This is a genomic window from Pseudomonas sp. 21LCFQ010 (genome assembly GCF_024129905.1).
Taxonomy (GTDB): Bacteria; Pseudomonadota; Gammaproteobacteria; order Pseudomonadales; family Pseudomonadaceae; genus Aquipseudomonas.
Map to the genome: position 1 here is coordinate 1 of NZ_JAMYDZ010000028.1, position 57,418 is coordinate 57,418.

The following is a 57,418-nucleotide window of genomic DNA, read 5'->3' on the forward strand; positions in this document are numbered from 1 at the left end:
TTACCGGCGTACTCGAAATCGGAAAAGCTCATCTGACTCATGGGATGGCGGGCTTGTAGAGGGCAGTTGGACGGAGGGCTATTTCAGCACAGGTCAGATGGCCTGTGGTGACTTGATCGGAGAATCCCTATCAGCTCAGAACGCTGGAAGCTCAACAAGGATGTTGATTTGCCTATCGGGACAATCGCACCTTACCTTGATCCAGCTAGATATGTGCATCTGAAGAATGTACTTGGGTTTTATGCTAAGACCTCTTCTGCTAAGCATGTTTCAAATCTGTTTTATCGGTGCAAAGACTACTTGGATATGACTCAAGGGCAGCATCCATTTAGTTTGGCATCGCTCATCTCCTATCGATCCTCGCTGGATTCCAAAACAGAGTGGTATCTCGGTACGTTGAGGGGGATGATCCGTCAATGGGCAAGGCTCGGCTACCCTGGGATTCCAGATAACTCATTGGCTCTGCTCGATAAGCTTACGCTCAAGGGAAACGAGAAGGGATACGCCGTCCAATCAATGTGCCCAGATACCGGCCCGCTGACTGATATCGAGATGGGGGCTATTACTGAGGGCGCATTAGCTGCTTTCGGTAACGGCCACGTAACGCTAACAGACACCTGCTTACTCCTAACCTTGGCGTTGACGGGCCGACGCCCTGGGCAGATTGCAGCACTTAAAGTTAAGGATCTGATCTCCGGTGACGGGCGATATCAAGTTAATTTTCCGCGAGCTAAGCAGAGAAGTCAGGGCTGGCGTAAATCATTTAAAAAATTCCCAGTTGTCGAAGACCTTTGGTTGTTATTGCAGGAGCAGGTCGAATTCACTACTGAGGAATTTTCTGTGCGGCTGGCGCAGGCTGGGCAAACGCTAGATCCGAGAACGATCAAAGAGCTGCCGTTGTTTCCCGAGCTGAATAACCTGCGATCAGACTTACCTCTGGTAGATCAGTTGGAGAATGACGCTCTGCATGTGCCTACCAATCGAATCAGTGATGCTGTCTCCAGGGTCGCGTCGGTGATCCAAGTTGTCAGTGAGCGTACCGGCAGCTTGATCCACCTTAATCCGCGACGTTTCCGTTATACGCTTGGTACAAATTTGGGGCGAGAGGGGCGAGGTGAGTATGTGATCGCCGAAGCGCTGGATCACTCTGATATGCAAAACGCAGGCGTTTATGTCAAAAACCTTCCAGAGGTGGTTGAGCGTATCGATAAGGCCGTAGCACTGCAGCTCGGCCCAATTGCCCAGCAATTTCAAGGTGTGCTGATCCCTAGTGAACGCCACGCTCGTCGAGCGGGTGATCCTCGGAGCCGAATCTGCAGTCGTTCAGGTAACGTGGGAAGCTGCGGCTCGTACGGGTTCTGCGGGGCCCTTTCACCTATCGCCTGTTACACCTGTGTGCATTTCCAGCCCTGGCTGGACGGCCCCCACGAGGCGGTTCTTGTCCAGCTAATCAGCGAGCGCGACAGCGTGTATGAGACCACCAACGATTTGAAAATTGCCTCCGTGAATGACCGTCTCATTTTGGCAGTAAGCGACGTGGTCAGCCGGTGCAAAGCCATGAAAGCTGGAGAAGCTAATGTCTAATATCATTCTTTTTGTTCCGAAAGATCAACTTGATGCTAGAAGAAATCTGGCCAGCTTTGTGGATATATGTAAGAACCAATTGACAGTTTTTGGTGCGGATCTGGACTGGGATCGAAATGGTTGGCCAGGGGTCGGAAACTTCACCAAAAAAGGCGCTCCGTCTCGTGGTTACAAAGCTGAGCAATTGCTTCATCCGTCTATTATGGATTTCGCTAAGTCCTATGTGCGCTACCAACAGGGGCTGAAGCCGTCAAAATTGAAAAATGAATTCAAGGCCATTCGGTGCATTGAAGAAGCGCTTTTGTCGAAAAAAGGCATCGCCGATATTACGTTAGTAGATCCTGACGTCATGGATGTAGCAGCTGCGGTTGCAGCTACTTATAAAGCTACTGCTTATCAAGCTGGTCTGAATTTGCAGGGGCTCGTTACTTTTTTGAATGAAAGCCGGATCATTTCTTCGCCTGTCAACTGGGTCAATCCATTTTCCAAGGAAATGGAGATTGGTAGTACATCGGTTGAAGGCAAGCAAAAGCGCGATGAGAAAATGCCCCCTGATGGCGCCATTGATGCCATGGCAGAGATGTTCTACAACGATCTGCAGAGTCCTAGAGACAGGTTTACGACTTCTATTTTTGCGCTATGCCTGTGCGCGCCTTCTAGGATTTCAGAAGTGCAAGATCTACCAGCAAATTGCTTGCATTACGAAACGGACAGTAAGGGGGTGAATAGGGTCGGCCTGAGGTTCTACGCTGGCAAGGGCTACATGTCAGATATTAAATGGCTGCCGACGGTTATGAATGGCGTGGCGGAAGAAGCTGTACGGCGCCTGTTGGAGCTTTCAGAGGCTGGGAGAGCGGTTGCTCGCTGGTATGAAGAAAACCCTGAAAAGTTCTACAGGCATGCAGAATGCCCCAATGTATCAGAGGATTACCCTCTGAGCTCACTTCAGGTTTGCGAGGCGATGGGCATCAAGCCTGGGGTAAATGCAGCAACGGCGGTAAAGAGCTTTTTCGCTACTTACTCTCCCTACAAGGCTCTCACGGATCAGGGCGGGAAGCTTACGCTTAGGTTCTTGAATGAGTATTGCCGAAGCAAGCTACCCGCAGGATTTCCGTGGAAAAACAAAGAGCGCCATATTCGCTACTCTGAAGCTCTGTGCGGCTTTCGCAAGCATGAGTTGAGACCTGATTTAACTACGAGCCCTGTAGCCGTTTGGACACCTGGCGTCAATGATTTTACTCTGGATATCAATTATCGCGCCGGCCAGGAGCGTAGCATTTGGCAGCGCCAGGGTTACAAAAATGCTGACGGCTCCCCCGTGCATATGGTCTCTCACCAGATCCGCCACTACCTCAACACGCTGGCTAATCGTGGTGGCCTAGGTCAGCTCGACATTGCGAAGTGGTCTGGCCGCAAGAACATCCACCAGAATTCCACATACAACCACATGCATGACGACGAGTACGTTGAAATGGCACGTGACGTTGGCGTCGGTGGAGTCTTGGCCAAAGTCAAAGTGAACGACCCAGTCACGTATGCAGATTTGGGTGAGATCGGAGAAGGTATTGCTCATTTGACCCCGTACGGGTTTTGCGTACACAACTTTGCGATGTTGCCTTGCCAAAAGCATCGGGACTGTATCAATTGCACCGAGCAGGTCTGCATCAAGGGCGACAAGGTAAAATTGGAGCGCCTCATTTTGGTTCGTGACGGCACCCGGTCGCAATTGGCCAAGGCTCGTGAAGCCGATGAGCAGGGTGTCTATGGCGCCGACCGGTGGGCACAACATCAGATCAAGACGCTGGAGCGCGCTGAGCAGCTGATTAGCATTTTGGAATCCCCAGACACGCCTGATGGGACGATTGTTCGCCTGTCGAACGACCAGGAATTCAGTCCTTTGAAGCGCGCCATCGCTGCTCGCTCCGCAACACCCAAGCTCAAAGCTCCAACCCCTCCGGCTCAGAACGATGATGAGGATCTGGAGATGGAAGAGCTACGCGATTTGATGGGCATTTGACATGGCTAAGCATTTAACAAAGGACAACATCGAAGTAATCGTGTCGCTGATCGATGGCTGGGATGGAAAACTTGGTTGGGAATCGTTGTGCGCTGAGGTGGCGGTTGTCGTTGGCAGCAAGCCCACGCGCCAAACGCTAAGCTCGCACGAAGCAATCAAGTCTGCATTTGATCATCAAAAGGATCGTCTACGGTCTGGTGCTTCCGTTCGAAAACGTCCGCCAAGCCTTGATATTGCCGCTCAACGCATACGTGATTTGGAGGCTCAAAACAGTAGGCTGAGGCTGGAAAATGATCGCCTATTGGAGCGCTTTGCGCGCTGGGAGTACAACGCTTACAAGCACGGCAAAATGCCATTGGAACAGCTAGACGCTCCACTGCCCAGGGTTGATCGTCATTCTGCGGAGAAGTCATGATGGCTAACGGTCAGCAAGTCGCCGAGGAAAATCATGCTGCGTTCCTGGCCTGGGCCGCAGGTAAGTCGGACAGCGATTTCCGGGAGTATGTACACCGGGGCAAGCTCAAGCGCTCCGAGATCGCCACAGAATGCGGGTTCGGGAAAAGTGCTCTCACACAGAACCCTGCTATTCGCTCAGCCCTGGACAACCTTGAATCTGAGCTTCGTGCTGTAGGGGTGCTCCCGCCGTTGGCCGTGTCGTTGCCTGGCGCTCAAAGAGCTGAGCCGGCCCAACGCGATCCGACAGCAAAACAGAGACAGCGGGACGGGCAACGGCTGAATTCGCTTGAGCAAGAGAATGCCTCTTTGCGTGCCGAGCTCCAGGCCGCCAAGCAAATGCTTGAGCGCAACACCCTGCTGAACGAGTTCCTTGAAGAAACAGGGCGGATGCCACGATGAATGCCGCCGCTCCTGCGCTGATCAACATTAGTGTCCGGGTCACGAGCATCCGTTCTGCGAACCGAAAAGGCTGCATTGCCTTTGGCCATCGGATGGACGTCACTCGCGGTATCAATGACCGGTCAAGTCCCGTGGTAATTCGGGTGCCCGAGGCCATCGCTAGGCTCTCTGATATTGCTGTAGGTGCGATCTTTGAAGTCTACGGCGAAGTCAGTACCGTTCTGCGCACTCATGGCGCATTCGCGATCAACGAGATGACACTCGACGCCCAGGACATTCGTCTTGTCCGGCCAAGTGGTTCGCAGGTTATCCAGTGGCTGGGTGACAACGTTAAAGGGGTCGGGGAGGTCAAGGCCACTCGGCTCTGGGATGCATTGGGTGAACGACTCTACGATGCCCTTGATAACGCAGATCACGCTGCTATCGAGCCTATCATTCCTACCGAGGATGTCCGGAAGCGGTTGTTCAACCGGTGGCTCGAAGACGGCGACGCCAAGACCCTTCGTTTTGTACAGGACAAGCGAATCCCCTTGGATATCGCCCGAAAGGCCATTCGATTTCACAAGAAGAACACCATCGCTGCTCTGACTAACGACCCGTACCGGCTGCTCAGCTTTGCCGGTGCCTGGTCAGACGTAGACAAGGTTGCCAGGGAAAACTTCAGTATTGGCTTAGATGATCCTCGTCGCCTTACAGCGGCACTGGAAGAATCCCTGTATCGAGCTTCTGAAAAAGGCCATACGTGTAGCTCGCTGACCGATCTTCAAAGCACTGTGGCGTCTCTGATCAAGCCCCACGCAGCCCCGATCTCTGCGATGTCCAAGGCTCTGCTGGCAGGCGCTGCGGTGGGCCAGTTCGTCTGTAAAGATCTCGGTGACCTTGGCCTCATGCTGTTTGCGCCGGGGGCGTGGCTCATGGAGCGCAGGTGTGCCCAGTTCGTTCGAGATTTGATTGTCACTCCGTCACTGCAGCCACAGCTGTTCCCTGTGGATGTAAATGAGGTGATCGCACGCTTCGAGGATGTCGAGAGGAAACATCTGGGGCTGCCTGCGTTCGGTCTCAATGTGGCCCAGAGGAGCGCGGTGGCAACGTCATTCTCGAATCGCTTCAGCGTCATTACGGGTGGTGCGGGCGTTGGTAAAACTACGGTGCTCAAGGCGCTGTACAAAGCGCTCGATACAACCGGTCGCCCTAGGTTTCAAATGGCTCTCTCTGGCCGGGCCACGGCTCGAATGATTGAGGCTACAGGTGAAGAGGCGCGAACAATCGCGGGCTTCATGCGTAAAGTAACTGACAAAGATATGGGCCCGGCGCCAGTCATCGTGATTGATGAGGCTTCGATGCTCGACTTGGTCACCTTCTATCGTCTCGTTCAAAAACTGCCTGCCGAGTGTCAGGTCATTTTGGTGGGTGACCCCTATCAGCTTCCGCCAATTGGTGCTGGCTTGGTTCTGCACGTGCTCTGCGGGATGGCCGGCGTGCCGACTACAGAGCTGACTGAAGTCAAACGCCAGGCGAAAGATTCTGCGATCCCGTTGGCTTCGCGGCACATCCGGGATGGCCTCTGCCCAGCGTTTGGTTCCGACGAGCTGGAAGACGTCGTGTTCCTGTCTTGCCCAGATGATGACATCATCCCCACAGTGCTCAGGTTCTACGAACAGGATCGAGAGAACACACAGATCCTCTCGGCTACTAGGTCGTGCAGATTTGCCGGGGTGGATGCGCTGAATCGTACCTGCCATCTGCGATACGCTGATCACGATCAGCAACTGATGGCTGAAAACCCCGAATCCGGTGAGATTGAAGCCACAGGGCTGTGTGTAGGCGACCTGGTGATGTACACGGCGAACGACTGGTCTCGTAACCTGCAAAACGGATCGCTGGGCCAGATCGATGAGATCTTTGAAACACCGCGCTCCGTAGACCTTGGCGACGATGAAAAGGCTCTTATCTGTATCGCGCTGGGGAGGGCAACGTTCGACGGTGTCAGCCAGTACATCTTGGACAGTGATGTCGATTCGCTGGAGCTTGCGTACTCGATTACGGTTCACAAGGCCCAGGGCTCGCAATTCAGGCGCGTGATCATACCGGTGCGCAAGTCCCGCATCCTAGACAGAACCTTCGTCTACACAGCGGCTACGAGGGCACAGGTGCAGGTGATCTTTGTCGGTGATAGGGCTGCGGTAGAGGAAGCCATCATTCTCCAGCCAAAGGCGTTCTCGCGCCAGGTTGGACTCAGAGCACTATTGGAAGGCGAGCTTTCCCAAGGCTCAGGCTTGCGATAGGAAGGCAATTGGGTGGGAGGCCGACGAGGGGTTCAGCTACCGTTCGTCGGCTTTTTTTCTGGTGCCATAGCATGAACCTGTCGTTCGTGCTCGAAAGCGATTTGTAAAGTTTTGAGGACGGTTTTCGACCCCTTTTGGCTAAAACGCTACGAAAAAGCGGACGTTGAATCTCATGGTTTGCAGCTAGGTTGAGGTGTTTTGCCGTTACTACAGGCCCTTTCACTCACTCAGTCGATGGTTGAGCTTTTTGGTGTTTATAACCGTTCTAACCCGCAGCTTTATTAGAACTGTAAACATGAGAAGCGAAGCTATGGATTTGGCTTCGTTTTACCGGACAGATTGATCAAATTTGATCAACCAGTAGGACGGTGTTAGCATTGATCCCAAGAATAGCCCCCACGCCTCGGGCGGGACTTGTCCCGTACTGCGCACCAGGGGGTTAGTTATTTCTGGCCCCCCATGCCCCCGCAGGATGCTTTGGCATGCCGCAAGCACCCCTCTATTTCCTCAAGCCTGCGAAGCCACCTAATGCACTGCTGCGCCACCTTAGACTCAAAGGTTTAGGTACCCGAGGGCAGCGAGACAAGGCCCTGCACGCCCTGGAATTCATCGGCTATCACCGCCTGCTGATCTACATGCGGCCGCTGCAGGAGCCGCAAAAGCGCTTTTTTGCTACCGTCCAGTTCGACGACATCTTGCAGCTTTATGACTTCGATCGGCGGCTACGCCTCGTGTTTCTGGATGCGATTGATCGTATCGAGGTCGCGTTCCGCGCAGCGATCATCAACACCTTGGCCCTGGACAAGACTTGCGGTAGTCATTTCTACCTGGATGCCATCCACTTCAAGGATTGCAAAGCCCATCGAGACGTCATGAAGCAGGTGCTGGGCCTTCCGGAAAAAAATGCGGCCATCAAGCATTACTACGATAACTACAACACGCCGGCCATGCCGCCTGTGTGGACTGTTCTCGAGGCGATGACCATCGGCCAGCTCTCGCGCCTGTTCAGCGATCTGCATCTGGACCATCGCAAAACTGTGGCGGCCAAATTCGGCTACGACGAGTCTGTGTTGGTGACCTGGCTGAAAAGCTTGACCATCCTGCGAAATGTCTGCGCCCACCATGGCAGGCTGTGGAACGCGTCGATTACCGCAGATGCGCCGAAATATGCCAAGGCTATTGCCGCTGAGTTTCCCAGCCACAATGATCGAGGCCGCATTTTTGCACGAGCAGTCGTCGTCCAAGCTTTGCTCGCAAAAATCGACCCCACCTGCGACTGGAAGGTACGGTTCAAGCAGTTGATGTCGACCCTGCCTGCGGCCGTGCTAGCGAAAGCAGGCCGGACCACGGCTGAGCTTGGCCTGGTTGCAGGTTGGGAGATACGCCCGTTCTGGTCCTGACTCAGGTATGCGATCGGCTGCTGCATGGAAGAAAAAGTGTAAACAACAGTGCTTCAAATCCGGGTTGAAGGAAAATCTGATTTGTTGACGATTTTTTGCAAGTACAACCGTTCTGACGAGCAACTGACTGCAAGCTGACATACAGTGAAAGCCCCCGCCCAGCGGGGGCTTTCGCATTGTGTAGAGGATATAAAGATGAACTGCAAAGGACTGCTACTCGATATCGAAGGCACGCTGACCCATCAGGGGGCGCTGATTGCTGGCGCGGCCGAGTCACTGGCCTGGCTGCATGAGCAAGGGCTCGACTATCGCCTGCTGACCAATATCACGGCACGCTCGCCTGCAACCATCAGTGCCGAACTCGCCGCACTGGGTCTTGCCGTACCGGCGCAGCACATTCAAACCGCAACCACTGCCTGCGTTGCCTGGCTGCACACTCAGCAGGGGCGCAGCAGCTATCTGCTGGTGCCCGATTCGGTTCGGCCGCTGTTCGATGGACTGCTCATCAATGAGCGCAACCCCGACTATGTGGTGATCGGCGATATCGGTCAGGCCTTTTGCTACGACAACCTGAATCGGGTGTTTCGCCTGCTGCGCGGCGGCGCACGGTTGATTGCCTTGCAAAAGAATCCGTTCTGGCTTGCGGCAGATGGCCCGAGCCTTGATTGCGGCGCCTTCGTGGCGGCGCTGGAGTACGCCAGTGGGCAACCTGCGCAGGTTACGGGCAAGCCCTCGTCATTGTTCTTTGAGATGGCCCTGCAGTCGATCGGTTGCCAGGCCCGCGAGGTGTTGGTGATTGGCGATGATCCAGCCACCGATATGGCGGGCGCGTCAGGCATCGGGGCGCGCAGTGTGCGGGTACTGACCGGCAAGTCCGCTGGGCTGCAGCGCGACGACAGTGGTTTGGCGAGTTACTGCCTGGCATCGATTGCCGGCCTGCCGCAACTGCTCGTGCAGCTCTGACTGTAATCTGGCAGACGGCTGATCAGGCTGGCAAAGGTGCATCCACGATCAGCGCCGGGTCCAGATAGCGAATCCTCGGTTCAATGTGATAAGCCCCGCTTTCCGAATAGCGCAGGTAGCAGCGCCCGCACAACAGGCATTCAGACACCTTGCAGCGGTTGTAGGGGTAGTAACGGGGCGCAATGGGGGCCTGCGTTGACCAGTAATGGGTGCCTGACGGGTGATACTCGTTGATGGTCAGATCTTCCTCGTCGGCGTTGCTCAGCGTGCCGATGTCCAGTAGATGATGGGCATTGGACGAGACCAGTGGACTTTCCCAGCCGGTAAGGACCTTGGTATTACATCGGCAACTGACTTCGATATTGCTGGCGCGCTGTGCCCGTTCCAGCAATTCAGGGAAATCAATGTAGCGAAGGGCAGTCATTGCCAGTCTTCCTTTGAATGGTTACGCATCGGGTTATTTGCGTCCCCAGGCCAGCCTGGGAAAGCTCAAGGCATTGCGTGCGGAGATGACCAGTGCCACAAGCGTCATGACGATCAACAGGCTCCAGCCGGGAATGTAGCTGTGCGTCAGGTCTTTGAGTAAGCCCAGCGCAGGTGGCATGAGCACAATAGCGACCTGATTACAGGCCATGGCCAGTCCCAGTGAAAAACCGGTTTTGCTCGCCGGGGCGGACTCCGCGACATAGGCGACCCAGGGACCGTACCAGCCAAACCCGAAAAAGCCGAGCCAGCCTGCCAGCAGCGCCAGCAGGACGAAGGTATGCATAGGCATCCAGATCAGCGTCAACAGGCCAACGATAATGGCCAGCATGCAAGTCATAACGGGAAAGTAGCGCCCTGACTGACACCGGTCACTCCATGCCGCCAGAATGATCCGGCCCATTACCCCGGCGCCTTGGGCGATAAAGAGCAGTGAGGCCGCCGCCGTGATGCTCAAGTCCAGTCGGTCGTACAGATACAGTGCGGTGAAAATCAGGATGCCGTATTGCACCGAGATCAGGCTGATCCCGGAGATCATGATCTGCTTCATCGCCGGCTCCTTCAGCATCGAGAAGCGCGATGCCAGAGTTGCCTTGAGATCCTGCCCAGCAGCTCGCGCCGGGCCATGCTCGCCTGGGTCCGGGTTGGCGCTGCGGTAAAACAGCAGGAAGATCACGGCACCGGCAAGGGCCACCAGCCCGCCGGCCAGAAACGACCATTGCCAGCCCCAGCGGGTGGCAATATACGGCAGCATCGCGGCCGACAAGGCGCCCCCCAGTGGCAGCCCGGCTTGGCGGATGCCCATCGCAAAGCCGCGCTGGTGCCTGGAGAACCAACTGGAAACCGATTTGCTGCCGCCTGGCTGAGCGGTGCTATAGCCGGCACCGACGATGATCAGAAACAGCAACAACATAAGGTAGCTGTTGGCGAACATCGCCGCACAGAGCGCCGCTGCCACAAGCAGGGTGCCGATACCGACAACCCAGCGCTCATCGAAACGATCCAGTAACTCACCCGCCACCAGCAGCCCCACTATCGGAATCAGCTGCGCGGCAGACACTAACAGGCCAATCTGCAAGACCGACAGGTGCCAGTCCTGTTGAATGAAAATCGCAATTGCGCCAATCCCTTGAACGAAGAAGCACGCACTGGCTTGGGCAATGGTGGCGATCAAGAGGATGACCCAGCGATAGTTTGATTGCTGGCGCGGATTGTCTGTAGCGCTCATAGAACAGTTTCCTGATACAAGGAGGTCAGTCCACAGTCGCCCAGTGGCGTCTGGCGTTGGGTGGCCAGGTATTCCGTCCTGACCAGATCCAGCCCCATTCGATGAATGACGCTTTCCGGAGCCGTTTCTATGCTCGCGCCGTTGGCCGTGACCTGTTCAAGGGCGATATGCAGCAGTTGCAGATTATCGCCCATATGCACACGTCCTTCGTTATCCACGCTGTACGGCGTGTCCTCCATGCCCACACGAAGAATATCGACCTTGCTGTCGGGTTGCGCGGCATAGGTGGCCAGACGTCTGAGCGCACACATTGGCGTGCCTTTCTGTGGCCCTACATCGACAGGCTGGTAATGCAGCTCGGCATGTTGTGGCATGACGGCAGCGCCAACAGTGATGGTCACCTTGCGCTTTATTTCGTTCGGGTTGGCCAGGTCGTATTCAAGGCTCTTGGCAATGTCGACGATATTGCAGAACTCTTCGTAGGTCTCAGGAAACGGCAGGCGGCTCGAAAAACCGAACAGCAGGATGATATTCAACTGCCCCGAACTGCCCAGGCGCAGGGCCGGGTGTTCGACGGCAAATCGCGTCATGCCGTAACTGCGCGTCAGTTGCACCCATTCCACTTCATGGAACAGGCCCAGTTGTTGGCGTGCGGCAATGGCGTTGCGGTAGATCTGGAACTGGATCAACGGCGAGGTACTGCCGTAATCAGCGCCTTTACTTGTAGAGTTTGTTTCCATGGTGGCTTTCACCACGCGGTCAGAGGGCGTGTAGCTGTTGATGTCCTGAGCAAACTGAGCGCTGGACAGGTACTCGATGTCAAACTTCCTCAGCTTTCTTTCCATGTCACAGATGACTTGCAGCTCGATGGCAGCCTGAATCGTCACGAAGTGGGCACCACCAAAGTGCAAAGGCAAGGCACACTGGCTGACGCGCTCCCATTCGCCGAATTTCTTGATGTTGTCTTGTACTTCACGACCATTGCGGCTGGCGCCAAAACTGAGCAGGGTGTCTTTGCAGGCGCGCTGAATGGTGCGGCTGACCGACTGATAAATCTCATTGTCGGTGGTCTGTTCCCGGGTCAGCGGGTTACGCGCGTGGTAGTGATAGTAGCGGCAGCCTGATTCATAGAGTTCGATCGCTTCGTCGACGATCGCTTGTTCGCTGGCATGAATGGTTGCCCCGGTGCAAATAGAGTCCAGCAGTTGATCACCCGTGATGTAATGATTGCGCGGCGTGAACTTGGCGCCCGTGGAAGCGCACCCGAGGATCAATGTCTTATGTGGCGTACTCATCTGCACTTCCTTGTCAAAGTCATTCCATCTGACTGCCATCCGGGCAGCGTCCGCTTTTTAGCAGTACCGCTGACAGATGCCATTGCGGTTTTGGCAAAAGGCGTTGCAACAATGGCAGCGTCGGATGAGTGCGCAGCGCTTTGCCGTGCTGAATCGGTCATGCCATGATGCGGCGTCAACGGATATGGCGAGATTCGCAAGATGAGCGATCTTCGGACTTTGAAAGATTTCCTGGTGCTGGCGCGTATTCTCAGTTTTTCTCAGGCCGCAGAACGTTGCAATGTGACGACCTCAGGGTTGAGCCGACGCATAAACAGTCTTGAAGAGTGGTTGGGCGCACCGGTTTTCGATCGGTCCCGACACCGGCTTGAGCTGACCGATGCAGGCGAACAGTTGCAGGCCGCCGCGCTTGAGGCGGTCGCGTTGCTGGACAACGCCAAAGCCGCAGTCGCCCGCGCCAGAGAGCACAAGCGCTTGCACATTTCCCTGGCTGCCCCGCATATCATGTCCAGGGCCTTCTTCCCTGACTGGCTGCCCAGAGTCCGCAATCAGTCGAGCGCTACACGGTTTTCGATTGACTTCGCCAACTTGCCCGGCTGTTTTCGCGCGTTGTCTGATCGAAAGGCAGACTTCGTCGTCGCCTTTAGCGATGAGGGCAACGGTATCCGTGATTGTTTGTCAGGCGCCGTCGACTTTCAGCAGTTCGACATCCTGACGCTGGGCCATGAGCGCCTGGTCCCGGTCAGTGCCCCTGACATGCTGGGGGCGGCACTGAACAGTCTTGAGCCGGCGAGCGGTGAGGTATCTTATTTGCGCTATCAGCCTGAGTGCTCTCTGGGCTGGGCGCTGGAAAGAAAACTCGATATCGCAAAAAACCTGCCGGTGCTCACTGCCATTCATGACAGCTCGCTGGCCGATGGCTTGCATTCCATGGCGCTTATGGGACTTGGCGTGGCTTGGTTGCCATGGGCAATTGTCATCCAGGACATGGAACGAAAAAGGCTGGTTCGAGCGGGCGGGGAAGAGCATGACATCACCTTGAGTATCGAGCTGATTCGCCTTAAGCAGCCTCTGGAGACTCAGGCAGAGAAGTTCTGGCAGCATCTTTGTGAGATGGACCCGTCAATCAAAAAAAGCCGTCAGGTTCTCAGGGAGGCAGTGCACAGATCCGCGGTAAGCGTCTGATGGGCGCATGCCTAACGGCAACCTCCCGCTGTTGTCCTTGAAATGTCCTGCATCGCAATATCAGCCAATTTCTTGCCCACTCAGGCGAACTTTGCGGGTCGCGCAGGGATCAGTTCCTTGGGGATAAGCCCCATCGGATATCTGGATGGAGGAGAGTGCAGCGTGGCGGTTCAGTTAAAGACCCTGATTCTGTTAGTGGTGCTTTCGTTTGCGGGCAACCTGACCGTGCACGCTGCTGAAGTCCCGGCCCTGCCGCTCGGCGCTGCTGCTGCCGACAAGCCCGATGACAAGGCCGCCTCCGGGCCTGCCGAGAAAACTTCGGTCGAGGAGAAAAAGGAGCCTGAAACCGACAAACCCGCCGAGGCGGAACCGCCAGCCGCTGAAATTCTTGTCGAGGGTGGCCTGCTGGGGGCTCTGAGCAGCAGCATCGACGATGTTCAGCGAGCGCTGAATCTCAACGGCGACCTGGTCGATACCTGGCGGCTGCGTGCAGACCGGGCCGCCACAGAGCTCGACAAACTGGTCAACAAGCCTTCGCAACGCAGCGCCTGGCAGATGGTGGGCGACTTTCTGGTGCTGTCGGTGGTCTGGATCGGTACATTTGTGCTGCTCCATGGTCTGGGGCGCTTTATCGCCAAACGCCTGAACCGGCGAGCCTTCATGAGGACCCGAACGCGCAGTCAGGCGCTGCTCAAGTACGTATTGCCGTTCACGGTTCCAGCGCTGATCTGCCTGCCATTGACCCTGTATGTCAGCCAATTTCTACCGTCTTCGATTGGCCGGGCGCTGGCCTTGTGTTTTGCCTACGCCACCAGCAGCGGTGTGTTTTCGACCTCGGTACTGCTGTGCGTGATTGTCATGTTCAATGCCGGGCACAAGCGTACGGCGGTGAAGATCCTGCGCCGCTACACGCCGACGCCGCTGTTCGTCATCGGCTTTCTGGCGGCGCTCAGCGATGCCCTGACCAGCCCGCAGATCGCCCGGCAGATTGGCAGCAACGTCACGACCAGCATCGCGGTGTTCACTGGCCTGTTTGCCTCTGCGGTGTTCTGTGTGTTGGTTATCCGCATGCGCCGCCCGGTGGCACACCTGATTCGCAACCGGGCGCTGAGCAGCCGTATGCGCCAGCCAGCGCTGCAACAGTCGCTGAAGATCTTCTCCAACCTGTGGAATCTGCCGATCCTGTTGATGATCATGGTTTCGGCAATCAATCTGATCGGCGCTGGCGAGGACAGCCAAGAGACCCTGCGCTGCGCGCTGTTCACAACCTTGTTGCTGATTGCCACGGTGTTTCTCAGTACCGTGTTCCAGCACTTCTTCAAACAGCCCTCGGACCCTGCGGTACGCACCGGCCATGCGTATAAAGCACGCTTGCTCAGCCTGGTGTATGCCTGCCTGCGCATCGTGCTGGCGGTGACCTTCATTGAGGTGTTGGGGCGTATATGGGGCTTTTCGCTGTTCGAGTTCGCCCAGCGCAACAGCCTCGGCAGGGCGATCAGCGATTCGCTGAGCAGTATTGGCCTGATTTTCCTGGTGACCTGGCTGCTCTGGGTGGTCCTTGATACGGCGATTCAGGAAGCGCTCAAGCCGCCGGTCAACCATCGCTCCGGCCGCCAGCCCAGCACCCGGGTCAAGACCATTTTGCCGCTGCTGCGTAATGCGATAAAAATCATCCTCGTGGTGATCTGCGCCATTACCACCATGGCCAACCTGGGCATCAACGTTGCGCCATTACTGGCGGGTGCCGGTGTCGTGGGTCTGGCAATCGGTTTCGGCTCGCAGCAACTGGTGCAAGATGTGATCACCGGCCTGTTCATCATCATCGAAGACACCTTTTCGGTCGGCGACTGGGTGGTGCTCAGCACCGGCCATTCAGGTACGGTCGAAAGCCTGACGATCCGCACGGTGCGCCTGCGTGACGGCAAAGGCTTTGTGCACTCGGTGCCGTTCGGCCAGATCAAGGCAGTCACCAACCAGTCGCGGCAGTTTGCCTACGCGTTCTTCTCGGTGCAGTTCACTTACGACACCGATATTGACGAGGCGCTGGCGCTGATCCGCGAGACCGGTCACTCGATCACCGAAGACATCCTGCTCAAGAACAACCTGCAAGGTCCGCTGGAGGTCTTCGGCGTCGACCGCATGGACCTCAACGGCGTGGTGCTGACCGCGCAGTTCCGCACCTCTTCAGGCGGGCAATACAGCGTTGGCCGAGCCTTTAACGAACGGCTCAAAAAGCGCGTTGACCAGCATCCGCAGGTCCACTTCGCCCAGACTTACCCGCAGATGGTCATGAACCCCGGAGCCGCGCACCGCCCGCCGGCGCTCGAAGGGCCACCAGCCCCTGCTGGCGCATGACCGCAAGGGCCGCGCACAACTGTTGGGCACCGGCGGGCAACGTGTTATGTTTGCAGGCGTTTTGAACCTGATGATTTGATAAAACCGAGACCGAGCCTGCTGACTCTATGCGAATGCGCCTTATGCTGTTGGGCGGCGGGAATGCCCTCGGGCAGGCGCTGATACGACTGGGTGCCGAGGAAGATATCGCGTTCCTCGCACCGCGTCCGCCGCAAGACGGCTGGGACGCAGCCAGCCTCACGCAACTGCTCGACGACACCCGCCCCGACGCCCTGATCAACCTGGCCTATTACTACGACTGGTTCCAGGCCGAAACCGTCAACGAAGCGCGCCTGGACGCCCAGGAACGCTCCGTAGAGCGTCTGGCCGAACTGTGCCAGCATCATGGAATTACCTTGCTGCAACCGTCCAGCTACCGGGTCTTCGACGGCTCGCGAGCGACTGCCTACAGCGAAAAGGACGAGCCGGTGCCGCTGGGCCTGCGCGGCCAGGCACTCTGGCGGATCGAGCAGAGCGTTCGCGCCGCGTGTCCGCAGCATGTGCTGGTACGCTTTGGCTGGCTGCTCGACGACAGCCCGGATGGCGTGCTCGGGCGTTTTCTGAGCCGCGCCAAGGACGCTGAAGAGTTGTTGCTGGCCGACGACCGGCGCGGTAATCCGACCCCCGTCGATGACGCCGCGCGGGTCCTGCTCTCGGTGCTCAAGCAGCTCGACTGCGAGGCACCTCTGTGGGGCACCTATCACTACGCCGGCCACGAAGCCACCACGCCGATTGCCCTGGGCCAGGCGATCCTTACCGAGGCGCGGCTGTTGCACCCGCTGGCCATCGAAGCACCGACCGCACAGGCTCACGCGGCGCGGCCCGATGCAGCTGAAGAGCCGCAGCACGCGGTGCTGGCCTGCAAGAAAATCCTTCATACCTTCGGGATCAAGCCACGCGCCTGGCGCGCCGGGTTGCCCGTTCTGCTAGACCGGTATTATCGACATGTCTGACGCTCCTATCCTGATTACTGGCGGTGCCGGTTTCATCGGCTCACATCTGGCCGACGCCCTGTTGGCAAAAGGTTACTCGGTCAGAATTCTCGACGACCTGTCCACCGGCAAGCGCAGCAACCTGCCACTGGATAACCCCAACGTCGAACTGATCGAAGGTGATGTGGCTGACGCGGCACTGGTCGCACGCGCTGCCGTGGGCTGTCAGGCGGTAGCGCATCTGGCCGCTGTCGCTTCGGTACAGGCTTCGGTGGACGACCCGGTAAAGACGCACCAGAGCAACTTCATTGGCACCCTGAACGTCTGCGAAGCCATGCGCGAGGCGGGCATCAAGCGGGTGGTGTTCGCCTCCAGTGCTGCTGTGTACGGTAACAATGGCGAAGGCGAGCCGATCAGTGAAGACACCCCCAAGGCGCCGCTGACTCCCTATGCCAGCGACAAGCTGTCCAGCGAGCATTACCTGGATTTCTATCGCCGCCAGCATGCGCTGGAGCCGGTGGTGTTCCGCTTCTTCAACATCTTCGGGCCACGCCAGGACCCGTCCTCGCCGTACTCGGGGGTGATCAGCATCTTCGCCGAGCGCGCCACCCAGGGTAAGCCGATCAGCGTGTTCGGCGATGGTGAGCAGACCCGTGATTTCTTCTATGTTGGCGATCTGGTCAAGCTACTGGTTCAGGCACTGGAGCAGCCGACAGTTCAAGAGGGCGCGATCAACGTCGGCCTGAACCAGACCACCTCGCTCAATCAGTTGCTGGCGGCTCTGAAGGATGTGGTTGGCAGCCTGCCAGAGGTGAGCTATCAGCAGGCACGCCCTGGTGATATCCGCCATTCCCGGGCCAATAACCAGCGCCTGTTGCAGCGTTTCACCCTCGAAACGCCGATGCCGCTGACTGACGGCCTGGCCAGGCTGTTGGGGCGCTGAAGCATTTTGAATAGGTATGACGCACGCTGATAACGTGTAGCGTCATACCGTTCTTATCTTATATGTAGTCCTGCATCAGTTTTTATGTAGGACTTTTCTTTATTTGGCGATCAGGTATAGACAGCTCTTGCGCGCGAAGTGAATCTTTTTAAAGATCGCTCTTTTTAAGAGGGATGCTTCATGGAGCATAGAGAGGAGGTGTGCTCGCGTAGACTTCAGCTGGCAGCGTTGCCGGGGAAGTATAAAGTTACAGGTTTTATGGATGGTTACAGTGATTACTATAATGAAGTTACCAAGCATGAGACGTTCTTCGGTAATGCAGGCAACTGGATACTTTTGCTGGGTGCTCTGACTCTTGTGGGTGGCATCTGTTCCGTGTTTTTCGGGGAGCCAACCACCTACGCCAATCCTGGTAAGTTGACCTCATTCCAATTAATGTTTTCTTATCCTGGCTTTTTTGCTCCCATAGGAATCCTTGTCATGTGTATTGGTCAGTGGATTAGCGTGCAGTTGACAGGAAGTTGTATGGGGCCTGAGTCTTATCTTTTATACAACTGGCGGCTGATCCTGCCTGATGGTACCGAGCGTGACGAAAAACTTGCTGTGCGCTGGCTGGATGGCGAGTTTTTTGAAATCGGCTTGAAGCCGGAAGCGGGCTGACGGCGTATTAAAGCCTTGCACAAGCTTATGCTCTTGCAAGGCTTTATTTGAATCAATTACTCAGAACTTGTAACCCACACCCACCATATAAACCCACGGGTCGATATCCACATCCACCTTGGTCTTGCCAACACTCAGCGCTGACGGGCCGTCGACGCTGGCCTTGGTGTCGATGTCCACGTACCACACCGAGGCGTTGAGCATGACGTGATCGGTCAGTTGGTAATCCACGCCCACCTGACCGGCCAGGCCCACCGAGTCCTTGAGCTTGAGGTTGCTGAAGCCCTGGTCCTTGCGGTTACCCGCCAGGTCGGTGTCGAAGAATTTGGTGTAGTTGATGCCCACGCCGACATACGGCTGGAAGGCAGACGAGGCGGCCATTGGGTAGTACTGCAGCGACAGGGTTGGTGGCAGTTGCTTGATATCGGCCAGCTTGCCATCCAGACCTGGGCCGAGGCCATGAACCGAGACGGTGTGGCTGAACGGTGTAGCGGCCAGCAACTCGATACCTACATGCTCGGTCAGCATGTAGGCAAAGGTCAGGCCCAGTTGGTTTTCGCCATCGACCGAGGCTTTGGTGCCGGAAACCTTGCTGCCATCCAGACGCACTTCACCGCTGTCTTCATGCGGGTCGACGTGGGCAACGCCGGCGCGCACGATGAAATCACCGGCCTGGTGAGCATGGGCAACCAGCGGGGCTGCGAGGGCGAATGCACAAAGGGATGCGCACAGCAGGGACTTGTTCATCAAAGGCTCCAGAGCGGTTAAAAAGTCTGGAGCCATGTTAAAAAAGCGTCTGCGTCGCGGTTTTGACTCAGCTCAATGAAAGTGTGATGACACTCAGAGGGTGTCTACAAAATGGCTGTACTCGGCAATACTGCGTTGAAATCGACCTCTCAGGAATCCGACAGTTCGTAGACAAAAATCTTGTCTGCCACCATCTGGTAGCCGGCCTCGGCCAGTTCGCTGCTGGTGTGTTTGGCCTGCATCGGCCCTTCGATCCAGTACGGCTGGTACAGCTCTTCGACCTTCACGCCCAGCTCGCTGGTGACATGCACAATCTGATTGGCCGGTGGCGGTGGTACGTGGATGCAGGCGCCAAAGAACGGCACCAGCAGAAACTCGGTTACCCGGCCTTCCTCGCTGACTTCCAGTGGCACGATATAACCCGGCAGGCGTACCAGTTTGCCGTCCAGCGCTTTGACCACCGGCGCGTCGGGGGCTTGCTGGTGGGCGGCGGGGGCCGATTCCATGCTCAGCGCGTCGGCCATTTTCGACAGGTCATGGATCGGCTGGGTGATTGGCGTCACCGGCGGCGCGTCTGCTGGAATCATGTCGTTCCAGGTCAGCACGCGGGGCTCGGCCGCCCAGGACGACAGGGGGACCGAAAGCAACAGGGCAAGCAGCAGGCGCCGCATGATCAACATCCTCATAAACGAATCGAAAGCCCGTCGGCCAGTGACTGACGATAGGCACGCCAGGCGGGCACCACCCCCATCACCAGCGCAGCGCCCAGAATGCCAGCAAGCAGGCTCCATTCATATTGGCTGGGCGAGGAAAGCGGCAAGTACAGACCGTATTCGGACTGGACGTAACCTTGGGCGGCGGCGATACCGGTATACAACAGCGCAAGCCCAGCCAATACGCCAATCAGGGCCAAGGCAAAGGCTTCCAGAATCAGCAGGCTGGCGACATGCCAGGGGCGTGCGCCCACCGAGCGCAGGATCGCCATTTCCCGGCGCCGCTCGTTGAGGCTGGTCAGGATGGCCGTGAGCATGCCGATCAGCCCGGTCAGCACCACGAACAGCGAGATCACGAACAGCGCTTTCTCAGCCGTGCCCATCAGGCTCCACAGCTCCTGCAAGGCCACGCCCGGCAGGATCGCCAGCAGCGGTTCACCCCGGTACTCGTTGACCTCACGCTGCAGGGTAAAGGTCGAAATCTTGCTGTTCAGGCCGAGCATCATGGCGGTGATCGCCGTGGGCGTCAGGTCCATATTGCGCGCCTGGTCGGCGGAGATTTGCTGGTTGCCGCGCGCGGGTACGCCGTTGTGCCAGTCGATGTGAATCGCCTCCATGCCGCCGAGGCTGATGTGCAGGGTGCGGTCCACCGGCGTGCCGGTGCGCTTGAGAATGCCCACCACGGTAAAGGGCTTGTCGTCGTGCTTGACCAGGCTGATGGTGGCCACGCCATGGGCCAGCACCAGTTTGTCGCCCAACTGGTAATGCAGCGCCTCGGCCACCTCGGCGCCCAGCACCACCTCGAAAGGGTCGGTCTGGAAGGCGCGGCCCTGGGCCAGTTCCAGCGGTTGCTGGCGGCCGTAGCGATAGTGCTCGAAGTACGCCTCGCTGGTGCCCATCACCCGATAGCCGCGGTGCGAGTCGCCCAGGGAAATCGGAATTGCCCACTTCACCTGACGATGCTGGGCGAAGTGTTCGAAGCTCTCCCAGCGAATATTGTTGGTCGCGTTGCCAATGCGGAACACCGAGTACAGCAGCAGGTTGACCGAGCCGGAGCGGGCGCCAACGATCAGATCAGTACCGCTGACGGTGCTGGCGAAGCTGCTGCGGGTCTCGGTGCGTACCCGTTCCACGGCCAGCAGCAGGCACACCGACAAGGCGATGGCGAAGGCGGTCAGAAACGCGGTGAAGCGGCGGTTGGCCAGGCTGGCCATGGCCAGGCGAAACAGATACATCTCAATTCTCCACGGCGGCGGCGCGATTGAGTTCGGCCAGCGACAGGCTGCGGTCGAACAGCGGCGCCAGGCTTTGGTCATGGCTGACGAACAGCAGGCTGGAGCCGGCGGCGCGGCACTCGGCGAACAGCAGTTGCAGGAAGGCCTCGCGGGCGTCGGCGTCCAGCGCCGAGGTCGGCTCGTCGGCGATTACCAGCTCCGGCTGGCCGATCAATGCGCGGGCGGCGGCGACCCGCTGTTGCTGGCCGATCGACAGCGAGTCGGCGCGACGTTCCTGCAAGGTCGCATCGTGCAGGCCCAGATGGCTCAGCAGCTCGCTGGCGGCCTTGGCCACTGACCCATGACGCTGGCTGGCGCGACCTGCACGGACTTTGGAAAAGTGGCAGGGCAGTTCGACGTTCTCCCGCACCGACAGAAACGGCAGCAGGTTGAACTGCTGAAAAATATACCCGGTGTGGTCGACCCGGAAGCGGTCGCGAGCGGCGGCTGACAGCCCGGTCAGCTCTTGCCCCAACAGCCGGACACTGCCGCTGACTGGCGTCTGCACACCGCCCAGCAGGCCCAGCAGAGTGGTTTTGCCGCTGCCACTGGGGCCTTTGAGAAACAGTGTTTCGCCAGCCTCCAGACGAAAAGCCGGGATGTCCAGCAACTGTGGTTGACCGGGCCAGTTAAAGCCCAGTTCGCTCAGCTCGATAAGTGCCTGGTTCATGCCCTGACTCTCAAATGGGGAAAACGAAACGACCGGGCAAGCCCGGTCGCTGATACAGCCACAGACTCAGAACTTGACGCTCGGATTGGCTGCGATGACCTCGGCACCGGACTGGCCGCCAGGAGAAATCAGCTGCACCTGGAGCTTCTTGGTGTCAGGGAAGGTCTTGAAGACCTGGCTCAGGTCAAGTTTCTTCAGAATCGCCGGTGCATCGCAAGTGAAGATGTAGTTGGCGTGGATCTCACTGTGCTCATGCTCGCCGCCCTCGGCCGGTTTTGCGTGATCGTGATCCTTGGCGTGGTCATGGTCATCTGGCTTGTCGCCGAACAGCGGGCTTTCCAGCTTCACCGAACGGGCCGAGCAATGGGCGGCTTCAGAGATGCTGAACAGCGCGTTGGGCTTGAGCAGATATTCGCGGGCCTTGGCGACTTTGGCTTTGTCTTCAGCGCTGCTCGGGGCGTGCTCGAAGCCGACGATGTTCATCGCCGGGCTTTCGAATTGCACTTGCAGCGTCTTGCCTTCAAGTACCACATCCAGGCGACCGACGCCGTGTTCGTGGGCGCCCAGGCTGCCGTGGTCGTGCTCATGGTCATGATCGTGCTCCGCTGCGGCCTGGGCGAAAGCCAGCGGCAACAGGGCGAAGGGCAGGGCGAGCAACAGACGGCGCATAACGGACTCCGGCGGGATGACTTGAAATGTAATGTAATCTTATAACAGAGGTCGGCGATGATAGCGGTTTTTTTTGCCGCTGCCGAGGGCAGCTGTGGGAGCATGCGTATCTGATTGTTGGAAGGGGCAGACCATGCTGCGGATTCGCGGAAGCATCGGCCAGTGGCCGGTGGACCTTGAGATTGAAATGGATGAAGGCGATTGGGCGAGGTTGTTTGCCGGGATCGGCACCGCGCAGCCAGGCAATGGCCAGCAGGTTGCGACGCCCGAGGACGCCCGGCCTACGGCGACCAGCCAGCCGCTCAACCAGGACGACCGGCTGTGGCAACAAGCGCAACAGCTGCTGCAACAAGCCGGTGCATTGAGCGGCCCGGACCTGCTCGGGCAACTTGAAAGCCTGGCCGGCAGCGCCGCAGCGGCCAAGCGCTTGCTGGTGCGGCTACGCCACAACGCCCAGGTCAAGGTCGAAAGCGGCGCTGATGCGCCGCTGTACAGCTGGGTTCAATAAAGTGCGGCGAACAGCTTGCGACGGTAGGTCGTGACCAGAGGGTGGTCATTGCCGAGCAGATCGAACACTTGCAGCAAGGTCTTGTGCGGCAGGCCTTCGCTGTAACCACGGTTGCGGACAAACAGCTTGAGCAAGCCTTCGAGTGCCGCCTCGTACTGCTGGCGCGCCAGTTGCTGGACGGCCAGCTGGTAAGCGGCTTCGTCGTCCTGCGGGTTCTGCGCCAGGCGGCTCTTGAGCTCAGCGCTTTGCGGCAGTTGCGCGGCCTGGCCGAGGAAGGTCAATTGCGCTTTGGCACCGGCCAGTTCGGCCTTGTGTGCATCGTCGCTGTTGACCGCATCCAGTACGGTGCGTGCCTCGCCCAGTTCACCGCGTTCAGCCAGGCAGCGTGCATACAGGATCAGACCCTTGGCGTTGCTGTTGTCCTCACTGAGCAGCACCTTGAGCTGCGCTTCGGCTTCGGCAAACCGGCTTTCGGCAAACAGTTGCCCGGCCAGTTGCAACGGGTCGGCAGCCGCCGGTGCCGGCAGTTGCACGTGCGGCTCCAGGAATTTGCGGATTTCCGACTCCGGTTGCGCACCGGCAAACCCGTCGACCGGCTGGCCGTCCTTGAACAGCACGATGGTTGGCAGGCTGCGGATGCCGAAGCGGCCGACGATTTCCTGTTCGATGTCGCAGTTGACCTTGGCCAGTATCAGATTGCCCTGATAGCCCTCGGTGATCTGTGCCAGCAGCGGCATCAGTACCTTGCATGGCGCGCACCACTCGGCCCAGAAATCGACCAGTACCGGTTGCTGGAAGGACTTCTCGATGACCTGTTGATCGAAGGTGGCGACGGTTACGTCGTAGATATAAGGCGTGTCCTGGCTCATTGCGCGTCTCGCATCTCGGGATGCTGCCAACTATAAAGGTCACAAGGCATTGCTGAAAGCTGTGTGCTCCGAGCGGCTGGCGTGATACAGGCTGACATGGCGAAATTCATGGGGCTCGGCCAGGTCCGGCAAGGTCAGCGCCTGCAGGCTGGCCAGGCGCTGGTAGGACCGATGCTGAAAGTCGCGCACCCGTGAGTCAGCCACCAGTGCCTGGCGACCACGGCTGAGAAAATGATCCAGCAGTGGCAGGTTGGCGCGGTCGTAGAGCACGTCAGCGACCAGAATCAGGTCGAAGCGGTCGGCCTCGGCAAAGAAGTCTGTCGAGTAACTGAGCTTCACGTCATTGAGTGCGGCGTTGGTTCGGCAGGCATGAAGGGCCAGCGGGTCAAGGTCGCAAGCGACCACCTCCAGCGCCCCCGCCTTGGCCGCAGCAATGGCCGCCACTCCGGAGCCAGAGCCGAAATCCAGCACCCGCTTGCCGGCCACCCAGTGCGGCTGTTCGGCGAGAAAGCGCGCCAGTGCCAGGCCGCTGGCCCAGCAGAAACCCCAGTAGGGCGGCTCTTCGAGAATGCGCCGGGTTTCTTCTGGGCTGAATGCCCGGTCCATGTTCTGCTCGTCGATCAGCCACAGGCTCAGGTCGGTGCCCGGCAGCGGCGTGACCACCAGCCGGGCATCGCCGAGCAATTGGCTTAATGCGTGTTGCAGGGCCTTCACGGTGCCTTGACGAGTTGCAGCGGGCCGAGTGCCTGGGTATTGGGCTGCTCGATGCGCAGCGCAGGCAGATGCAGGATCAACTGGCCGGACTGGCTGGCACGCCCGCGCAGCTCGACCCGCGCGCCGACCGGGAACGCCTCGGGGTTGAAGCGCACCTGGAACGGCAGCGACTGGCCGTTGCCCTGGAGTTTGGTACTGGCCAGCAGTTTTTGCGGCCGGCCGCGCTCATCGATCACCAGAATCGCCAGTTCGACTTCTGCGCCTGCCGGGATGCCCAGCAACTGGCCGCTCAATTCACGCTGGTGCGGTAGTAGCGGGCCTGGACCTTCCGGCTTCTTGACGACGGCTGGCGCCGGGCGGGCCGGGGTCGGCTCCGGTGCTTCATTGCTGCTGCAGGCGCCCAGCAGTGCAACCAGGCCGAGCACGGCGAAATGTCTTGGTGACATGAATACTCCAGCTAAAACAGTGGAGGAGCACGCAACGGCTCCGGCATCGGGTAAACGTGACGGCAGTTTCATATTGCCGTGGCGCTGTGTCCAGCGCTCTGAGTCTTGTCTTGGCGACGAGATGCGCTACCATGGCGCTCCCCTTTTTCAGTGGCTTGCCACCATGCACTGTCCCTTCTGCGCTGCCAATGACACCAAAGTCATCGACTCGCGCCTGGTTGCCGAAGGCGAGCAGGTCCGTCGCCGTCGCGAGTGTCTGGCCTGCGGCGAGCGTTTTACCACCTTCGAGACCGCCGAACTGGTCATGCCGCGGCTGATCAAGCAGGACGGCAGACGCCAGCCTTTCGATGAAGAAAAACTGCGGGCCGGCATGCAGCGGGCGCTGGAAAAGCGTCCTGTCAGTGTTGAACGCCTGGAAGCGGCGCTGGTGCATATCAAGCACAAGCTGCGAGCGACCGGCGAGCGTGAGCTCAAGTCGTTGGTGGTGGGTGAGCTGGTCATGGGCGAGTTGCAAAAACTCGATGAGATTGCCTACATCCGTTTTGCCTCGGTGTACCGGCGCTTTCAGGACCTCAACGAATTTCGCGAAGAGATCGAGCGCCTGGCTCGTGAGCCGGGCAAGGAATGAGCGCGCAGCAAGCGGTACTCGATGCAGGCTACATGGCTCGCGCGCTGGAGCTGGCACGCAAGGGGCGTTACTCCACCCATCCCAACCCGCGGGTCGGTTGCGTGATCGTGCGCGATGCTCAGGTGGTGGGCGAAGGCTGGCATGTCCGGGCCGGTGAGCCGCATGCCGAAGTGCATGCCCTGCGTCAGGCCGGCGAACAGGCCCGTGGGGCCACCGCCTATGTCACTCTTGAACCGTGCAGTCATCATGGCCGCACCCCACCGTGCGCCGACGCATTGGTCAAGGCTGGCGTGGGCCGGGTGGTGGCGGCGATGCAGGACCCCAATCCGCAAGTGGCCGGGCGTGGCTTGCAGCGTCTGCACGACGCCGGTATAGAGGTCCACAGCGGTGTGCTGCAAGCCGAGGCGCGTGAGCTGAACAAAGGCTTTATCAAACGCATGGAAAGCGGTCTGCCTTATGTGCGGGTCAAGCTGGCCATGAGCCTGGACGGGCGCACGGCGATGGCCAGCGGCGAAAGCCAATGGATCACCGGTCCCGAGGCGCGTGCCGCCGTCCAGCGTTTGCGCGCCCGATCGAGCGTAGTGCTCAGCGGTGCCGACACCGTACTCACCGACAACGCACGGCTGACAGTGCGCCCCGAACAACTGGCTCTCGACCCTGAGCAGACCGCTCTGGCCGCCAGCCGGGCACCATTGCGGGTCCTGGTCGATGGCCGCTTGCGAGTGCCGCTGGACACCGCTTTCTTCCAGGCTGGCCCGGCGCTGGTGGCGGCTTGGGCGGGCGCCGATGCCGTGGCGCGCTATCAGGCGCAGGGCCATGAATTGCTCAGCCTGCCCGCTGCGCAGGGGCATGTCGATTTACGCGCTTTGCTGCTTGAGCTGGGCGCGCGCGGTGCCAATGAAGTGTTGGTCGAGGCCGGCCCGCGACTGGCCGGGGCCTTCGCTCAGCTTGGCCTGGTCGACGAATACCAGATCTTCATCGCCGGCAAGTTCCTCGGCTCCAGCGCCAGGCCGTTGCTGGATCTGCCGTTGTCGCGAATGGATGAAGCCCTGGAGCTCAATATCGTGAAAATGCGTGCAGTCGGCAGCGATTGGCACGTCATTGCTCTGCCTGCGCCCAGACGCGGCGTATAATTTCCGGCTTTGCCCTGGCGCCTGTTGGCGTGCAGCCTGTTCCTGCGGAGGATCCCCATGTTTACCGGCATCATCGAATCGATCGGCAGCATCCGTGCCCTGACTCCCAAAGGCGGCGACGTTCGGGTGTATGTGGAGACCGGCAAACTCGACCTGAGCGACGTCAAGCTCGGCGACAGCATCGCGGTCAACGGCGTGTGCCTGACCGCGGTTGAACTGCCAGGCGACGGTTTCTGGGCTGATGTCAGCCGCGAAACCCTCGATGTCACCGCATTCGTCGACCTCAAGACCGGCAGCCGGGTCAACCTGGAAAAGGCCCTGACCCCTAGCTCACGGCTGGGCGGCCACTTGGTCAGCGGTCACGTCGATGGTGTGGGCGAGATCGTTTCGCGTGAAGAAAACGCCCGGGCGATCCAGTTCCGCGTGCGTGCGCCGCGTGAGCTGGCCAAATACATCGCCCACAAAGGCTCGATCACTGTCGATGGCACCAGCCTGACCGTCAATGCAGTGCATGGCGCCGAGTTCGAGCTGACCATCGTGCCGCACACCCTGGCCGAGACCATCATGGCTGACTACCGCCCGGGGCGTAAGGTCAACCTTGAAGTCGACCTGCTGGCGCGTTATCTGGAGCGCCTGCTGTTGGGCGACAAGGCCGCCGAACCGACCCAGGGCGGTATCACCGAAAGCTTTCTGGCCGCCAACGGCTACCTGAAATCCTGAATTAAGGGGGTGCCGCGTGGCGCTCAACACGATTGAAGACCTGATCGAAGACATTCGTCAGGGCAAGATGGTCATCCTCATGGATGACGAAGACCGCGAGAACGAAGGCGACCTGATCATGGCCGCCGAATGCGTCAAGCCTGAGCACATCAACTTCATGGCCCGCTACGCGCGCGGCCTGATCTGCATGCCCATGAGCCGCGAGCGTTGTGAAACGCTCAAGCTGCCGCTGATGGCGCCGCGCAACGGTTCTGGCTTCGGCACCAAGTTCACGGTGTCCATCGAAGCCGCCGAAGGCGTGACCACCGGCATCTCTGCGGCCGACCGTGCGCGCACTGTGCAGGCGGCAGCGGCCAGGGATGCCAAGGCTGAAGACATCGTCAGCCCCGGCCATATCTTCCCGCTGATGGCCCAGCCTGGCGGCACCCTGGCGCGTGCCGGGCACACTGAGGCCGCCTGCGACCTGGCGCGGATGGCCGGTTTCGAGCCGTCCGGGGTGATCTGCGAAATCATGAACGACGACGGCACCATGTCGCGTCGCGCCGAGCTGGAAGCTTTCGCCCTTGAACATGACATCAAGATCGGCACCATTGCCGACCTGATTCACTATCGCATGACCCACGAACGTACCGTTCAGCGGATTGCCGAGCAGCCGATGGACAGCGAAGTGGGGCACTTCAACCTGGTGACCTACCGTGATTCGGTCGAAGGCGAAGTGCATCTGGCCCTGACCCTGGGCAAGATCTGCGCCGAAGAGCCGACTCTGGTGCGGGTCCATAACATGGACCCGCTGCGCGACCTGCTGCTGGTCAAACAGCCCGGCCGCTGGAGCCTGCGCGCCGCCATGGCAGCCGTGGCAGAGGCCGGCAGCGGTGTCGTGCTGCTGCTCGGTCACCCGCTTGATGGCGATGTGCTGTTGGCGCATATTCGGGAAACCGCCGGGCAACAGCCGATCAAGTTGCCGAGCACTTACAGCACGGTGGGCGCCGGTTCGCAAATCCTGCGCGACCTCGGTGTGCGCAAGATGCGCCTGATGAGTTCGCCAATGAAGTTCAATGCGATATCCGGTTTTGATCTGGAAGTTGTAGAATACGTGCCATCGGAATGACAACTCGCGCGCAGATAGAGCAAAAACCCAGGTTTTTGCCGTCTGCGCGTCGTGCTTTTTGATTGATGACCTAATGGGCACCTCGAAAAATGTAGGCGAGGCAGTCAGCGCAAGGCGAGAACCGGCGAGAAAGCGGAGTTTACGGGGTGTAAATGAGCATTTTGAGCCGGTTTTCAATGCTGCGATGGCAACGCAGGTAGTTTTTAGAGGTGCCCTGACATTTTCAATGTTCGCCACTGAGGCGAACCCGCTCTTTATACGGGACTCAAGCGCATGACCCTGAAGACCATCGAAGGTACCTTCATCGCACCACAAGGCCGCTACGCCCTTGTGGTTGGCCGTTTCAACAGTTTCGTAGTGGAAAGCCTGGTGAGCGGTGCTATCGATGCGCTGGTTCGCCACGGCATCAAAGAAAGCGACATCACCATCATCCGCGCGCCGGGTGCCTTCGAAATCCCGCTGGTCGTACAGAAAGTCGCCCAGCGCGGCGAATTTGCCGCCATCGTTGCTCTGGGCGCGGTGATTCGCGGTGGTACCCCGCACTTTGAATACGTGGCCGGCGAATGCGTCAAGGGCCTGTCCCAGGTCTCCATGGAGTTCGGCGTACCGGTTGCCTTCGGCGTGTTGACTGTCGACACCATCGAGCAAGCCATCGAGCGTTCCGGCACCAAGGCCGGTAACAAAGGCGCTGAAGCGGCCTTGTCGGCTCTGGAAATGGTCAGCCTGCTGGCGCAGTTGGAGGCCAAGTGATTTCCGACGAAAGCGACAAGTTCAACCCGCGCGAACCCAAGTCACCGGACGTCGCCAAGAGCAAGTCCGCCAAGCGCCGCGAAGCACGGCAACTGGCGACCCAGGCGTTGTACCAGTGGCAGATGGCCGGTCATTCGCTGAACGAGATCGAAGCGCAGTTTCGCGTCGATAACGACTTCAGCAATGTTGACGGCGGTTATTTCCGCGAACTGCTGCACGGCGTGGCCAGCCACAAGGGCGAGATCGACACCGCGCTCAAGCCGTGCCTGGACCTGACCATCGAAGAACTCGACCCGGTTGAACTGGCCGTGCTGCGGCTGTCCACCTTCGAACTGCTGCGTCGCATCGACGTGCCGTATCGCGTGGTGATCAACGAAGCGATCGAACTGGCCAAGGTCTACGGCTCCACTGACGGCCACAAGTTCGTCAACGGTGTGCTGGACAAACTGGCGCCAAGCCTGCGTGCTGCTGAAGTCAAAGCTCACAAGCGCTGATCGGCTTGTCGATAAGGCAGGCTGTCATGGGTGAGTTTGAACTGATCCGTCACTACTTCGCCGCCGCGCCCTGTGCGCGGCCCGGCGAGTCGGTCGCGCTGGGCATCGGTGACGATTGCGCCTTGCTCAGCCTGGCGGCGGGCGAGCAACTGGCGGTGTCTACCGACACCCTGGTGGCCGGGGTGCACTTTCCGGTTGTCTGTGATCCGTTCCTGCTTGGCCAGCGCGCCCTGGGTGTTTCCGCCAGCGACCTGGCGGCGATGGGCGCCCGGCCGATTGGCTTCACCCTCGCGCTGACCCTTCCTGACTTCACGGCCGACTGGCTCAAAGCCTTTGCCGAAGGTCTCAATCGGATGGCCGAAGACTGCGGGCTGCGCCTGATCGGTGGCGACACCACCCGTGGCCCGCTGAGCCTGACCCTGACAGTTTTTGGCGCTGTGCCTGGCGGCCAGGCGCTGACCCGTGGCGGCGCGCAGATTGGCGAGCTGCTGTGTGTCGGCGGGGCGTTGGGCGATGCGGCGGGCGCCTTGCCGCTGGTGCTGGGCGAGCGCAGCACTGAGCCTGCTGTCAGCGAGCCACTGCTGGCCCGCTACTGGTCGCCACAACCGCAGTTGGCGCTGGGTATGGCCCTGCGCGGCAAGGCCACGGCCGCGCTGGATATTTCCGACGGCTTGCTGGCCGACTGCGGGCATATCGCCAAGGCGTCAGGCGTGCGCCTGCTGGTTGAACGCGACTGTTTGCCGATGTCCAGTGCACTGCTCGACCTGTTGGGCGACGTTGCTGCGCAACAGGCAGCCCTGAGCGGCGGTGACGATTATGTCCTGGCTTTTACTCTGCCAGCCCCTCAGTTGGCCGGCTTGCAAGCCGCTGGTTGGCCGATCACTGTCATCGGTCAGGTGACTGCCGGCGAAGGCGTTGCGCTGATCGACCGAGACGGCCAGGACATCACCCCGGCAGTGCGCGGTTATCAACATTTTCGAGATTCACAGTGAATAACAATCCCGACAAGATTTCTGCCGAGTACGTGCCGCCTTCGGTATGGACCAACCCTTGGCATTTCATGGCGTTTGGTTTCGGTACCGGAACCCTGCCCAAGGCACCGGGCACCTGGGGTTCGCTGATCGCCCTGCCGTTCATTCCGCTGTGGCAGATGCTGCCGGGCTGGGGCTACGGCCTGATGCTGGCGATCACCCTGATCTTCGGTTGCTGGCTGTGTGGCAGAGTCGCCGATGATCTGGGCGTGCACGATCATGAAGGCATCGTCTGGGATGAGATTGCCGGCATGTGGATCACCCTGTGGCTGGTTCCCGAGGGCTGGCACTGGCTGCTCGCAGGTTTTGTGCTGTTTCGGTTTTTCGACATTCTTAAACCCTGGCCCATTTGCTGGTGCGACCGGAATATCCAGGGCGGCACCGGCATCATGTTCGACGACGTACTGGCCGGTGTGATGGCCTGGTTGTCGCTACAAGGGCTGGTGTGGATCGTCGACTTAATCTAGTTTTCTGATATTGACGTACGAAAATTCGGCATAAGCGAGTGTCAAACCTGCTGTTACAATGCCGGCTTGCCTGATTTCACATTTAGGAGCACAGGGTGCCCGTCGTTTTTGTCGCCGCTTCCAAATTGCCCACGCCTTTTGCGCAATTCACCATGCACGGCTTTCTTGAGTCGGCCACCGGGCGTGAACACGTTGTCCTGAGCCTTGGCGAGATCGCCGATGGCGCGCCTGTGCTCGGCCGGGTGCATTCCGAATGCCTGACAGGTGATGCGTTGTTCAGCCAGCGTTGCGATTGCGGCTCCCAGCTCGAAGCAGCCCTGCGGGCGATTGCTGAAGAAGGCCGTGGTGTGTTGCTGTATTTGCGCCAGGAAGGCCGAGGTATTGGCCTGATGAACAAGATCCGCGCCTATGAGCTGCAGGATGGTGGTGCCGATACCGTCGAGGCCAACGAGCGCCTGGGCTTTGCCGCCGACATGCGTGAGTACGGCATCTGCCTGCCGATGCTTGAGCACCTTGGCGTGGAGTCGCTACGGCTGATGACCAATAACCCGCGCAAGGTCAAGGCGCTGACCGACATGGGCATCAAGGTTGCCGAGCGGGTGCCGCTGCACACCGGGCGCAATCCGCATAACAAGCTGTACCTGGCTACCAAGGCCGGCAAGCTGGGCCATATGATGGGCAATGAGCATCAGAGCGAGGTCGATCCGGCGTGACCCGGGGCGAGGTGTATCAGCGACTGGAGCTGGCCTGGTGGCGGCAACTGGGCCTGACCCTTGCGCCGCTGCTGCTCGCCTGCCTGTTCTTCAAGGCTTCGGAGCCGGGGATCATGGCGTTGCTGTTGTTTGCAATGGGCGCTGGGTCGTTGTTGATCAGCGTCAGGACCCATGGCGTTGCTGTTGTTTGCAATGGGCGCTGGGTCGTTGTTGATCAGCGTCAGGACCCATGGCGTCTACAAGCGTGCGCTGGAAACCACCCGTACTCACCTGGATACACCGCAGGAACCCGCTGCCTGGCTGAACCTGGCGGCGGTGCGGCGTATCGCGTTTCTGGCGGCCAGTACCCCGGCGTGGTTTGCGGCGATTGGCGTGTTGTTCAGCCTGAACGCCGCGCTGGTGTTCCTGCTGGCGTTTGCCAGTATCGGATTGTTGTTCCTGTACCGTATTCCACGTCTGGTGCCGCCGCAGCCTGCGGCCTAAGCGGTAATGATCGATACACCGAACCGGATCGTTCGCGGCTGAAGCCGCTCCTGCAAGGTTTGTGAAACCGTAGGAGAGGCCGGGCGGCGATCCGCTTCAGCCGCGAAGGCGTCAGTTACCCATCAACTCCAGGCGCCGCGCAATCGCCGCCGCGATCCCTTCGGCATCCAGGCCGCATTCAGCCAGCATTTGCGCCGGCTTGGCGTGCTCTACATAGGTGTCCGGCAGCCCCAGATGCAGTACCGACTTGAGAATATTGGCCTGGGCGAGGAATTCGCTGACCGCAGCGCCAGCGCCACCCATCACCGAGTTCTCCTCGACAGTCACCAACAGCTCATGACCAGCAGCGATTTCGCGCAGCAGCGCTTCGTCCAGCGGTTTGACGAAGCGCATGTCGACCACTGTCGCATCAATCGGCTCAGCGGCTTTTAGCGCGTCGGCCAATTGCACGCCAAACACCAGAATCGCTACGCCGTTACCCTGGCGACGGATCACACCCTTGCCAATCTCGATCGGCGCCAGACCCGCCTCGATGGCGGCGTTCGGACCGGTGCCGCGTGGATAGCGCACCGCCGCCGGGCCTTCGTGCAGGTAGCCGGTGGTCAACATCTTGCGCAGCTCGTTCTCATCGCTCGGGGTCATGATCAGCATGCCCGGGATGCAGCGCAGGTAAGACAGGTCGAAACTGCCGGCGTGGGTCGGGCCGTCTTCACCCACCAATCCTGCGCGGTCGATGGCAAACAGCACATCGAGGTTTTGCACCGCCACGTCATGCACCAACTGGTCATAACCGCGTTGCAGGAAGGTCGAATAGATCGCCACGACCGGCTTGCTGCCCTCGCAGGCCATGCCGGCGGCCAGGGTCACTGCGTGTTGTTCGGCAATCGCCACGTCGAAATAACGCTGCGGGAAACGCTCGGCGAAATCCACCAGGTCAGAGCCTTCCTTCATGGCCGGGGTGATGCCCACCAGCCGCTGGTCCTGGCTGGCCATGTCGCATATCCACTGGCCGAACACTCCGGCGTACTTCGGCCCACCGGGCTTCTTGGGCGCGGCGGCCGGAGCGTCCAGCGGGTCGAGTTTGGTAATCGCGTGATAACCGATGGGGTCGACTTCCGCCGGGGCGAAGCCCTTGCCCTTTTTGGTGACCACATGCAGGAACTGCGGCCCCTTGAGGTCGCGCATGTTGCGCAGGGTAGCGACCAGGGTCGGCAGGTCGTGGCCGTCGATCGGGCCGATATAGTTCCAGCCCAGCTCTTCGAACAGCGTGCCAGGCACCAGCATGCCCTTGGCGTATTCTTCGGTACGACGGGCGATTTCCCAGGCACCGGGCAGGCGCGACAGCACTTTTTTGCTGCCTTCGCGCATGCTGGTGTACGTGCGGCTGGAGAGGATCTTGGCCAGGTAGTTGGACAGGCCGCCGACGTTGCGCGAGATCGACATGTCGTTGTCGTTGAGGATCACCAGCATGTCGGCGTTGACTTCCGGTGCATGGTTCAACGCTTCGAAGGCCATCCCGGCGGTCAGCGCGCCGTCGCCGATCACGGCAATCGACTTGCGCTCGATGCCTTGCAGACGAGCGGCAACGGCCATGCCCAGCGCGGCGCTGATCGAGGTGCTGGAGTGGCCGACGCCGAACGTGTCGTACTCGCTTTCGCTGCGCCGCGGGAATGCCGCAATGCCGTCCTTCTGGCGCAGGCTCAGCATGCGCTGGCGACGGCCGGTGAGGATCTTGTGCGGATAGGCCTGATGACCGACGTCCCAGACCAGGCGGTCATCGGGCGTGTCGAATACGTAATGCAGGGCGATGGTCAGTTCGATGACACCCAGACCTGCGCCAAAGTGGCCGCCGGTCTGGCCTACGCTGTAGAGCAGTTCAAGGCGCAGTTCATCGGCCAGGGTTTCCAGCTCGGCTTCGCCGAGGCGGCGCAGGGCGTCCGGTGTGCCAGCACGGTCGAGCAACGGCGTGACGGGGCGCTCGCGGGGAATCTCTTTGAACGTCTTGGGCATCAGGCGAATCGTTATAAGTAGAAGACGCGGCAGTTTACATCAAGCATGGCAGGCTGCCCATGAAGCGCGTCGTGGATGAGTAATGCTGTACGTTTCGACGTGGCAGATCAGTATTGATTCGCTAGCGGGAAACATACGGCGACAGGCGGTGCCAGTCAGTTACGTCGCTCGACAATGTACTGGGCCAGCGCGCGCAACGGTTCGGCGGCCGCGTCGAATGGTCGCAGGGCTTCAAGTGCCTGGTCACGCAGCTCCAGAGCATAGGCCTTGGCGGCGTCCAGCCCCAGCAATGCAGGGTAGGTCGGCTTGTCGCGGGCGATATCGGCGCCTTGGCGTTTGCCCAGCGTTGCCGTGTCGCTCTCTACATCGAGAATGTCGTCCTGAACCTGAAAAGCCAGACCGACGGCGCGCGCGTAGACCTGCAAGGCCGCCAGCCGCTCGCTGTCGGCGTGGCCGCTGGCCAGCGCGCCGAGGCGTACGCTGGCTTCGATCAGGGCGCCGGTCTTGTGCCGGTGCATGTTCTCCAGTGCAGCCTGATCAAGCTTCAGCCCCACCGAACCCAGGTCGATGGCCTGGCCGCCGACCATGCCGGCGGGACCGGCGGCACGGGCCAGGGTCTCGACCATCTGCAGGCGGATTTGCGCATCGCGCACGTTCAGTTGCGGGTCGGTCAGGGCGCTGAACGCCAGGCTTTGCAGGCCGTCGCCGGCGAGAATCGCGCAGGCTTCGTCGAAGGCCTTGTGGGTCGTTGGCTGGCCGCGCCGCAGGTCATCATCGTCCATGGCTGGCAGGTCGTCATGGACCAGCGAGTAGGCGTGAATCAGTTCCACCGCACAGGCTGCGCCATTGGCGTGTTCCGGGATGCCGCCCATGGCCTCGCAGGCCGCGTAGGCCAATAGCGGGCGAACCCGTTTACCGCCGTTCATCACGCTGTAGCGCATTGCCGCATAGATGCGGTCCAGCTCGGCGGCCGGGGCCTTGAACAGCGGTTCCAGAGCACGGTCCACGCGGGCCTGGCTCAGCGCTTGGTAGGTTGCGATCATTGCGCTTGATCCGCTTGGAGTGAGTCACTTTCAAACGGTGCTTCGGCCAGTTCGCCATCACGCTCAAGCAGGATCTGGACCTTCTGTTCGGCCTGGGCCAGCGCACTCTGACAATCGCGGGTCAGGCGCACGCCTTGTTCGAACGCCGTCAGGGAGTCCTCCAGCGACAACTCGCCATTTTCCAGACGCTCTACCAGCGTTTGCAGATCGGCGAGAGACTGTTCGAAATCCAGTGCAGCTTTCTTGCGAGCCATGAGCTATTTCCGGTCAGGGTGAACCGGCGCGACACTAGCAGAGCCGCGCCATCGGGGCAAATTGCACAGCCGGGCGAACCGCTGTCAGCCAGCAGTCGCAAAAGGGCGCCTCTAAAAACGTAGGCGATGGCGCGCGTAGCGCCGCAGGCGCCCAGCCAGCAGGTAGTTTTTAGAGGTGTCCAAAGCCGGCCTGCAAATCAGCGATCAGATCATTGGGATTTTCCAGGCCGATCTGCAAGCGCAGCACCTGCCGGCTACGGCCATCAGTAAACAGGTAGACCTCGCTGACCAGGCTTTCGAAGCCGCCCCACGAATAACCGATGCCAAATAACTGCAGGGCGCTGACAAAACGGTCGGTGGTGCCTGCCGCATCGCTGTTGAATTCAAAGCTGAGCAGGCCATTGCAGCCGTGGAAGTCGCGTTGCCACAGGGCATGACCTGGGTGCTCCGGCAACGCCGGGTACATGACCTGCGCGACCTGGGGCTGGGCCTGGAGCCATTGCGCCACCTGCAAGGCATTGCGCTCATGCATGGCCAGCCGTGCGGCCAGGCTGCGGGCACCGCGCAGCACCAGATAGGCGTCGTCCGGGCTGACGGTACTGCCCATGGCAATCTGCATGGTCTTGAGGGTCTCGAAGTGCGCTTGGGTGGTGCTGACGCTGCCCATCATCACGTCCGAATGGCCGGCCACGTATTTGGTCAGGGCCATCAGCGAGATATCTGCGCCCAGTTCCAGTGGCTTGAACAGCACCCCCGAACCCCAGGAGTTATCCACCGCCAGCAACAGCTCGCGGGTTTTACACAACCGGGCCAGGGCCGGCAGGTCGCACAGCGCGAAGGTCTGCGAACCTGGGACTTCGGCGTAGATCATCCGTGTGTTGGGCTTGATCAGGGCTTCGATGTCGCTGCCATCGGCGGCGTAGTAATCGAATTCGATATCGAAGGCGGTCAGCAGCGTGCGCGCCAGACGCCGCACGGGCGGATACACCGCCTCGGTAATCAGTACGTGCTGGCCGGGGCGCAGAAAAGCCTGAAACATCTGCCCAACCGCGTTCAGCCCGGTGGGGTACAGGCAGGTGCCGTGGGCGCCTTCGAGTTCATTGATCAGGTCCTCCAGCGCAAAGGCGGTGGGGTTGCCATTGGCCGCGTAGGTCAGCGAGCGCTCGCTTTGCGCCCGCAGCTCTTCGGCTTCGCGCAGGCTGGCCAGGCTGTCGAACAGCACGGTGCTCATGCGTACCACCGGCGGATTGACCGACAGCCCGGCGCCACTGGCTGCGCTGCGACCGCCCTGGCTGAGCGCGGTATGGGCACGAGGGTCTTTGGCGATAGGCATGGCAGGCTCCGAAGCTCTGTAAGACGGGCACTCATACTACATGCACTGCACTGTTCCCGGTCAGGGCGTAGTGCATTTGTAGGAAACATCCCCGCATGGCGTAGGCGCCATCTGGTTGTTTGCCCGGCGCTCTACCTGATCGTGCTTCTCGACCAGAATCGCCGCTCATCCCGCGATGCAGAGAGTCCTCCATGACCGATTCCTCGACCTATCGACTGGACGTTGCCGGCTTGCACGAGCCGCTCGCCGTTGCGTCCTTTTTCGGCACCGAGGCCATCAGTCGGCCCTTTGTCTTTGAGCTGACGCTGGGTGAGGGGTATCTCCATATATCCGCCGAGCAGCTGATGTACCGTTCGGCCTTTCTCGCCCTGGGCGCTGCCGGGGCCGGCTTGCACGGGCAGATCCAGAGCGTGCAACGCTGTGTCCAGGGGACGGGCGTTGTCTGCTACCGCCTGACGCTCGGACCACGCCTGGCCTGTCTGGCGCAACGCTATACGCCACGGGTGTTTCAAGACATGAGTGCGACGCAGATCATCACTCAGGTGCTCAGTGAGCATGGCATCGGGACCGATAGCCACCGCTTTCATTTGCAGGAGCCCTGTGCCACGCGGGCGTTCTGTGCGCAGTACCTGGAGAACGACCTGCAATTGCTACAGCGGTTGTGTGTCGAAGAGGGCATTCACTATCACTTTGTTCATGCGCGGCAAAACCATCAGTTGGTCTTCGGCAGTGGCTTGTTCGGTGCCCGGCGCATGGCGCCGGCCCCATGCTGTGAGGATCGGCAGGGCGCTGGCGTGAGCGACTTTGCCCTGACCGGTCCGCAGGCCGGCAGACGGCGCGATGGCAAGGGGCGCAGCACGCTGATGGCGCTGGGCTGTGGGCAACTATTGCCATTGACCGGGCATCCGCGTGCCGAGTGCAATCAGCTCTGGCGAGTGGTCCAGGTCGAGCATCATGGCGAGTCGTTCTACAGCAACCGCTTTGTCGTGCGTTCGTGGGAGGCGCCGGTGCATGTGCCAGCGGTGCCGCCGGTCAGTTTCCCGGCCTTGCTGCGCGCCTTGGTGGTCGGGCTTGACGGGCAGCTGGCCGAGCGCGATGCGCGCGGGCGGGTGCAGGTCCAGTTCGACTGGGTCATGCAGGGAGAGGGGGCGCGTTTCGCCGATTGCTGGTTGCCCGTGCAGGCCGCTGTGCAGGTGCCGCTGTGTGGCGGCATGCCGGTGCTGGTCAGCCCGTCCAGCGAAGCTGGCCGCGAACCGCTGGTGATCGCCTGTTTGGAGCATCAGGCGCCCGAGACGGCCCCAGAGCATGTCGAGGCCCACTTTCCGATCGACTGGCTAACCGGTGCCCAGGATCGCCTGTGGCTCCAGAACGGTCAGCAACTGCAACTGGCTGCTGGTGCCAGATTGACCTTGCAGGTCGGCGCCAGCCGTCTGCATCTGGATGATGATGGTTTGATCCTGAGCGCCCCGCGCCTGAGCTTTAGCCCATCAGTGGGCGAACCAGCCATCGCTGCGGTTCAGGCGCCAGGCAATGATCCCAAGGGTCAGGCCACGCAGCAGCATGAACAGCAGGAAGGTCAGCCATAGCGCATGATTGTCCAGCGTCGAGGCCAGCACTGCGAAGGGCGCCAGTAACACCACGCTGACCAGCATCGCATTACGCATTTCCCGGGCCCGGGTGGCGCCGATGAACAGCCCGTCGAGCAGGTAACTCCAGACCCCGAGCAACGGTGTAAGCGCCAGGTACGGCAGGTAGGTGAGGGCCGTCTCGCGGATCTGGGCAATGTCGGTCTGCATGAATACAAACCAGTGCCCACCGAGGGTAAAGGCCAGGGCGAACAGCAGGCTGGCAATCAGCGACCAGCCGCCGGCCACTACCAGGCTGCGGCGCAGGGTGGTGCGGTCGCGGGCACCGATGGCGTGGCCGCACAGCGCTTCGACGGCGTGGGCCAGACCGTCCAGGGCGTGGGCGGTCAGCAGCAAGCCATTGAGCAGCAGCGCGTTGGCCGCCACCGTCGCATCGCCCAGGCGCGCGCCTTGCGCAGTGATCATGAACATCACCGATTGCAGCGCCAGGGTGCGCAAGAAAATATCGCGATTCACCCCCAGCAGTGGCCGCCAGTTAGGCCAGCGCGCCAAGGCCTGCCAGAGCATCTGCCCCGGCCACAGACGCAGGCGGCGCCAGGCCAGCACCAGCCCCAACAGCACGCCCAGCCATTCGGCGAGTACCGAGGCGCGGGCCGAGCCGACCACGCCCCAGTCCAGGCCAATCACGAACCACAGGTTAAAAGCGATATTGGCCAGGTTGGTGACCAGCAGGATCGCCAGCGGTGCCCTGGCATTCTGGGTGCCGAGCAACCAGCCGACCAGCGCGAAAATGGCCAGGGTTGCCGGCAGGCCGTACAGCCGGGTGTAAAAGAACTCCAGGGTCAACTGATGCAAGTCGGGCGAAGCCTGCATCAGGTTCATCGCCGCCTGGCTGAACGGCAGCGCCAGGGTGATCAGCCCGATGGACAGGATCAGGGCCAGCAACAGGCCTTGCAGCAGAATTTGCCGCAGTGCAGCGCCATCTGCGCGGCCGGTGGCCTGGGCGGCAAAACCGGTAGAACCCATGCGCAGGAACACCATGCCCGAGGCCATGAAGCTGTATAGCGTCGAGCCCACCGCCACGGCGCCCAGTTGATGGGCGTGGGGCAAGTGGCCGATGACGGCGGTATCGACCAGCGCAACCAGCGGGACCGAGATATTCGACAAGATCATTGGCGTCGCCAGACCCCAGACCCGTTTATGGGTAGGGCGGTGACGCCAGTCGTGGATGAGGCTGGACATGAGGGCTCCTGGCAAGCGGCCTAGGGGCTGTTGACGTTTCATCACAACCGCGCCGAGGTCTGTTTTGTCGGCCTGCATAGGCTTTACTCTGTTGAAGTGTGTGTGACAAAACAGCCACGGCCCTGCGGGTTGCGCCCCAAATCGCGCCATGCTTCGTTGAAGGACTTGAAAAGGGAGCGACCATTTCCTGCGTCCTTCGCCTCGCCTGACACGATTTGGCGCTGCAACGCGGCCTGCGCTGAAACATCAACAGCCCCTAGTGTAACGACTGGCCCGTTGGCATGTCGTGCTGAGAACGAAGTCACAAAGCCGCGGTCTATTGCCGCGATCTGCGCTGTATCTGACCGTGACTGCTATATAGTCACCCCTTTCCCATTGCTCCCGACGAGTGCCCCATGCTCAACAAAGGACTGTTCCTGGCTTGCGCGCTTGCGCTGCTTAGTGCCTGTGATTCCTCCTCGCCTGACAAACCTGCCGCGCCGCCCGCGCAGACATCGACGCCTGCCGCCGCTGCGACGACCAAGCCGAAACCGGCGGTTGATCTGCCAGCGCTGGCCAAGCGTTATACAGGGCGTGAAGTGAGCGTGGTGGATGTCTCGGAGATTCAGGTTGAAGGCGCCAGCACCTTGTCGGTGAGCTTCTCCGTGCCGCTGGACCCGGAGCAGAAATTCGCCGAAAAACTACACCTGGTCGACAGCAAGACCGGCAAGGTCGATGGCGCCTGGGAGCTGTCGGATAACCTGATGGAGCTGCGCCTGCGCCACCTTGAGCCGCAGCGCAAGCTGGTGCTGACCGTCGACGCCGGCGTGCGCGGGGTGAATAACAATACTCTGGCCAGCGAGTTCAGTGCCCGTCTGGAAACCCGCGACCTGCAGGCCACGGTCGGCTTTGCCAGCCGCGGCAGCCTGCTGCCGACCCGCCTGGCCGAAGGCCTGCCGGTGATCGCGCTGAACGTCGACAAGGTCGATGTGGAGTTTTTCCGGGTCAAGCCTGATCAGTTGCCCAACTTCCTGACCGAATGGGAAGGCTCGTCGAGCATGTCGGCGTATCGCTCCGAACAGCTGCTGCCGATGGCCGATCTGGTCTACGGCGGGCGCTTCGACCTCAAGCCTGCGCGTAACACCCGCGAAACCCTGCTGCTGCCCATCGGTGGCATCAAGCCCCTGCAAGAGCCGGGCGTGTACCTGGCCGTGATGCGCGCCTCGGGCAGCTACAACTACACCCTGCCGGCAACCCTGTTCACCTTGAGTGACATCGGTCTGTCGGTGCACCGTTACAGCCAGCGCCTGGACGTATTCACCCAGGCCCTGGAAGGCGGCAAGGCGCAGAGTGATGTGAACGTCGATGTTTACGACAACGACGGCAAGGTGGTTGCCCAGGGTAAAACCGACGGCAAAGGCCACGCGCAATTGCCGCTGCCCAACAAGGCTGCCCTGATTCTCGCGCACAAGGGCGAACAGACCAGCCTGCTGCGCCTGAACAGCCCGGCGCTGGATCTGGCCGAGTTCGACATCAGCGGTCCGCAGGCCCACCCGTTGCAGTTTTTTGTCTTCGGCCCCCGCGACCTGTATCGCCCCGGCGAGACCGTGCTGCTCAACGGCCTGCTGCGCGACCAGGACGGCAAATCCGTCAAGACCCAGCCCATCAATGTCGAAGTGCGCCGTCCTGATGAGCAGGTGAGCCGCAAGTTCGTCTGGGAACCGGACGCCAGCGGTTTGTACCAGTATCAATTGCAACTGGCCGACGAAGCCCCCACCGGGCGCTGGCAGTTGGTCTACGACCTGGGCGACGGCAAGCCGCAACTGTATGAATTCAACGTCGAAGACTTCCTCCCGGAACGTCTGGCGCTGGACCTGAAGGGCAGCGAGACGCCAATCTCGCCGGAGCAAAACCCGCAGTTCGAAATCACTGGCCGCTACCTGTACGGTGCGCCGGCCTCCGGCAACAGCCTGACCGGCCAGTTGTATGTTCGCCCGCTGCGTGAGGCGGTGGAGAAACTGCCGGGCTATCAGTTCGGTTCGATTACCGAAGAAGACCTCAAGTTCGACCGCGAGCTGGACGCCACCACCCTGGACGCCAACGGCGAAGCGGTACTGGACGTACAGACCGAATGGGCCAAGGCCCGCTCGCCGCTGAACGTGATTTTGCAGGCCAGCCTGCAAGAGTCCGGTGGCCGCCCGATCACCCGTCGCGTGGTTCAGCCGGTCTGGCCTGCCGAGCGCCTGCCTGGCCTGCGTGCGCTGTTTGGCAGCAGCACCGGCGAAGATGATTATGGCTACGGCGCTGCACGGGGCGAGGCCCAGACGGACGGCGACGGTCCGGCCGAGTTCGAAATTCTGGTGGCTGACGCCGCCGGTAACAAACTGGCTGCCAACGATGTGAAGGTGCGTCTGGTACGCGAGCGCCGCGACTACTACTGGACCTACTCGGACAGCGATGGCTGGAGCTACAACTACAACGAGAAATTCCTCAACCTCAGCGAAGAAACCCTGACCATCAACAAAGACGCCACCGCCAAGGTCACCTTCCCGGTGGAGTGGGGTCCGTACCGCGTCGAGGTTGAAGATCCGGCCACCGGTCTGGTCAGCAGCCTGCGCTTCTGGGCCGGCTACCGCTGGCAGGACAACGCCGAAGGCGGCGCGGTGCGTCCGGACCAGGTCAAGCTGGCGCTGGACAAACCGGCTTATGCCGATGACGCCACCGCCAGGGTCACCGTCACGCCGCCCGCCGCGGGCAAGGGCTACCTGCTGGTTGAGTCCAGCGAAGGTCCGCTGTGGTGGCAAGAGATCGACGTGCCGGCCGAAGGCAAGACCTTCGATATCCAACTGGACAAAAAATGGGCGCGCCATGACCTGTACGTCAGCGCCCTGGTGATTCGTCCCGGCGAGCGCAAGGCCAACGTTACGCCCAAGCGTGCCGTGGGTGTCCTGCACCTGCCGCTGGACCGCTCGCAACGCAAGCTGGGCCTGACCGTTACGGCACCGGAGAAGATGCGTCCGAAGCAGCCATTGAAGCTGAAAGTGGCCGCCAAGAACGCTGATGGCAGCGTGCCCAAGCAGGTGCAGGTACTGGTCTCGGCGGTCGACGTGGGGATTTTGAACATCACCCGCTATGCCACACCTGATCCGTTTGCCAGCCTGTTTGGTCGCAAGGAATATGGCGCCGACCAGCTCGACGTGTACGGCCAGTTGATCGAAGCAGGGCAAGGCCGGCTGGCCAGCCTGGCGTTCGGTGGCGATGCCTTGGCCAAGGGCGGCAAGCGCCCGGACACCAGTGTCACCATCGTCGCTCTGCAAAGCGCCCCCGTTGTCCTGAACGAGCAGGGTGAAGGCGAGGTCAGTGTCGATATTCCTGACTTCAACGGCGAACTGCGGATCATGGCCCAGGCCTGGACCGACGAGCGCTATGGCATGGCCGAAGCCAAGACGGTGGTCGCCGCGCCGCTGATTGCCGAACTGTCGACGCCGCGCTTTCTCGCCGGCGGTGACCAGACCAGCGTGGCGCTGGACTTGGCTAACCTGTCCGGCAAAGCCCAGAAACTTGATGTGCAATTGTTCGCCGAAGGCCAACTGAGCATTCCGGGCGGCGACCAGAGCAAGACCGTGCAACTGCAACAAGGTCAGCGCACCACGCTGAAATTCCCGGTCCAGGCACAAGGTGGTCTGGGTCAGGGCAAGCTGCGGGTCAAGGTCGATGGGCTGGTCATTCCGGGCGAGGACCTGCCGCCGCTGTCGCGTGAATGGACCGTGGGCGTGCGCCCGGCCTACCCGGCGATGTTGCGTCATTTCCGCGCCGTGCTGGAGCCAGGCCAGGAGTGGAGCCTGCCCGAAGGCGCACTGCAAGCCTTTGAACCGGCCGGCCGTGAGGCGCTGATGTCGTTGTCGAGCCGTCCGCCGCTGAACCTGGGTGAGCAGATCCGCGCCCTCAAAGCCTACCCGTATGGCTGTGCCGAGCAGACCGCCAGCGGCCTGTACCCGTCGTTGTATGCCGACGCCGCGACCCTCAAACGGCTGGGCCTGGCCGGCGAGCCGGATGCCGAGCGCAAGCGCAAGGTCGAAATCGGGATCGAGCGGCTGTTGGGCATGCAGCGCTACAACGGCAGCTTCGGCCTGTGGGGCGCCGATGGCGAAGAGGAATACTGGCTGACCGCCTACGTCACCGACTTCCTGCTGCGCGCCCGCGATCAGGGCTTTGCGGTGCCGGCTGAAGCCTTGAAGAAAGCCAACGAACGCTTGATGCGCTACCTGCAGGATCGCGGTCAGGTGCAGGTCAACTACAGCCAGAACGCTGAGCACACCCGTTTCGCCGTGCAGGCCTACGCCGGTCTGGTGCTGGCGCGCAGTCAACAGGCGCCGCTGGGTGCCCTGCGCACCCTGTTCGAACGGCGCAGTGATGCACGCTCCGGCCTGCCGCTGGTGCAACTGGCTGTGGCGCTGGAAAAAATGGGCGACAAACCCCGTGCCGAGCAGGCCCTGCGTGCCGGTCTTGCGGCCGGTCGCAAGCCCAATGAGTGGCTGGCCGACTACGGCAGCCCGCTGCGTGACCAGGCACTGATCCTGGCCTTGCTGGAAGAAAACAACCTGGGTGGCGAGGCGCGTAACCAGCGTCTGTTCGACCTGGCCGATCAACTGGCGGCCAGCCGCTACCTGTCGACCCAGGAAAGCAACTCGCTGTTCCTGGCCGGCCGCAACCTGCTGGGCAAACCGGAGAAAGACTGGACCGCGCTGTTGTCTTCGGCCGGCCAGAACCTTGACCTGAGCAACCGCCAGCCGGGGCAGAAACTTGCCGGTGCAGTGCTGGCCGCACCGCTGGCGCTGCACAACCAGAGTGGCGAAACGCTGTACCAGCAGTTGACCCTGTCCGGTTACCCGACCCAGGCACCGCTGGCTGGTGGCGAGAACCTGACAATCAGCCGCGAGTACCTGAGCCTGTCCGGCCAGCCGCTCAACGTCGAGGCATTGAAGACCGGCCAACTGGTGCTGGTGCACCTGCAAGTGTCGGCGCGTCAGCGGGTACCGGATGCGCTGATCGTCGACCTGCTGCCGGCGGGCCTGGAACTGGAAAACCAGAACCTGGCGCAAAGCGCGGCCAGCCTGGAAGATGCCAGCGAGTCGATCAAGGGGTTCCGTGAGTCGATGGAGAACGCCAGCCTCAAGCACCAGGAGTACCGTGGTGATCGTTATGTTGCGGCGCTGGAAATCGAGGGCAGTACCCGTCCGGTGCACCTGCTGTACCTGGCTCGTGCAGTCACTCCAGGTATCTACAAGGTGCCGCCGCCGCAGGTCGAATCGATGTACCGGCCGAACTGGCAGGCCCTGGGCGAAGCCCCGGCGCAGATGGTGGTCAGGGCTAAATAGACCTGACCCCGCAGGAGCCGCTTTAGCTGCGAAGCTTTCGCGGCTAAAGCCGCTCCTACGAGGGCGGTTACGGGGTTGTGGTTACGAGATGATCCAGCTCAACAACCACAGCCCCAGCGCCAGCCAGATGATGCCGAGGATGATCGAGGCGCGCATGAAGGCGCGGATCGCCGAATAAAGAAACAGCAAGCCGACGATCAGCGCCAGAATGCTGACCAGCGATGTATCCATGCCCAACGCCCGTGACAAGCCATCGACGAAGTTGCCGCCGGCATGCACGAACAGATTGAAAAACCACGCCAGACCATCGACCACAAAGCGGATCACCGCGCCGATCGCCTGGCCCAGCCACTCGAAGAAGCCTTCTACTTGCATGGATAATGTCCTGATTGAAAGGGGAACCTGTTTGCTTTGGCTGTCGGCCACTATCGCTGGTTCCCTGAGGGCGGGAGAGTCTTTGCTGTGAAATGGTTTTTTGTTGAGCGCCTGGGGCCGCGTAGCCGGCGCTGGTTACCGCTCATCTTGCTGGTTGTGCTGTTGCCGCCGCTGCTGTTGTGGCTGGCTGACCGGATCTGGCCGTTGCCATTGCCCAAGGATGATCTGGCCAGGGTGGTGCTGGCCGAAGACGGTACGCCGCTGTGGCGCTTCGCCGATGCTGATGGTGTGTGGCGCTATCCGGTAAGCAGCAGCCAGGTTTCGCCCTATTACCTGGAGGCGTTGCTGACCTACGAAGACCGCTGGTTCTATAGCCACCCTGGTGTTAACCCGCTGTCGCTGGCCCGCGCCAGCTGGCAAAACCTCAGCGGTGCCCGTGTGGTGTCGGGCGGCAGCACCCTGTCGATGCAGGTGGCGCGTCTGCTCGACCCGCATGCGCGGACCGTACCGGGCAAACTGCGTCAATTGTGGCGCACCGTGCAACTGGAATGGCACCTGTCCAAGCCACAAATCCTCGAAATCTATCTTAATCGCGCGCCGTTCGGCGGCACCCTGCAAGGCGTGGCGGCCGCCAGTTGGGCGTATCTGGGCAAGTCACCGCAACACCTGACCCGCTCAGAAGCTGCGATGCTTGCGGTGCTGCCCCAGGCGCCCAGCCGCCTGCGTCCGGATCGCCATCCGGAGCGGGCCCAGCACGCACGGGACAAAGTGTTGCGGCGGCTGGCCGAGTTCGGTGTCTGGCCGCAGTCCGGAGTCGATGAGGCACTGCAAGAGCCTTTGTTGCTGGCGCCCCGTCAGGAGCCGAGCCTGGCCCCCTTGTTGGCCCGCCGCCTGAACCGGCCGGACAGCCCGCCATTGATTCGCACCACCCTCGACGCCAGCCTGCAGCGGCGTATGGAAGACCTGCTGATGGGCTGGCGCGCACGGCTGCCGGAGCGCACCTCGGCAGCCATTCTGGTGGTTGAGGCCGAGAACATGGCGGTGCGTGCCTATGTCGGCTCGGTGGACATCAACGACACCAAACGTTTCGGCCATGTCGACATGATCAGCGCCCTGCGCTCACCGGGCTCGACCCTCAAGCCGTTCCTGTATGGCATGGCCATGGATGCCGGGCTGATTCACTCTGAATCGCTGTTGCAGGATGTGCCACGGCGTTATGGCGATTACCGGCCCGGCAACTTTTCGGCGGGGTTCGGCGGGCCGATTGCCGCCAGCTCGGCGTTGTCGATGTCGCTCAACCTGCCGGCGGTGCAACTGCTGGAGGTCTATGGCCCGAAGCGGTTTGCCGCCGAACTGCGTAACGGCGGGATTCCCCTGACCTTGCCGCCGCTGGCCGAACCGAACCTGGCGCTGATTCTGGGCGGTGCAGGCACGCGTCTGCAAAACCTGGTCGCCGGCTACAGTGCATTCGCGCGCGGTGGGGTCAGTGCCGATATTCGCCTGCAACCACAAGACGCCTTGCGCGAGCGACGCATGATGTCGCCGGGGGCGGCATGGATCATCCGGCGCATTCTCAGCGGCCAGTCACGGCCGGACCTCGACCCGCACGCTGAACTGGTGCAGCGCCCGCAACTGGCCTGGAAAACCGGCACCAGCTACGGCTTTCGCGATGCCTGGTCGATTGGCGTCGGGCCGCGCTTTCTGGTCGGTGTATGGATCGGCCGCCCCGATGGCACGCCAGTACCCGGCCAGTTCGGCCTGGCCTCGGCCGCACCGCTGATGCTGCAGGTCCACGATGTGCTGGCCAACCGCGACAGCCAGCGTGGGATCAATACCCCGGTGGCACCGGTGCCCTTCAACGTCGGCGTAGCGGCTATCTGTTGGCCGCTGGGCCAGCCGATGAGCAAGAGCGACCCGAACTGCCGCCGGCAGCGCTTTGCCTGGACCCTGGAGGGCACCACCCCGCCGACCTTGCAGGCCGCCGACCAGCCATTGGGCCTGGGCCTGCTGGAAAAAGTCTGGGTCAACGCCGAAGGCTTGCGGGTCGATGCCAGCTGCGCTGGCGCCGTGGCCCGCGACATCGCCCTATGGCCGGCGCCACTGGAACCCTGGCTACCGCGCGCCGAACGCCGCGAAGCGCGCCTGCCTGCCATCGACCCTGGCTGCCCGCCGCAAGGCATCAGCATGGTCACGCCGCTGAGCATCGTCGGCGTGCGCGAGGGCGACAACCTGCGCCTGCCCGCCGGCAGCCGCCAGGCCCTGCACCTGAAACTCTCGGCACTTGGCGGCAGCGGCCGGCGCTGGTGGTTCATCGACGGTTCACCGGCGGCCGACACCGACAACCAGCAAGACTTCAACACCACCCTCAACCGCTCCGGGCATTACCAACTCAGCGTGCTGGACGAAAGCGGCCAGACCGCCCAGGTGCAGTTCAACGTCATCGATTGAGTTGGTTGTAAACGCTCAAGTAAGCGGTTTGAAAACAGTCGGGTGAATCAATTGTAGACCCAATACTGTTCAGTTAACTCGGTGGGAGTTGGCTTGCCGGGGTGCCGGACCACAACGAAGGCAGCGGTCCATTCGCAGCAGATGCTGTGACTTTACCGGCCTCTTCGCGACCAAGGTCGCTCCCACAAAGGCATGCGGCGGGTATGTGAACAGTATGGGTTGTAGACCATATACCGAATACCAAAATGCGAGCGGCTGCAAAACAACAGGAACGCCCCATAAATTAGTCATATATAACGTTCGTGCAGCCTGCAGATTATGGGCTTCACAAACTTCCCGGTGGCCCATTTTTATTGACTTGCGTGCATTGAAAACAGCAGGCCAAAGATCAGGATATATATCCGGTTAATACCAATTTGAGAGTTGAGAGCGTTTAGCCAGAAGCGTGAGATGCCCCCAGGGACGACATGTTAAGGGGACCCCGGAGTCGGTGGGGTAAGCAATCACTTGCTGGATGGATTCGCTCATGAACACTCAACATTTCTGGAAGGCAGGCACAGCACTGATATTGGCCCTGAGCCTTGGATTGACCGGTTGCAGCAGCGGCGGTGGCGGCTCGAAAAGCCATGTAGATGGCTCGGGTAGCGCAGGCGGCACTGCGGGCACCGATGGCAGCGGTGCCGGCAGCGGCGGTTCTGGCAGTTCGGGCGGAACCGGCGCTACTGACGGTGGCGGTGGTAGTGGTAGCAGTGGCGGGACCGGCGGTATCGATGGCGGTGATGGCGGCGGCACAGGCGGCACCGGCGGCGGTACTGGCGGCGGTGGCTCTGGCGGCAGCGCCGGCACCGGCGGTAATGGAGGCGGTAACGGCGGTGGTGGTGGCGGTGACGATGACGGTGGCGTACAGATCAGCAGCCTAGCCACTGCGCAAACCGCTTCTGAAGGCGGCAATGCGCTCAGTGGTCTGGGCGATGCGGTAATCGGTATCGGCGAGGCATTCGCCACCCTCTCTCTCGGCGACAGCACCGACCTGACCGGTGGCGCCGGCGGCCTGATCGCCTCGGTCGGCATCGCCACCAACAGCCTCGGCGGTTCCGTGACCCAAGGCCTGGGTACTCTGGGCACTGACAGCAACGCACTGGGTATCACCTTGTCGGGTGCCGGCAAGGCCACTGCTGATCTTGGCGGCGGTGTCTCGGCGCTGGGCAGCGGTGTCGCGGCATTCGGTGCATCGTCGCAAATCGAACAGGTTCCGCTGGTGGGCGGTGTACTGAGCAAGACCGGCCAAGTGGTCGATGGGGTAGGGCAGCGCGTCACCATGCTCGGCAACACCCTGAGCGCCGCGACCACCAGTGGTCCTCTGGGTAACCTCACCCAACAAGTGGGCGATCGTCTGGTTCCAGTGGTCGCCATGGTCGAATCCACCACTGACAAACTGGGCAGCGCCACAGGCCTGGGCGCGCCGGTCAGCGGTGTGCTGCAACAGGTCAAAGGTACCCTGAACAACCTCGGCACCGGTCTGGCCAATTCCACCGGTGGCGACAGCCCGGTCACTGCGGGGCTGGGCAACACCGTTGCAGCCTTGGGCAACACCCTTGGCAATGCTGGCGGGCTGGTCAATGCCGGCTCCATCGGCACCGGTACACCTGCCCCTGGCGGCAGTGGCGGTCTCGGCGGTGCCCTTGGCGGTATTGGCGGCGGCGGCATTGGCGGTGCCGGTGGTATCGGCCTGGTGGAAACCGTCGGAGGCGTGGTGTCCGGGGCCGGCAGCGGGCTGGCCAGCAGCACCGCTGGGGTCCTCAACGCCGTGGGCGTCAACGGCAACGCCATCGGCGGCTCGGTCGCCTCGCTCGGCACCGTGTTGGGCGGTAGCGGTACGCCTAATGCCGCAGTGGCCGCGCCGGTCGCCGGCCTGACCAGCAGCGTGGGCGCTGCGGTGGCACCGGTGGTCAGCAACGTGGTCAGTGTCACCCAGCAGGTCGGCGGTGCCACCGGTATCGGCGCACCGGTCAATGGTCTGCTAACCCAGGTCGGCGGTGCCGTGAACAATCTGGGCAGTCAGGTCGCCGGCACAGGCAACAACGCGGTCAGCAGTGCGCTGGGCAATACCGTCAGCAGCGTCGGCGCCACTGTGGCCCAAATCGGCACTGTGGTGAATGCCCCTGGTGCGACACCAGGCACCGGTACTGCGACCGGTCTGGGCGGTGTGCTGGGCAATGTCACCGGGGCGCTGGGCGGGCTGGGCCGGCAGTAGCTTTTGAGCGGCGCGCCGGTAGCGGCTTTTCACACAGCGCCTAAGCTGATTTCAGGCAGGGGAGTCGGAATGATCCCCTGCCTTTTTCTATATGAGATGCCGCTGTTGTATGGTCATGGAGTGTCCCTATGCGTGCATATGTCCGGGTTCTGGTTCTGGGGGCTGCGGTTTGCCCCTGGCTGGTTCAGGCAGAGACTCTGCCGAGCTTTCTCAATAGCAATGATCGGCAGAACAACCTGCCGGTGCCCAATCTGCCTGCCGACGCTTATCGCCCTGCCGCGCCGGCCTTGCAACTGCCTGCTCCTGCACCGCCTGAAGCGGCGCCGCTGATGATGAGCACCAAAGTCGCGGTGCGGCGGATTCGCATCGAAGGCGGCAGCGTTTACCCACTTGAAGAACTGGCTGCCGGGTTCAAGCCGATGATCGGCCGCGACGCGACGCTGGGTGAACTGATCGAGGTCACTCGTGCGCTCACCCAGCGTTATCAGCAGGACGGTTACCTGCTGTCTTACGCCTTTTTGCCGCCGCAGGACTTCAATGACGGGCTGGTGCGGGTGGTGCTGGTCGAAGGCTATGTGCGCGATTACCAGCTGCAAGGGGAGCTGGGCCGGGTGTCAGCGTATCTGCAACAGCTGGTCGACAAGATTCGTCAGGAGCGGCCACTGACCCGCAAGACCTTCGAGCGTTACACCACCCTGATGAGCCGCGTGCCGGGGGTGACCCTGCAGGCCAGTGTGCCGCCGCCGGGCACCACCGACGGCGCCACCACGCTGATCGCCACAGCGTCACGCAAGCCGTTCACCAGCAGCCTGGGGCTGACCGATGACAACCGCAAGGGCATGCAGGCGCTGCTCGGCCTCAACAGCAATGCACAGACGGCGATGGCCGAACAACTGAGCCTCAGCGGGCTGTTTCCGCCCGGTGATGACAAAGAGCACTACTGGCGGCTGGACTACACCCAGTACCTCAACGCAGAAGGCACTCAGTTGAGCCTGTGGGGCTCGCGCTACAAGGCCGACCCGGACACCCGGCTGGCGCTCGATAACGGTCTGGAGCTGAGCCAACATCGCGAGAACGACCGCCTGTCGCTGGGCATCAGCCACCCGCTGATTGCGGCCGCCAACCAGTGGCTGAGCGTCGGTACGCGCTTGTATGCGGTCAACGACAAGACCCGTTTCCAGGTGGTCGGCCTGCCGTTGAGTATCGAAACCCGCACCGACTTGCGCGCCCTGGCGTTCGAGGGTGACTGGCGCAAATCCACGGATCGGCAGTTGCGCATTCTCAGTGCCGGTGTCTATCAGGGCATCGATGGCATGGGGGCGAAAACCACCGATGAGCTGTTCGACCTGGACTTCTTGCGCCTGCGCGTCTCCGGGGTGCAGAGCGACCGCTTTGGGCAGCACTGGCAGGGGGTGTTGTCGGCAGCACTGTACTGGAGTGACGACAATTTGCCCGACAGCGAACGGGCGCAGTTTGGCGGGCAGAACTTCGGCCGCGGTTACCCCAACGACCAGGCCACCGGTGACAAGGGCTGGGGGGTGGCCTATGAGCTCAACTACAGCTTCAACCGCGATGATGGCCGCTGGCTGAAAGTCATCCAGCCTTATGCGGTGCTTGACGCTGCACGTACTTCGTTCAACGCCTTGCCGATCAAGGACGCAAGAATGTCATCGGCGGCGCTGGGGGTGCGCTTTGGTGATTCGCGTTATTACAACATTGCCCTGGAAGCCGCCAAGCCACTGTCCGACCCCGGCCTGGACAGCTTCAACCGCAACCCACGTTTTACCCTGAGTTTCAGTTACCAGCTGTGATCGGAACCGCCCTCCAGCGGCGCAAACACGTTTGCACCGGTGGAGGGCGGGCATCTGAACATGGGTTGTATTCGGCAATACGGCGTTGTGAGCGCGGATCAGGGGCTGACCTGATAAAGCTTGGGTTCGGGAAACAGGTTATTGAGGGTTTCGATCAGGCGCACGTGATAGATCGGCTTGCGGAACAGATCCAGCACCTGCAAACGCAGCAGGTCGCTGACATCTTCCATATCGGCGTGGCCGGAGGTGACGATCACCGGCAGGTGCTGGCGTGAGGTGTGTTCGCGCAGGCGCTTGATGAGCTGGATACCGCTTTCTTCCGGCATGCGCAGGTCAGTAATGACCAGTGCGATATCCGGGTGGCGGGTCAGCTCTTGCAACGCCTGTTTGACCGAGGACGCAGTGAAGCAGCAGAACCCCTCGCCTTCGAGCAGCTCTGCCAGTTCTTCATTGGCGTCCTCTTCATCGTCAACCAGGAGCAGTTGCTGGCGGGTGTGATGGACGGCCATAGATATTCCTGAAAACGCCAACTGAGACTGCTTCAGTAATCAGGGCTGATGCAGTCGGCGTATTGTTAAAGTTAGAGGCTGCTCGATATGTTGGTGAAAATGGCTTTAACCTTATCACCGATCGGAGTGATGAACGTCACGATCACAGCCGCGACCATCGCCGCGACAATCGCGTATTCAATCGCCGAGGCCGCTTCCCGGTTTTTCATGAAAGCAAGGATGCTCACATAGGCGCGTACATACAGCTGAGTAATGAACATGGTCGTTCTCCTTGCACGTATTCAGTGCAGTGAGCCTTCACTGCACCGCTGAATCTTGCGGGTTGCAACTACAGCATTGTCTGCAATGACGCGGCCCACAATCGTAATAAAGCATTAAACCTAAAGTTATAACTGTCGGCCTTGCGTCCAATAGTCATGAACGCGCTTGTATAAACAGGTTATTTGCAACCGCTCATGGCGTTTTCGAATGGGTGATCTACATTCCTATAACGAAATGGAGCATGGAAATCACGACCCGATGCGTCGAAGTGGTCATGAGATGACAACCGGAGAGTCGTCATGAGCAGTCGCGTTACCCTGGCCCTGGCGGTGTTTTCCCTGTTGGGTGCGATTCTGGCCGGGTATCTCGGGGTGGTGATCAGTCGTGAACCGCCCGCCCCCGCGCCCGCTGTTGTCGACACCGCCCAGGCCCCGGCCGCGCCGGTCGAAGCCTTGCCGCCAGCGCCCACAGCAACGGCAACCTCAGCCGAGGAAGCGCTGCGCAAGAACGTCGTGGTGCTGGCCCGCGACCTGCCTGCCTATGTCCCCATCCAGCCCGAAGACCTGGTCATCGAGCGGCTCAAGGTCGCGCCGCAGGGCAGCTTCAGTACCTTTGAGGAAGTGCTCGGGCGCAACAGCTGGCGGCCACTGGCGGCGGGCAGTTGGCTGAATGCCGCCAGCTTCGAGGCCGGTGGCGGCCTGGCGCGGATGATCCGCCCGGGTGAGCGGGCGCTGGCCGTGGCCGTGGATGAGGTCGCCAGCGCGGCCGGGCATCTGAGCCCCGGCGACTATGTCGATGTATTGCTGTACCTGCCGCAGGACACTGATAACCCGCTGCGCTCCAGCCAGGTGGTGGTGCCGGCATTGCGGGTGTTGGGGGTCGGGGCGTTGCTCGGCCCGGCGCTCGATGGCAGCCCGGTACAGGCCTCCGGTGCCGATATCCGGGTCCAGCAAGAGCAGCAGCGGGGCAATGTGCGCAGCGTCGTGCTCGCCGTGCCGGCGCCGTTGCAGGACCGCTTGATGCTTGCCTCGCAGACCGGGGTGCTGCGGCTGGCGGTACGCAGCGCCGACGAAAAGCACCTGCAGCAATACTGGGCGGCCGACCCTGGCAGCCAGGACGTCGCCCTGCGCCTGGACTCGACCGCGCGCAGCCTGACGCGGTTTAGCCAACTGACCCTGGCGCCCGCACCGCGCCGCGATGACGCTGCTGCGCCGCGGGCGGTCAAGGCGATGGAAGTGATTCGCGGCAACCAGGTTACCCAACCGAACCCCTGATTTGAGCAAGGATGCAGTTGATGAGCAGTCGTTTCCTTTCGGTTACTGCGATGTGTGTGCTGGCAGGGGTATGGGCAGGCTCTGCCCGCGCGGCAGCCAGTGGCTGTGCGGCGCTGTCGGCCCTGCCGCCGGTGCTGGAAGTGGACCAGGGGGCACAACGCGATATCCGCCCCGGTGTGACGATTACTCGCGTTGCGGTGGGTGATCCGAAGATCGCCGATGTGCAGGCCGCTGGCACCCAGGGCGTGATTGTGACCGGGATCAGTGGCGGCGCCACCAGCCTGATGGTCTGGACCGGCTGCGCCAGCGCGCCGCAGCAGAGCATGGTGTTCGTGCGCGGCAAGGCCAGCGCGGCACTGGCTGAAACCGCGCGTAGCCAGGCCGGCCAAGAGCCGCTGCCGATTCAGGTGCAGACCGACATCCGCTTTGTCGAGGTCAGCCGCACCAAACTCAAAGAAGCCAATTTCTCGATTTTCGGCAAGGGCTCGAACAACTCACTGTTCGGCTCACCGGGAACGGTGCCCGGCTCGCTAGGGGTGACGCCGGGCATTGTGCCGTCGATTGTTGATGCCCCGGCCGGCACCGTGGGGCCGATCCTGCCTTCCAATACGGTGGTGCCGCTGAACAACAACATGTTCAACATCGTCTGGGGCGGTGGCAGCAGCAAGGTGCTGGGCATGCTCAACGCCATGGAGAACAGCGGTTTTGCCTATACCCTGGCACGGCCGAGCCTGGTAGCGCTGAGCGGGCAGAGCGCGAGCTTTCTGGCCGGTGGCGAGTTTCCGGTGCCGGTGCCCAACGCCGAGGGCAGCGGGATTTCCATTGAGTACAAGGCGTTCGGTGTGCGCCTGACCCTGACGCCGACCGTGGTCAGCAACGAGCGCATTTTGCTCAAAGTGGCGCCGGAGGTCAGTGAGCTGGATTTCACCGCCGGCATCACGGTTTCCGGCACCAGTGTGCCGGCGCTTAACGTGCGCCGCACTGACACCAGCATCTCCCTGGCCGATGGCGAGAGCTTCGTGATCAGCGGCCTGATCAGCAACAAGAACAGTTCGGAAGTGGGCAAGTTTCCAGGCCTTGGCGATATCCCGGTGCTGGGCGCGTTCTTTCGCAATTCGCAGATCAACCGTGAAGAGCGTGAGTTGCTGATGGTGGTGACTCCCCACTTGGTCCAGCCGCTGGCCCGTGATGCGCAACTGCCTTCGTTGCCCGGCGAAGGACTGCGCAATTACGACCCGAACTTCTACCGCATGATGTTTCTTGAGCGCGGCGACTTCGAGCGCCGCAGCGGGTTGTCGCAATGAGCCAGAGCCTGAGCCAGACCTTTCTGGCGATCACCCGTAACCCGGCCGACCTGGAATGGCTGCAGGGCGCCCTGGGCTCGTTGGGGCAGGTGGTCAGCGCCGGTTCCGGCAGCCTCGACGATCTGCTGGCGCTGGTCGATGTGACCTTCGCCAGCGTGGTGTTCGTGGGGCTGGATCGTGATCACCTGATGAACCAGAGTGCGCTGATCGAAGGCGCGCTGGAAGCCAAGCCGATGCTGGCCATCGTCGCCTTGGGCGACGGCATGGACAATCAGTTGGTGCTCACTGCCATGCGTGCCGGGGCACGGGACTTTGTCGCGTATGGCTCGCGCTCCAGTGAAGTGGCGGGTCTGGTGCGGCGGCTGGGCAAGCGCCTGCCGGCGGCGGCATCCAACCCGAACATGAGCGGCCTGACCGTGCTTTACGGTGCGCAGTGCGACGGCGACGGAGCACTGATTTCCAGCCACCTGGCGCTGGTAGTGCAGAAGACCGAACAGCGCACCTTGCTGCTGGACCTGGGCTTGCCACGCGGTGACAGCCTGGCATTGCTGGGCCTGGAGTCATCATTCAGTTTTGGCGATGCGCTGCGGCACCTGCGGCGGCTGGACTCGACCCTGATCGACAGTGCGTTTACCACCGCTGACAGTGGTCTGCGGATTCTTGCTTACACCGATGCCGATGACGACCTGGAGCGTTCCAGCGCCGCCGAGCTGTACATGCTGCTCAGCGCGCTGCGCCAGCACTTCCAGCACGTGATCATCAATCTGGTCGGCCAGCCTGACAGCGAGGCCTTGCGCACCCTGGTCAGCCATTGCGATCAATTGGTCTGGTACACCGACCAAAGTGTCATTGAGTGTCGGCGCAACCTGGCGATCCTCAACCTGTGGCGCGACAAGGGCATGAAATTGCAGCACGCGGTGTTGCTGGTCGATCGCTACCTGCGCGCGGTGGCACCGAATGCCGAGACGGTGGGCAAGACGTTCGGCCTGCCGGTGGTCTCGGTGCTGGCGCTGAGTCCGGAGTTGCGCCTGAACGCCAAGAATCAGGGGGTGACCCTGTTCGAGCTGGCGCCGCGTGAGTCGTTGTCGGCCGGTTTGCGGCAACTGGGCGAGCACCTGATCAGCCACTCCGGGCGAGCCGAAAAACGTACTGAACGCTGGTTCAGCCGGCTATTGAGGAATCGCTGATGCCTGACAAACCGTTTGGCGCGTCTTCGCGCAGCCAGCAACCGGGCGATGATGCCCAGGGCCTGAAGCTGGTACTGCACCGCTACATCATCGACGGTATCGAAGAGCACGGCCGCAACCTGCTGGAAGGCTCGCGTCCGGCGCTGGCGCAGTTCGTCATCGACAAGGTCGCCGAGTATGTCGCACGTTTGCGGCTGGCGATTTCCCGGTATGAAATGGAGCGTCTGGCTGAAGAACTGGTGGATGAACTCACCGGCTTCGGGCCGCTGGAAGTGTTGCTGCGCGATGTGTCGGTCACCGAGATTCTGGTCAACGGCCCCGGCAAGGTGTTCATCGAGCGTGACGGGGTGTTGCACCATACCGACCTGCGGTTCATCGACTCGCACCATGTCGAGCGGGTCATGCAGCGCATCCTCGCCCCGCTGGGGCGGCGCCTGGACGAGTCATCGCCGATGGTCGATGCGCGGCTGCCCGACGGCAGCCGGGTCAATGCGATCATTCCGCCGATTGCCCTGGACGGCCCGTGCCTGTCGATTCGTAAATTTCGCAAAGACATGCTCAAGAGCGCTGACCTGGTGGCCACCCAGGCCATCGATCAGGCGATCTTCGAGTTCTTCCAGGACGCGGTGGGCAAACGCTGCAATATCCTGATCAGCGGTGGTACCGGGACCGGCAAGACCACCATGCTCAACGTCCTGAGCCAGTTGATCGACACTCACCAGCGGCTGGTGACCATCGAAGACGTCGCCGAATTGCAACTGAGCCACCCCCATGTGGTGCGCCTGGAAACCCGCCCGCCGAATGCCGAG

At 61.0% G+C, this 57,418-nt stretch carries 50 protein-coding genes and 1 pseudogene (1 of these 51 cut by a window edge); 32 read left to right on the plus strand and 19 right to left on the minus strand.

Annotation, left to right across the window (positions count from 1 at the left end; translation table 11 throughout):
* The first annotated feature begins 129 nt into the window (after window positions 1-129).
* From NJC38_RS24075 to NJC38_RS24105, 7 genes are all read left to right on the plus strand, one after another.
* Window positions 130-1,584 carry a site-specific integrase gene (locus NJC38_RS24075; protein ID WP_366856452.1) on the plus strand — a complete coding sequence of 485 codons (1,455 nt, stop codon included), beginning with the start codon at window positions 130-132 and terminating at the stop codon, window positions 1,582-1,584.
* Window positions 1,577-3,601 (plus strand): integrase, encoded by a 2,025-nt coding sequence (locus tag NJC38_RS24080; RefSeq protein WP_253117379.1) that lies wholly within the window; start codon window positions 1,577-1,579, stop codon window positions 3,599-3,601. Before NJC38_RS24075 ends, NJC38_RS24080 begins: the two co-directional genes overlap by 8 nt.
* 1 nt (window position 3,602) lies before the next feature.
* Entirely contained in the window at window positions 3,603-4,016 is a 414-nt protein-coding gene (locus tag NJC38_RS24085) for a hypothetical protein (RefSeq protein ID WP_253117380.1), read from the plus strand.
* Complete coding sequence (locus NJC38_RS24090; protein WP_253117381.1) at window positions 4,013-4,456, plus strand: VPA1267 family protein; 444 nt, start codon at window positions 4,013-4,015, stop codon at window positions 4,454-4,456. Before NJC38_RS24085 ends, NJC38_RS24090 begins: the two co-directional genes overlap by 4 nt.
* The gene (locus tag NJC38_RS24095; RefSeq protein WP_253117382.1) at window positions 4,453-6,741 is read left to right on the plus strand and encodes an AAA family ATPase; all 2,289 of its coding nucleotides are present in this window, start codon (window positions 4,453-4,455) and stop codon (window positions 6,739-6,741) included. The genes NJC38_RS24090 and NJC38_RS24095 overlap by 4 nt, the downstream gene beginning before the upstream one ends.
* 482 nt (window positions 6,742-7,223) lie before the next feature.
* On the plus strand, window positions 7,224-8,141 hold the full coding sequence (locus tag NJC38_RS24100; RefSeq protein WP_253117383.1) for an Abi family protein: 918 nt from the start codon (window positions 7,224-7,226) through the stop codon (window positions 8,139-8,141).
* A 195-nt stretch (window positions 8,142-8,336) separates the two neighbouring features.
* Window positions 8,337-9,104 carry a TIGR01458 family HAD-type hydrolase gene (locus NJC38_RS24105; RefSeq protein WP_253117384.1) on the plus strand — a complete coding sequence of 256 codons (768 nt, stop codon included), beginning with the start codon at window positions 8,337-8,339 and terminating at the stop codon, window positions 9,102-9,104.
* 22 nt (window positions 9,105-9,126) lie between these two features.
* On the opposite strand, the gene NJC38_RS24110 is transcribed toward NJC38_RS24105, so the two are convergent.
* Genes NJC38_RS24110 through NJC38_RS24120 form a run of 3 tightly spaced genes read right to left on the minus strand, consistent with a single transcriptional unit; the run spans window position 9,127 to window position 12,110 of the window.
* Complete coding sequence (locus tag NJC38_RS24110; RefSeq protein ID WP_045484053.1) at window positions 9,127-9,528, minus strand: hypothetical protein; 402 nt, start codon at window positions 9,526-9,528, stop codon at window positions 9,127-9,129.
* Window positions 9,529-9,561: 33 nt separating this feature from the next.
* Entirely contained in the window at window positions 9,562-10,815 is a 1,254-nt protein-coding gene (locus NJC38_RS24115) for an MFS transporter (protein WP_253117385.1), read from the minus strand.
* Complete coding sequence (locus tag NJC38_RS24120) at window positions 10,812-12,110, minus strand: 3-keto-5-aminohexanoate cleavage protein (protein WP_253117386.1); 1,299 nt, start codon at window positions 12,108-12,110, stop codon at window positions 10,812-10,814. The genes NJC38_RS24115 and NJC38_RS24120 overlap by 4 nt, the downstream gene beginning before the upstream one ends.
* A gap of 201 nt (window positions 12,111-12,311) precedes the next feature.
* On the opposite strand from NJC38_RS24120, the gene NJC38_RS24125 reads away from it, so the two are divergent.
* The 5 genes from NJC38_RS24125 (at window position 12,312) to NJC38_RS24145 (ending at window position 18,224) form a co-directional block, all read left to right on the plus strand.
* Complete coding sequence (locus NJC38_RS24125) at window positions 12,312-13,295, plus strand: LysR family transcriptional regulator (protein ID WP_253117387.1); 984 nt, start codon at window positions 12,312-12,314, stop codon at window positions 13,293-13,295.
* Window positions 13,296-13,457: 162 nt separating this feature from the next.
* Window positions 13,458-15,650: a mechanosensitive ion channel domain-containing protein gene (locus NJC38_RS24130; RefSeq protein WP_253117388.1), complete on the plus strand. Its 2,193-nt coding sequence runs from the start codon at window positions 13,458-13,460 to the stop codon at window positions 15,648-15,650.
* Window positions 15,651-15,757: 107 nt separating this feature from the next.
* Window positions 15,758-16,642, plus strand: coding sequence for a sugar nucleotide-binding protein (locus tag NJC38_RS24135; RefSeq protein WP_253117389.1), 885 nt, complete (start codon window positions 15,758-15,760; stop codon window positions 16,640-16,642).
* Window positions 16,635-17,564 (plus strand): NAD-dependent epimerase/dehydratase family protein, encoded by a 930-nt coding sequence (locus tag NJC38_RS24140; RefSeq protein WP_253117390.1) that lies wholly within the window; start codon window positions 16,635-16,637, stop codon window positions 17,562-17,564. Before NJC38_RS24135 ends, NJC38_RS24140 begins: the two co-directional genes overlap by 8 nt.
* 180 nt (window positions 17,565-17,744) lie before the next feature.
* Window positions 17,745-18,224 carry a hypothetical protein gene (locus tag NJC38_RS24145; RefSeq protein WP_253117391.1) on the plus strand — a complete coding sequence of 160 codons (480 nt, stop codon included), beginning with the start codon at window positions 17,745-17,747 and terminating at the stop codon, window positions 18,222-18,224.
* A gap of 60 nt (window positions 18,225-18,284) precedes the next feature.
* On the opposite strand, the gene NJC38_RS24150 is transcribed toward NJC38_RS24145, so the two are convergent.
* From NJC38_RS24150 to NJC38_RS24170, 5 genes are all read right to left on the minus strand, one after another.
* Window positions 18,285-18,971 (minus strand): OmpW family outer membrane protein, encoded by a 687-nt coding sequence (locus tag NJC38_RS24150; RefSeq protein WP_253117392.1) that lies wholly within the window; start codon window positions 18,969-18,971, stop codon window positions 18,285-18,287.
* 149 nt (window positions 18,972-19,120) lie between these two features.
* The gene (locus NJC38_RS24155; RefSeq protein WP_045493890.1) at window positions 19,121-19,642 is read right to left on the minus strand and encodes a DUF3299 domain-containing protein; all 522 of its coding nucleotides are present in this window, start codon (window positions 19,640-19,642) and stop codon (window positions 19,121-19,123) included.
* An 11-nt stretch (window positions 19,643-19,653) separates the two neighbouring features.
* Entirely contained in the window at window positions 19,654-20,919 is a 1,266-nt protein-coding gene (locus NJC38_RS24160) for an FtsX-like permease family protein (protein ID WP_045484010.1), read from the minus strand.
* Between the two features lies 1 nt (window position 20,920).
* Window positions 20,921-21,628: an ABC transporter ATP-binding protein gene (locus NJC38_RS24165; protein WP_253117393.1), complete on the minus strand. Its 708-nt coding sequence runs from the start codon at window positions 21,626-21,628 to the stop codon at window positions 20,921-20,923.
* Between the two features lie 66 nt (window positions 21,629-21,694).
* A complete protein-coding gene (locus NJC38_RS24170) occupies window positions 21,695-22,297 on the minus strand; it encodes a DUF2796 domain-containing protein (RefSeq protein ID WP_253117394.1) in 603 nt (200 codons plus the stop codon).
* Window positions 22,298-22,430: 133 nt separating this feature from the next.
* Here NJC38_RS24170 and NJC38_RS24175 point away from each other — a divergent pair, with 133 nt between their 5' ends.
* Window positions 22,431-22,805: a hypothetical protein gene (locus NJC38_RS24175; RefSeq protein ID WP_253117395.1), complete on the plus strand. Its 375-nt coding sequence runs from the start codon at window positions 22,431-22,433 to the stop codon at window positions 22,803-22,805.
* Here the strand turns inward: NJC38_RS24175 and trxA are convergent.
* Genes trxA through NJC38_RS24190 form a run of 3 tightly spaced genes read right to left on the minus strand, consistent with a single transcriptional unit; the run spans window position 22,799 to window position 24,834 of the window.
* A complete protein-coding gene (gene trxA, locus NJC38_RS24180; RefSeq protein WP_045483998.1) occupies window positions 22,799-23,674 on the minus strand; it encodes a thioredoxin in 876 nt (291 codons plus the stop codon). The genes NJC38_RS24175 and trxA overlap by 7 nt on opposite strands.
* A 39-nt stretch (window positions 23,675-23,713) precedes the next feature.
* Window positions 23,714-24,388 (minus strand): 50S ribosomal protein L11 methyltransferase, encoded by a 675-nt coding sequence (locus NJC38_RS24185; RefSeq protein WP_253117396.1) that lies wholly within the window; start codon window positions 24,386-24,388, stop codon window positions 23,714-23,716.
* Complete coding sequence (locus tag NJC38_RS24190; RefSeq protein ID WP_253117397.1) at window positions 24,385-24,834, minus strand: hypothetical protein; 450 nt, start codon at window positions 24,832-24,834, stop codon at window positions 24,385-24,387. Before NJC38_RS24190 ends, NJC38_RS24185 begins: the two co-directional genes overlap by 4 nt.
* Window positions 24,835-24,997: 163 nt before the next feature.
* On the opposite strand from NJC38_RS24190, the gene nrdR reads away from it, so the two are divergent.
* The 10 genes and pseudogenes from nrdR to NJC38_RS24240 all read left to right on the plus strand — a co-directional run bounded on the left by nrdR (window position 24,998) and on the right by NJC38_RS24240 (window position 32,361).
* A complete protein-coding gene (gene nrdR / locus NJC38_RS24195) occupies window positions 24,998-25,462 on the plus strand; it encodes a transcriptional regulator NrdR (RefSeq protein ID WP_045493887.1) in 465 nt (154 codons plus the stop codon).
* A complete protein-coding gene (gene ribD, locus NJC38_RS24200) occupies window positions 25,459-26,595 on the plus strand; it encodes a bifunctional diaminohydroxyphosphoribosylaminopyrimidine deaminase/5-amino-6-(5-phosphoribosylamino)uracil reductase RibD (protein WP_253117398.1) in 1,137 nt (378 codons plus the stop codon). The genes nrdR and ribD overlap by 4 nt, the downstream gene beginning before the upstream one ends.
* A 57-nt stretch (window positions 26,596-26,652) precedes the next feature.
* Window positions 26,653-27,315, plus strand: a complete 663-nt coding sequence (locus NJC38_RS24205; RefSeq protein ID WP_045483987.1) for a riboflavin synthase — start codon at window positions 26,653-26,655, stop codon at window positions 27,313-27,315.
* Between the two features lie 16 nt (window positions 27,316-27,331).
* Window positions 27,332-28,423, plus strand: coding sequence for a bifunctional 3,4-dihydroxy-2-butanone-4-phosphate synthase/GTP cyclohydrolase II (gene ribBA / locus NJC38_RS24210; protein WP_045483984.1), 1,092 nt, complete (start codon window positions 27,332-27,334; stop codon window positions 28,421-28,423).
* A gap of 273 nt (window positions 28,424-28,696) precedes the next feature.
* Entirely contained in the window at window positions 28,697-29,173 is a 477-nt protein-coding gene (ribE, locus tag NJC38_RS24215; RefSeq protein WP_045483981.1) for a 6,7-dimethyl-8-ribityllumazine synthase, read from the plus strand.
* On the plus strand, window positions 29,170-29,667 hold the full coding sequence (gene nusB, locus NJC38_RS24220; RefSeq protein WP_045483978.1) for a transcription antitermination factor NusB: 498 nt from the start codon (window positions 29,170-29,172) through the stop codon (window positions 29,665-29,667). Before ribE ends, nusB begins: the two co-directional genes overlap by 4 nt.
* A 26-nt stretch (window positions 29,668-29,693) precedes the next feature.
* On the plus strand, window positions 29,694-30,659 hold the full coding sequence (gene thiL, locus NJC38_RS24225; protein WP_253117399.1) for a thiamine-phosphate kinase: 966 nt from the start codon (window positions 29,694-29,696) through the stop codon (window positions 30,657-30,659).
* Window positions 30,656-31,165, plus strand: coding sequence for a phosphatidylglycerophosphatase A (locus NJC38_RS24230; protein ID WP_253117400.1), 510 nt, complete (start codon window positions 30,656-30,658; stop codon window positions 31,163-31,165). The genes thiL and NJC38_RS24230 overlap by 4 nt, the downstream gene beginning before the upstream one ends.
* 95 nt (window positions 31,166-31,260) lie before the next feature.
* Window positions 31,261-31,878, plus strand: coding sequence for a GTP cyclohydrolase II (gene ribA, locus NJC38_RS24235; RefSeq protein WP_045483968.1), 618 nt, complete (start codon window positions 31,261-31,263; stop codon window positions 31,876-31,878).
* Window positions 31,875-32,361 (plus strand): annotated as a pseudogene (locus tag NJC38_RS24240) (MFS transporter). The gene ribA and the pseudogene NJC38_RS24240 overlap by 4 nt, the downstream one beginning before the upstream one ends.
* Before the next feature lie 111 nt (window positions 32,362-32,472).
* On the opposite strand, the gene dxs reads toward NJC38_RS24240, so the two are convergent.
* From dxs to metC, 4 genes are all read right to left on the minus strand, one after another.
* Window positions 32,473-34,371, minus strand: a complete 1,899-nt coding sequence (gene dxs, locus NJC38_RS24245) for a 1-deoxy-D-xylulose-5-phosphate synthase (protein ID WP_253117401.1) — start codon at window positions 34,369-34,371, stop codon at window positions 32,473-32,475.
* Window positions 34,372-34,526: 155 nt separating this feature from the next.
* Complete coding sequence (gene ispA, locus NJC38_RS24250; protein ID WP_253117402.1) at window positions 34,527-35,414, minus strand: (2E,6E)-farnesyl diphosphate synthase; 888 nt, start codon at window positions 35,412-35,414, stop codon at window positions 34,527-34,529.
* Complete coding sequence (locus NJC38_RS24255) at window positions 35,411-35,668, minus strand: exodeoxyribonuclease VII small subunit (protein WP_045483958.1); 258 nt, start codon at window positions 35,666-35,668, stop codon at window positions 35,411-35,413. Before NJC38_RS24255 ends, ispA begins: the two co-directional genes overlap by 4 nt.
* 169 nt (window positions 35,669-35,837) lie before the next feature.
* Entirely contained in the window at window positions 35,838-37,001 is a 1,164-nt protein-coding gene (gene metC / locus NJC38_RS24260) for a cystathionine beta-lyase (protein WP_253117403.1), read from the minus strand.
* Between the two features lie 191 nt (window positions 37,002-37,192).
* On the opposite strand from metC, the gene NJC38_RS24265 reads away from it, so the two are divergent.
* Window positions 37,193-38,587, plus strand: coding sequence for a contractile injection system protein, VgrG/Pvc8 family (locus tag NJC38_RS24265; RefSeq protein ID WP_253117404.1), 1,395 nt, complete (start codon window positions 37,193-37,195; stop codon window positions 38,585-38,587).
* Here the strand turns inward: NJC38_RS24265 and NJC38_RS24270 are convergent.
* Entirely contained in the window at window positions 38,489-39,829 is a 1,341-nt protein-coding gene (locus NJC38_RS24270; RefSeq protein WP_253117405.1) for an MATE family efflux transporter, read from the minus strand. The two genes, NJC38_RS24265 and NJC38_RS24270, sit on opposite strands and share 99 nt — an antisense overlap.
* Before the next feature lie 395 nt (window positions 39,830-40,224).
* Here NJC38_RS24270 and NJC38_RS24275 point away from each other — a divergent pair, with 395 nt between their 5' ends.
* Window positions 40,225-45,186 carry an alpha-2-macroglobulin gene (locus tag NJC38_RS24275; RefSeq protein WP_253117406.1) on the plus strand — a complete coding sequence of 1,654 codons (4,962 nt, stop codon included), beginning with the start codon at window positions 40,225-40,227 and terminating at the stop codon, window positions 45,184-45,186.
* Window positions 45,187-45,267: 81 nt separating this feature from the next.
* Here the strand turns inward: NJC38_RS24275 and NJC38_RS24280 are convergent, their stop codons facing one another.
* A complete protein-coding gene (locus NJC38_RS24280; RefSeq protein ID WP_253117407.1) occupies window positions 45,268-45,561 on the minus strand; it encodes a hypothetical protein in 294 nt (97 codons plus the stop codon).
* Window positions 45,562-45,648: 87 nt separating this feature from the next.
* On the opposite strand from NJC38_RS24280, the gene pbpC reads away from it, so the two are divergent.
* The 3 genes from pbpC to NJC38_RS24295 all read left to right on the plus strand — a co-directional run bounded on the left by pbpC (window position 45,649) and on the right by NJC38_RS24295 (window position 52,074).
* Window positions 45,649-48,009 (plus strand): peptidoglycan glycosyltransferase PbpC, encoded by a 2,361-nt coding sequence (pbpC, locus tag NJC38_RS24285; protein ID WP_253117408.1) that lies wholly within the window; start codon window positions 45,649-45,651, stop codon window positions 48,007-48,009.
* A gap of 526 nt (window positions 48,010-48,535) precedes the next feature.
* Complete coding sequence (locus NJC38_RS24290) at window positions 48,536-50,263, plus strand: collagen-like triple helix repeat-containing protein (protein ID WP_253117409.1); 1,728 nt, start codon at window positions 48,536-48,538, stop codon at window positions 50,261-50,263.
* Window positions 50,264-50,391: 128 nt separating this feature from the next.
* Window positions 50,392-52,074, plus strand: a complete 1,683-nt coding sequence (locus tag NJC38_RS24295) for a POTRA domain-containing protein (RefSeq protein ID WP_253117410.1) — start codon at window positions 50,392-50,394, stop codon at window positions 52,072-52,074.
* A gap of 98 nt (window positions 52,075-52,172) precedes the next feature.
* On the opposite strand, the gene NJC38_RS24300 is transcribed toward NJC38_RS24295, so the two are convergent.
* Together NJC38_RS24300 and NJC38_RS24305 are read right to left on the minus strand one after the other, a co-directional pair.
* Window positions 52,173-52,583, minus strand: a complete 411-nt coding sequence (locus NJC38_RS24300) for a response regulator (protein ID WP_253117411.1) — start codon at window positions 52,581-52,583, stop codon at window positions 52,173-52,175.
* 71 nt (window positions 52,584-52,654) lie between these two features.
* Window positions 52,655-52,843: a Flp family type IVb pilin gene (locus NJC38_RS24305; RefSeq protein WP_253117412.1), complete on the minus strand. Its 189-nt coding sequence runs from the start codon at window positions 52,841-52,843 to the stop codon at window positions 52,655-52,657.
* A gap of 300 nt (window positions 52,844-53,143) precedes the next feature.
* On the opposite strand from NJC38_RS24305, the gene cpaB reads away from it, so the two are divergent.
* The 4 genes in view from cpaB to NJC38_RS24325 are tightly spaced (at most 20 nt apart) and all read left to right on the plus strand, a layout consistent with a single transcriptional unit that may run on beyond the window.
* A complete protein-coding gene (cpaB, locus tag NJC38_RS24310) occupies window positions 53,144-54,118 on the plus strand; it encodes a Flp pilus assembly protein CpaB (protein WP_253117413.1) in 975 nt (324 codons plus the stop codon).
* A 20-nt stretch (window positions 54,119-54,138) separates the two neighbouring features.
* On the plus strand, window positions 54,139-55,422 hold the full coding sequence (locus NJC38_RS24315; protein ID WP_231906372.1) for a type II and III secretion system protein family protein: 1,284 nt from the start codon (window positions 54,139-54,141) through the stop codon (window positions 55,420-55,422).
* On the plus strand, window positions 55,419-56,609 hold the full coding sequence (locus tag NJC38_RS24320) for a pilus assembly protein (protein ID WP_253117414.1): 1,191 nt from the start codon (window positions 55,419-55,421) through the stop codon (window positions 56,607-56,609). The genes NJC38_RS24315 and NJC38_RS24320 overlap by 4 nt, the downstream gene beginning before the upstream one ends.
* Window positions 56,609-57,418, plus strand: partial view of a CpaF family protein gene (locus NJC38_RS24325; protein WP_253117415.1) — the 5' portion only. Its footprint extends 447 nt past the window's final position; only the first 810 of its 1,257 coding nucleotides appear in the window; it begins with the start codon at window positions 56,609-56,611; the stop codon falls past the right edge of the window. The genes NJC38_RS24320 and NJC38_RS24325 overlap by 1 nt, the downstream gene beginning before the upstream one ends.

Coding starts and splice junctions, on each gene's coding strand:
- NJC38_RS24110 (WP_045484053.1), bottom strand. CDS start 9,528: ATGACTGCCCTTCGCTACATTGATTTCCCTGAATTGCTGGAACGGGCA.
- NJC38_RS24150 (WP_253117392.1), bottom strand. CDS start 18,971: ATGAACAAGTCCCTGCTGTGCGCATCCCTTTGTGCATTCGCCCTCGCA.
- NJC38_RS24290 (WP_253117409.1), top strand. CDS start 48,536: ATGAACACTCAACATTTCTGGAAGGCAGGCACAGCACTGATATTGGCC.
- trxA (WP_045483998.1), bottom strand. CDS start 23,674: ATGAGCCAGGACACGCCTTATATCTACGACGTAACCGTCGCCACCTTC.
- NJC38_RS24135 (WP_253117389.1), top strand. CDS start 15,758: ATGCGAATGCGCCTTATGCTGTTGGGCGGCGGGAATGCCCTCGGGCAG.
- NJC38_RS24155 (WP_045493890.1), bottom strand. CDS start 19,642: ATGCGGCGCCTGCTGCTTGCCCTGTTGCTTTCGGTCCCCCTGTCGTCC.
- NJC38_RS24145 (WP_253117391.1), top strand. CDS start 17,745: ATGGAGCATAGAGAGGAGGTGTGCTCGCGTAGACTTCAGCTGGCAGCG.
- nrdR (WP_045493887.1), top strand. CDS start 24,998: ATGCACTGTCCCTTCTGCGCTGCCAATGACACCAAAGTCATCGACTCG.
- NJC38_RS24125 (WP_253117387.1), top strand. CDS start 12,312: ATGAGCGATCTTCGGACTTTGAAAGATTTCCTGGTGCTGGCGCGTATT.
- NJC38_RS24295 (WP_253117410.1), top strand. CDS start 50,392: ATGCGTGCATATGTCCGGGTTCTGGTTCTGGGGGCTGCGGTTTGCCCC.
- NJC38_RS24300 (WP_253117411.1), bottom strand. CDS start 52,583: ATGGCCGTCCATCACACCCGCCAGCAACTGCTCCTGGTTGACGATGAA.
- NJC38_RS24265 (WP_253117404.1), top strand. CDS start 37,193: ATGACCGATTCCTCGACCTATCGACTGGACGTTGCCGGCTTGCACGAG.
- NJC38_RS24205 (WP_045483987.1), top strand. CDS start 26,653: ATGTTTACCGGCATCATCGAATCGATCGGCAGCATCCGTGCCCTGACT.
- thiL (WP_253117399.1), top strand. CDS start 29,694: ATGGGTGAGTTTGAACTGATCCGTCACTACTTCGCCGCCGCGCCCTGT.
- NJC38_RS24085 (WP_253117380.1), top strand. CDS start 3,603: ATGGCTAAGCATTTAACAAAGGACAACATCGAAGTAATCGTGTCGCTG.
- dxs (WP_253117401.1), bottom strand. CDS start 34,371: ATGCCCAAGACGTTCAAAGAGATTCCCCGCGAGCGCCCCGTCACGCCG.
- NJC38_RS24175 (WP_253117395.1), top strand. CDS start 22,431: ATGCTGCGGATTCGCGGAAGCATCGGCCAGTGGCCGGTGGACCTTGAG.
- NJC38_RS24270 (WP_253117405.1), bottom strand. CDS start 39,829: ATGTCCAGCCTCATCCACGACTGGCGTCACCGCCCTACCCATAAACGG.
- NJC38_RS24140 (WP_253117390.1), top strand. CDS start 16,635: ATGTCTGACGCTCCTATCCTGATTACTGGCGGTGCCGGTTTCATCGGC.
- ribE (WP_045483981.1), top strand. CDS start 28,697: ATGACCCTGAAGACCATCGAAGGTACCTTCATCGCACCACAAGGCCGC.
- NJC38_RS24275 (WP_253117406.1), top strand. CDS start 40,225: ATGCTCAACAAAGGACTGTTCCTGGCTTGCGCGCTTGCGCTGCTTAGT.
- NJC38_RS24080 (WP_253117379.1), top strand. CDS start 1,577: ATGTCTAATATCATTCTTTTTGTTCCGAAAGATCAACTTGATGCTAGA.
- NJC38_RS24305 (WP_253117412.1), bottom strand. CDS start 52,843: ATGTTCATTACTCAGCTGTATGTACGCGCCTATGTGAGCATCCTTGCT.
- NJC38_RS24165 (WP_253117393.1), bottom strand. CDS start 21,628: ATGAACCAGGCACTTATCGAGCTGAGCGAACTGGGCTTTAACTGGCCC.
- NJC38_RS24280 (WP_253117407.1), bottom strand. CDS start 45,561: ATGCAAGTAGAAGGCTTCTTCGAGTGGCTGGGCCAGGCGATCGGCGCG.
- NJC38_RS24095 (WP_253117382.1), top strand. CDS start 4,453: ATGAATGCCGCCGCTCCTGCGCTGATCAACATTAGTGTCCGGGTCACG.
- ribD (WP_253117398.1), top strand. CDS start 25,459: ATGAGCGCGCAGCAAGCGGTACTCGATGCAGGCTACATGGCTCGCGCG.
- NJC38_RS24170 (WP_253117394.1), bottom strand. CDS start 22,297: ATGCGCCGTCTGTTGCTCGCCCTGCCCTTCGCCCTGTTGCCGCTGGCT.
- NJC38_RS24100 (WP_253117383.1), top strand. CDS start 7,224: ATGCCGCAAGCACCCCTCTATTTCCTCAAGCCTGCGAAGCCACCTAAT.
- NJC38_RS24190 (WP_253117397.1), bottom strand. CDS start 24,834: ATGTCACCAAGACATTTCGCCGTGCTCGGCCTGGTTGCACTGCTGGGC.
- NJC38_RS24315 (WP_231906372.1), top strand. CDS start 54,139: ATGAGCAGTCGTTTCCTTTCGGTTACTGCGATGTGTGTGCTGGCAGGG.
- NJC38_RS24120 (WP_253117386.1), bottom strand. CDS start 12,110: ATGAGTACGCCACATAAGACATTGATCCTCGGGTGCGCTTCCACGGGC.
- NJC38_RS24090 (WP_253117381.1), top strand. CDS start 4,013: ATGATGGCTAACGGTCAGCAAGTCGCCGAGGAAAATCATGCTGCGTTC.
- NJC38_RS24160 (WP_045484010.1), bottom strand. CDS start 20,919: ATGTATCTGTTTCGCCTGGCCATGGCCAGCCTGGCCAACCGCCGCTTC.
- NJC38_RS24115 (WP_253117385.1), bottom strand. CDS start 10,815: ATGAGCGCTACAGACAATCCGCGCCAGCAATCAAACTATCGCTGGGTC.
- NJC38_RS24320 (WP_253117414.1), top strand. CDS start 55,419: ATGAGCCAGAGCCTGAGCCAGACCTTTCTGGCGATCACCCGTAACCCG.
- ispA (WP_253117402.1), bottom strand. CDS start 35,414: ATGATCGCAACCTACCAAGCGCTGAGCCAGGCCCGCGTGGACCGTGCT.
- metC (WP_253117403.1), bottom strand. CDS start 37,001: ATGCCTATCGCCAAAGACCCTCGTGCCCATACCGCGCTCAGCCAGGGC.
- NJC38_RS24255 (WP_045483958.1), bottom strand. CDS start 35,668: ATGGCTCGCAAGAAAGCTGCACTGGATTTCGAACAGTCTCTCGCCGAT.
- NJC38_RS24105 (WP_253117384.1), top strand. CDS start 8,337: ATGAACTGCAAAGGACTGCTACTCGATATCGAAGGCACGCTGACCCAT.
- cpaB (WP_253117413.1), top strand. CDS start 53,144: ATGAGCAGTCGCGTTACCCTGGCCCTGGCGGTGTTTTCCCTGTTGGGT.